The 49,071-nt window shown below is 60.3% G+C and carries 42 protein-coding genes and 1 pseudogene (1 of these 43 cut by a window edge); 27 read left to right on the plus strand and 16 right to left on the minus strand.

Annotation, left to right across the window (positions count from 1 at the left end):
- The 3 genes and pseudogenes from A6U86_RS18135 to A6U86_RS18150 all read left to right on the plus strand — a co-directional run.
- On the plus strand, nt 1-227 hold the 3' portion of the coding sequence (locus A6U86_RS18135; protein ID WP_068393835.1) for a GlxA family transcriptional regulator. It extends 724 nt beyond the left edge of the window; 227 of the gene's 951 nt are visible here — the last part of the coding sequence; its start codon lies beyond the left edge, outside the window; the stop codon is at nt 225-227.
- 142 nt (nt 228-369) lie between these two features.
- Nucleotides 370-1,380, plus strand: a pseudogene (locus A6U86_RS35880) (alginate lyase family protein).
- Between the two features lie 100 nt (nt 1,381-1,480).
- Entirely contained in the window at nt 1,481-2,392 is a 912-nt protein-coding gene (locus tag A6U86_RS18150) for an acetamidase/formamidase family protein (RefSeq protein ID WP_068393841.1), read from the plus strand.
- Between the two features lie 9 nt (nt 2,393-2,401).
- Here A6U86_RS18150 and A6U86_RS18155 read toward each other — a convergent pair whose 3' ends face one another.
- Both A6U86_RS18155 and A6U86_RS18160 read right to left on the minus strand, forming a co-directional pair.
- Nucleotides 2,402-4,144, minus strand: a complete 1,743-nt coding sequence (locus A6U86_RS18155) for a cation:proton antiporter (protein WP_068393844.1) — start codon at nt 4,142-4,144, stop codon at nt 2,402-2,404.
- 242 nt (nt 4,145-4,386) lie between these two features.
- Nucleotides 4,387-5,433: an NAD(P)-dependent alcohol dehydrogenase gene (locus tag A6U86_RS18160; protein ID WP_068393847.1), complete on the minus strand. Its 1,047-nt coding sequence runs from the start codon at nt 5,431-5,433 to the stop codon at nt 4,387-4,389.
- A 257-nt stretch (nt 5,434-5,690) separates the two neighbouring features.
- Between A6U86_RS18160 and A6U86_RS35460 the strand changes: the two genes are divergently transcribed.
- The gene (locus A6U86_RS35460; RefSeq protein WP_158008762.1) at nt 5,691-5,831 is read left to right on the plus strand and encodes a hypothetical protein; all 141 of its coding nucleotides are present in this window, start codon (nt 5,691-5,693) and stop codon (nt 5,829-5,831) included.
- A 21-nt stretch (nt 5,832-5,852) separates the two neighbouring features.
- Here A6U86_RS35460 and A6U86_RS18165 read toward each other — a convergent pair whose 3' ends face one another.
- A complete protein-coding gene (locus A6U86_RS18165) occupies nt 5,853-7,319 on the minus strand; it encodes a DHA2 family efflux MFS transporter permease subunit (RefSeq protein ID WP_198929066.1) in 1,467 nt (488 codons plus the stop codon).
- 416 nt (nt 7,320-7,735) lie between these two features.
- On the opposite strand from A6U86_RS18165, the gene A6U86_RS18175 reads away from it, so the two are divergent.
- Nucleotides 7,736-8,530, plus strand: coding sequence for a FadR/GntR family transcriptional regulator (locus A6U86_RS18175; RefSeq protein WP_068393849.1), 795 nt, complete (start codon nt 7,736-7,738; stop codon nt 8,528-8,530).
- Between the two features lie 60 nt (nt 8,531-8,590).
- Here A6U86_RS18175 and A6U86_RS18180 read toward each other — a convergent pair whose 3' ends face one another.
- Nucleotides 8,591-10,087 (minus strand): MDR family MFS transporter, encoded by a 1,497-nt coding sequence (locus tag A6U86_RS18180; protein ID WP_068393854.1) that lies wholly within the window; start codon nt 10,085-10,087, stop codon nt 8,591-8,593.
- Nucleotides 10,088-10,410: 323 nt separating this feature from the next.
- Here A6U86_RS18180 and A6U86_RS18185 point away from each other — a divergent pair, with 323 nt between their 5' ends.
- The 10 genes from A6U86_RS18185 to A6U86_RS18230 all read left to right on the plus strand — a co-directional run bounded on the left by A6U86_RS18185 (nt 10,411) and on the right by A6U86_RS18230 (nt 22,514).
- Complete coding sequence (locus A6U86_RS18185; RefSeq protein WP_068394108.1) at nt 10,411-11,544, plus strand: ROK family transcriptional regulator; 1,134 nt, start codon at nt 10,411-10,413, stop codon at nt 11,542-11,544.
- 7 nt (nt 11,545-11,551) lie between these two features.
- The gene (locus A6U86_RS18190; protein WP_068393856.1) at nt 11,552-12,994 is read left to right on the plus strand and encodes a M81 family metallopeptidase; all 1,443 of its coding nucleotides are present in this window, start codon (nt 11,552-11,554) and stop codon (nt 12,992-12,994) included.
- A 191-nt stretch (nt 12,995-13,185) separates the two neighbouring features.
- Nucleotides 13,186-13,923, plus strand: a complete 738-nt coding sequence (locus tag A6U86_RS18195) for a FadR/GntR family transcriptional regulator (protein WP_068393857.1) — start codon at nt 13,186-13,188, stop codon at nt 13,921-13,923.
- An 85-nt stretch (nt 13,924-14,008) separates the two neighbouring features.
- Nucleotides 14,009-15,517, plus strand: coding sequence for an ABC transporter substrate-binding protein (locus tag A6U86_RS18200; RefSeq protein ID WP_068393858.1), 1,509 nt, complete (start codon nt 14,009-14,011; stop codon nt 15,515-15,517).
- 69 nt (nt 15,518-15,586) lie between these two features.
- On the plus strand, nt 15,587-16,534 hold the full coding sequence (locus tag A6U86_RS18205; protein ID WP_068393859.1) for an ABC transporter permease: 948 nt from the start codon (nt 15,587-15,589) through the stop codon (nt 16,532-16,534).
- Nucleotides 16,531-17,409: an ABC transporter permease gene (locus A6U86_RS18210; RefSeq protein WP_068393861.1), complete on the plus strand. Its 879-nt coding sequence runs from the start codon at nt 16,531-16,533 to the stop codon at nt 17,407-17,409. Before A6U86_RS18205 ends, A6U86_RS18210 begins: the two co-directional genes overlap by 4 nt.
- A gap of 22 nt (nt 17,410-17,431) precedes the next feature.
- The gene (locus A6U86_RS18215; protein ID WP_068393863.1) at nt 17,432-19,219 is read left to right on the plus strand and encodes a gamma-glutamyltransferase family protein; all 1,788 of its coding nucleotides are present in this window, start codon (nt 17,432-17,434) and stop codon (nt 19,217-19,219) included.
- 5 nt (nt 19,220-19,224) lie between these two features.
- Nucleotides 19,225-19,983 (plus strand): DUF1028 domain-containing protein, encoded by a 759-nt coding sequence (locus A6U86_RS18220; protein WP_068393865.1) that lies wholly within the window; start codon nt 19,225-19,227, stop codon nt 19,981-19,983.
- A 52-nt stretch (nt 19,984-20,035) separates the two neighbouring features.
- Nucleotides 20,036-21,886 (plus strand): ABC transporter ATP-binding protein, encoded by a 1,851-nt coding sequence (locus A6U86_RS18225; protein WP_068393867.1) that lies wholly within the window; start codon nt 20,036-20,038, stop codon nt 21,884-21,886.
- Nucleotides 21,887-21,965: 79 nt separating this feature from the next.
- Nucleotides 21,966-22,514, plus strand: coding sequence for a glutathione peroxidase (locus A6U86_RS18230; protein WP_068394110.1), 549 nt, complete (start codon nt 21,966-21,968; stop codon nt 22,512-22,514).
- 51 nt (nt 22,515-22,565) lie between these two features.
- Here the strand turns inward: A6U86_RS18230 and A6U86_RS18235 are convergent, their stop codons facing one another.
- The 7 genes from A6U86_RS18235 to A6U86_RS18265 form a co-directional block, all read right to left on the minus strand.
- On the minus strand, nt 22,566-23,651 hold the full coding sequence (locus A6U86_RS18235; protein WP_068393868.1) for an ABC transporter ATP-binding protein: 1,086 nt from the start codon (nt 23,649-23,651) through the stop codon (nt 22,566-22,568).
- A gap of 3 nt (nt 23,652-23,654) precedes the next feature.
- The gene (locus A6U86_RS18240) at nt 23,655-24,563 is read right to left on the minus strand and encodes a carbohydrate ABC transporter permease (protein WP_068393869.1); all 909 of its coding nucleotides are present in this window, start codon (nt 24,561-24,563) and stop codon (nt 23,655-23,657) included.
- Nucleotides 24,563-25,501 (minus strand): carbohydrate ABC transporter permease, encoded by a 939-nt coding sequence (locus tag A6U86_RS18245; RefSeq protein WP_077467726.1) that lies wholly within the window; start codon nt 25,499-25,501, stop codon nt 24,563-24,565. Before A6U86_RS18245 ends, A6U86_RS18240 begins: the two co-directional genes overlap by 1 nt.
- Nucleotides 25,502-25,572: 71 nt before the next feature.
- Nucleotides 25,573-26,820 carry an ABC transporter substrate-binding protein gene (locus tag A6U86_RS18250; RefSeq protein WP_083196876.1) on the minus strand — a complete coding sequence of 416 codons (1,248 nt, stop codon included), beginning with the start codon at nt 26,818-26,820 and terminating at the stop codon, nt 25,573-25,575.
- Between the two features lie 209 nt (nt 26,821-27,029).
- Nucleotides 27,030-28,151 carry a Gfo/Idh/MocA family protein gene (locus A6U86_RS18255; RefSeq protein ID WP_068393872.1) on the minus strand — a complete coding sequence of 374 codons (1,122 nt, stop codon included), beginning with the start codon at nt 28,149-28,151 and terminating at the stop codon, nt 27,030-27,032.
- A gap of 11 nt (nt 28,152-28,162) precedes the next feature.
- Entirely contained in the window at nt 28,163-29,092 is a 930-nt protein-coding gene (locus A6U86_RS18260) for a sugar phosphate isomerase/epimerase (protein ID WP_158008763.1), read from the minus strand.
- Between the two features lie 235 nt (nt 29,093-29,327).
- Nucleotides 29,328-30,389: a LacI family transcriptional regulator gene (locus A6U86_RS18265; protein WP_244509985.1), complete on the minus strand. Its 1,062-nt coding sequence runs from the start codon at nt 30,387-30,389 to the stop codon at nt 29,328-29,330.
- Nucleotides 30,390-30,428: 39 nt separating this feature from the next.
- Between A6U86_RS18265 and A6U86_RS18270 the strand changes: the two genes are divergently transcribed.
- Nucleotides 30,429-30,761, plus strand: coding sequence for a hypothetical protein (locus tag A6U86_RS18270; protein WP_083196878.1), 333 nt, complete (start codon nt 30,429-30,431; stop codon nt 30,759-30,761).
- Nucleotides 30,762-30,820: 59 nt separating this feature from the next.
- Here the strand turns inward: A6U86_RS18270 and A6U86_RS18275 are convergent, their stop codons facing one another.
- Nucleotides 30,821-31,609, minus strand: a complete 789-nt coding sequence (locus A6U86_RS18275) for an HpcH/HpaI aldolase/citrate lyase family protein (protein WP_068393877.1) — start codon at nt 31,607-31,609, stop codon at nt 30,821-30,823.
- A 395-nt stretch (nt 31,610-32,004) separates the two neighbouring features.
- Between A6U86_RS18275 and ggt the strand changes: the two genes are divergently transcribed.
- The 3 genes from ggt (at nt 32,005) to A6U86_RS18290 (ending at nt 34,352) form a co-directional block, all read left to right on the plus strand.
- Complete coding sequence (gene ggt, locus A6U86_RS18280) at nt 32,005-33,594, plus strand: gamma-glutamyltransferase (protein WP_068394116.1); 1,590 nt, start codon at nt 32,005-32,007, stop codon at nt 33,592-33,594.
- A 66-nt stretch (nt 33,595-33,660) separates the two neighbouring features.
- Nucleotides 33,661-33,906: a type II toxin-antitoxin system Phd/YefM family antitoxin gene (locus A6U86_RS18285; protein ID WP_068393879.1), complete on the plus strand. Its 246-nt coding sequence runs from the start codon at nt 33,661-33,663 to the stop codon at nt 33,904-33,906.
- Nucleotides 33,906-34,352, plus strand: coding sequence for a type II toxin-antitoxin system VapC family toxin (locus tag A6U86_RS18290; RefSeq protein ID WP_068393880.1), 447 nt, complete (start codon nt 33,906-33,908; stop codon nt 34,350-34,352). The genes A6U86_RS18285 and A6U86_RS18290 overlap by 1 nt, the downstream gene beginning before the upstream one ends.
- Nucleotides 34,353-34,357: 5 nt before the next feature.
- On the opposite strand, the gene rhaI is transcribed toward A6U86_RS18290, so the two are convergent.
- Nucleotides 34,358-35,650, minus strand: coding sequence for an L-rhamnose catabolism isomerase (gene rhaI, locus A6U86_RS18295; RefSeq protein WP_068393881.1), 1,293 nt, complete (start codon nt 35,648-35,650; stop codon nt 34,358-34,360).
- Nucleotides 35,651-35,885: 235 nt separating this feature from the next.
- Nucleotides 35,886-37,982 (minus strand): bifunctional rhamnulose-1-phosphate aldolase/short-chain dehydrogenase, encoded by a 2,097-nt coding sequence (locus A6U86_RS18300; RefSeq protein ID WP_068393883.1) that lies wholly within the window; start codon nt 37,980-37,982, stop codon nt 35,886-35,888.
- Nucleotides 37,983-38,190: 208 nt separating this feature from the next.
- Between A6U86_RS18300 and A6U86_RS18305 the strand changes: the two genes are divergently transcribed.
- The 8 genes from A6U86_RS18305 (at nt 38,191) to A6U86_RS18340 (ending at nt 46,829) form a co-directional block, all read left to right on the plus strand.
- A complete protein-coding gene (locus tag A6U86_RS18305) occupies nt 38,191-39,003 on the plus strand; it encodes a DeoR/GlpR family DNA-binding transcription regulator (protein WP_068393884.1) in 813 nt (270 codons plus the stop codon).
- A 53-nt stretch (nt 39,004-39,056) separates the two neighbouring features.
- Nucleotides 39,057-40,052 (plus strand): rhamnose ABC transporter substrate-binding protein, encoded by a 996-nt coding sequence (gene rhaS, locus A6U86_RS18310; RefSeq protein ID WP_068393885.1) that lies wholly within the window; start codon nt 39,057-39,059, stop codon nt 40,050-40,052.
- Nucleotides 40,053-40,125: 73 nt separating this feature from the next.
- Complete coding sequence (locus tag A6U86_RS18315; RefSeq protein WP_068393887.1) at nt 40,126-41,661, plus strand: sugar ABC transporter ATP-binding protein; 1,536 nt, start codon at nt 40,126-40,128, stop codon at nt 41,659-41,661.
- Nucleotides 41,662-41,671: 10 nt separating this feature from the next.
- A complete protein-coding gene (locus A6U86_RS18320) occupies nt 41,672-42,676 on the plus strand; it encodes an ABC transporter permease (protein WP_068393888.1) in 1,005 nt (334 codons plus the stop codon).
- Entirely contained in the window at nt 42,673-43,686 is a 1,014-nt protein-coding gene (locus A6U86_RS18325; protein WP_068393889.1) for an ABC transporter permease, read from the plus strand. Before A6U86_RS18320 ends, A6U86_RS18325 begins: the two co-directional genes overlap by 4 nt.
- Nucleotides 43,683-44,009, plus strand: coding sequence for an L-rhamnose mutarotase (gene rhaM / locus A6U86_RS18330; protein WP_068393891.1), 327 nt, complete (start codon nt 43,683-43,685; stop codon nt 44,007-44,009). The genes A6U86_RS18325 and rhaM overlap by 4 nt, the downstream gene beginning before the upstream one ends.
- On the plus strand, nt 44,006-45,385 hold the full coding sequence (locus A6U86_RS18335; protein ID WP_068393892.1) for an FGGY-family carbohydrate kinase: 1,380 nt from the start codon (nt 44,006-44,008) through the stop codon (nt 45,383-45,385). Before rhaM ends, A6U86_RS18335 begins: the two co-directional genes overlap by 4 nt.
- Nucleotides 45,386-45,722: 337 nt before the next feature.
- Nucleotides 45,723-46,829 carry a branched-chain amino acid ABC transporter substrate-binding protein gene (locus tag A6U86_RS18340; protein ID WP_068393895.1) on the plus strand — a complete coding sequence of 369 codons (1,107 nt, stop codon included), beginning with the start codon at nt 45,723-45,725 and terminating at the stop codon, nt 46,827-46,829.
- An 85-nt stretch (nt 46,830-46,914) separates the two neighbouring features.
- On the opposite strand, the gene A6U86_RS18345 is transcribed toward A6U86_RS18340, so the two are convergent.
- Together A6U86_RS18345 and A6U86_RS18350 are read right to left on the minus strand one after the other, a co-directional pair.
- A complete protein-coding gene (locus A6U86_RS18345; RefSeq protein ID WP_068393897.1) occupies nt 46,915-47,739 on the minus strand; it encodes a sugar phosphate isomerase/epimerase in 825 nt (274 codons plus the stop codon).
- A gap of 29 nt (nt 47,740-47,768) precedes the next feature.
- Entirely contained in the window at nt 47,769-48,944 is a 1,176-nt protein-coding gene (locus A6U86_RS18350) for a dihydrodipicolinate synthase family protein (protein ID WP_068393898.1), read from the minus strand.
- Nucleotides 48,945-49,071 lie beyond the last annotated feature (127 nt).

Genomic DNA, 49,071 nt, shown 5'->3' on the forward strand with positions numbered 1-49,071 from the left:
TGAGTGCACGCAGTTTCTCCCGTCATTACGTGAAAGGCACGGGGCGCACACCGGCCAGAGCCGTGGAAGAGATTCGCATCGAAGCGGCGCGGCGCCTTCTCGAAGAAGGGTTAACAGTTCATCAAGCACGGACGCGCTGCGGTTTCGCATCGGAAGAGACCATGCGGCGCAACTTCATGCGGAAATTCGGTACGACCCCGCAGGCATTTCGCGATCATTTCGGCTAGGCAGCCGCCAGCCGATGATGAACGCAAAATCGCCATCAACCCGGCAATAGTCATCTGACGATCCCGCCGCAAACACCCATTACAGGTCAGGTGTCAAATGTCTCGCTTCGATGCCATCCTCCGAAAATCCGCTGTCGTGGCCATGTCTCTCCTGTTGGCTGATGTCGCCCAGGCGCAAACCGCCGACCTGCGAAGCCCATGGGACACGCCTGTCTCCGTGCAAAAGAACGAGCCATTCACGTGCCCCACGCCACCCAATCTGCCGACGTCTATCAAGGCGGCGGATTATTACAGCGACGCGGCGCATTCGATCGTCGATCCCGTGCGCAAGAAGGCCTATGACGAGGCGACCGGCAGCCTGCGTGCGGCAATGCGAACCGTCAATGCCATGGCCGACCGCTATCGAGCCGGAGACGGTGAAGCCAGCGCGACCTGCGCCGCACATTTCCTCGACAGCTTTGCCACCAGCGGCGCGCTGACCGGCGCCACGACGACGAACCAGGCAGTCTATGTGCAGGGTTGGGTGCTTGGCTCCTTCGCGGTCACCTGGCTCAAGATCCGCTCCGATACCAGCATCCCGTCAGATCAAGGCTCGCGGATAGCGGGATGGCTCGCCGACGTCGCATCGCATAACATCACCTACTACCAACAGCGAGACGATAAGAGCGATGGCCGCAACAATCATCGCTACTGGGCCGGGTTTGCCGCCATGGCTGCGGGCATTGCGGCAAACCGAAAGGATCTTTTCGATTAGGGCGTCGGCAGCTTCAAGATCGGCGCGAGCCAGATCCAGCCGAATGGAACCCTGCCACTGGAAATGGTGCGGCGATCCAGAGCGCTCCACTATCACATTTTCGCCGCCGCTCCTCTCGTGACAATAGCGGAATTGGCCTCCGCCAATGGTATCGATCTCTACGCGGCCGATGACAATGCCTTGCCTCGTCTCGTTCGGGCAGTCGTTGCCGGGATTGACGACCCCTCCTCCTTTGCGGCTGCAGCCGGTGCTCAACAAGTAAAAATGCACCTTCAGGCGGACGACATCGCCTGGGCAGTCCCCTTTGAGCGCCGCTTTCCAACCCCTGCGCTTGATGCGCTGCTGAAGAAGCTGCCATCACGCAGCATGCCTTATCTCGGCGGCCTGCCGCCGAACTAATGGCAATGATCGATCGGCACGATCGTGTTTGATCTTTTCCTCGTCATGCGAGCCGCTTAAGGTCAGGCAAATCAGGAATGCACAAGGGGCAGCAGACGCAATGACATCACATCGCTTCGTTCCAAACACCTACCACAACGTCATCGGCTCATTGCCTCCAGCCCTGCATATTGCCGATGGCGATACCGTCATTACCGAAACGCTCGATGCGGCCGGCTATGACAAGCACGATATCAACCGCATCTCGGGCCCCAATCCGATGAACGGCCCGATCTTCGTCGAAGGGGCGGAACCGGGCGATTCCCTCAAGGTCGAAATTCTGACCATGGTGCCGACACGCGATACGGGATTCACCCGCAGCGTCGTTGCCGGCAATGTCGTCGATCCGCGTGATGTACGAGCCCTGCCGGAGAGCAGGAAGGTGATCTGGCAAATCGATCGTCAGGCTCTGACGACCAGGCTTGCGGAACCGGTCGCCGGCCTTGAGGCATTCACCCTGCCGCTCTCGCCGATGATCGGCTGCTTTGGGGTGGCGCCTTCGCTCGGCCAGGCGATCTCGACCGCCACCAGCGGCGAGTTCGGCGGCAATATGGATTACCGGCTGCTCGGACCGGGCACGACCGTCTGGTTCCCGGTATCGGCGCCGGGCGCCCTTTTCTTCCTCGGCGATTGCCATGCGGTGCAGGGAGACGGCGAGATCGTCGGCACGGGGATCGAGACCACCTTCGAGGTGACGGTGCGGCTGAGCGTGGAGAAGAGGAAGACGATCATCTGGCCGCGCGGCGAAACGGCCGACGACATCTTCACCATCGGCAACGCTCGGCCACTCGACCAGGCACTACAGCATGCCACGAGCGAAATGCTGCGCTGGCTCGACTCTGATTATGGTCTCGACAAGACCGCTGCCAGCCACCTGCTCGGTCAGGTCGTTCGGTACGATGTCGGCAATGTCTTCGATCCGGCCTACACCATGGCGTGCCGGGTTTCGAAATCCTGGTTGAAGCGGCGCTAGAGCCCGGCGTCAGCCAGCATCCTGCGCCTCGTCGCGCCGTTGGCGCGACACGTTGCTTTCCTGCCGTTCCCGCGCCATGCGGCTGACGGCTGCGCGCAATTGCGGATGCCGTGACATGAACAGGTTAAAATCGCGGCGTTCCAGCACGAAGAGCTGACAGAAATCGACGGCAACGACGTCTGCGGTGCGGCGCGCGCCCGTCAATAGAGCCATTTCGCCGAAGAAGGCACCCGCGCCGAGCGGGATCTCGTCCTCCTCAAGCTGCACTTCCACGGCGCCGGAGGCGATGAAGAACATGCTGTCGCCACGGTCGCCGGTGCGGATGACGCGGTCGCCCGGAGAAGCCGATCTCGGCCGGAAAAGCAGCAGAAGCTCTTCATGCGCATTGTCATCCAGCTCGGCAAACATCGGAAAAGTTTCGATCAGCTGCTCGATCTCGAGATGATGCTGCTGATCCCTTTCCTCACGCTGCTTGCTGATAATGGTCAGCTCACGGCGCAGCCCATCCTGCTTTGCCATGCCATATTTGTTGGCCAGCGATGGCCACCGCGCGAACGTCCAATTCTCGATTTTCTCGACCGCGAAGAAGGCTAGCGGATTGAGCGTGATCGACAGAATCGCACCTGCGAGAATGAGATCCTGCCCCTCTCGCGATAACAGGCCGAGCGAAACACCAAGCCCGGCCAGAATGAAGGAAAATTCGCCGATCTGCGCCAGACCGGCCGCAACCGCAAATCCCATGCTGGCCGGATAACGCAGCAGCAACACCACACCGAAAGCGATCAACGACTTGCCGAGCATGATGAGCGCGAGCACACCCCCAACCATCAATGGTTCGCGCACCAGCACCGACGGATCGAACAGCATGCCGACGGAGACGAAAAACAGCACGGAAAAAGCGTTCTGCAACGGCAGGGAATCGGCCGCCGCCCTATGACTGAGATGCGATTCACTCATCACGAGCCCGGCAAAGAAAGCTCCTAGCGCGAAGGAAACGCCGAAGATCTCCGCCGCCCCGAAGGCGATGCCAAGCGCGATCGCCAAAACCGAAAGCGTGAAGAGCTCACGCGAGCCCGTTCGGGCAACGGATGTCAGCAGCCAGGGGACGATGCGCGGACCAATGAAGATCGCGACAAGAGCAAAGGCTGCCACCTTGACCAGTGTCATGCCGATCGTCAGCCAGATCGCACCGGATGCCGCATGCTCGCCGGCATCCGTGTGGCCGCCCATGACACCGGCAAAGGCCGGCAGCAGCACGAGCGCCAGCACCATGACCAGATCTTCGACGATGAGCCAGCCAACGGCGACGCGGCCATTCGTCGAACTCACCAGATTGCGCTCCTCCAGCGCTTTCAGCAGCACGACCGTACTGGCGACGGCAAGGCTCAATCCCAGCACCACGCCGGCACCGACGCCCCAGCCCCAGAGGGAGGCCAAGCCGATGCCCAACAGCGTGGCTATCAGGATCTGGCCGATGGCGCCGGGAATGGCGACACCGCGCACCGCGAGCAGATCGGCCGCCGAAAAATGCAAGCCGACCCCGAACATCAGCAGGATGACGCCGATCTCGGCCAATTGCGATGCGAGCGAAACATCGGCGACAAAGCCTGGCGTCGACGAGCCGATGATCACGCCTGCAACCAGATAGCCAACCAATGGCGGCAGGTGCAGCCTGTCGGCCAGATAGCCGAAAACAGCCGCGAATACGAAGCCAGCGGCAATCAATGCAATCAATGCAACGTCGTGCGGCACGGCAGTCCTTCCCGTTTCACGGCGTTAAGCCCGTTTCTCTTTGTTTCAGGCTACCTAAAGCATTTTCGCTCTGCTTCGAATAGCGAAAGTGCTCTGCCGCTTTGTTTTTACGCATTCCGGACGGAAACGGCTGCGCACTTTTCCTGGAAAGGCTTGCATCGCTTCTGCCGGGCCGTCTACGGGATCGTGCAAAATGGAAGAAAACGCCGCCTCGCGCCAGCAAGGCGACGTCGATAGATATCTTACTGATCGAGAACGATCTGCAGCTTTACATCCGTGGGCCGTGCTTCGACGGCGCGATCGAAGGCCTTGACGGACTCCTCGAACGCGAAGGTCTCCGAGATCAACGGCTTCAGATCGACGCGACCCGAGGCAATCAGCGCAATGGAGCGTTCATACTGGTGGGCATAGCGGAACACCGTCTCGATGCGGATTTCCTTGGTCGATGCCGTCGAAACATCGAAGCCGACCGGATTGACCGGCAGGCCGACGGCAACGACGGCGCCACCCGGGCGCGGCAGCGCCATGAGAGTTTCCCAGGCCTTGGGCGAGCCCGAGCATTCGAAGACGACATCCGCACCCCAGCCATCCGTCAGGCGATTGATCTCCTCGACCAGGTTCTTCTCGCGAATATTGACCGGAACGACGCCCTGATATTGGGCGGCGATATCGAGCTTCGGCTGAGCAAGGTCGGCAACGACCGCCCGCGCGCAACCACCGGCAAGCGCTGCGATCGCCACCATAATGCCGATCGGGCCGGCGCCGAGGACGACAGCCGTGTCGCCCGGGGTGATGCGCGCCTTGGTCGCCGCCTGCATGCCGACAGCAAAGGGCTCGATCATCGCTCCCTCGGCAAAGCTGACATTGTCAGGCAGCTTGAAGGTATAGTTGGCCGGATGAACCACGAAGGGCGTCAACACACCATGGATCGGCGGCGTGGCCCAGAAGGTGACGGCGGGATCGACATTGTACAGGCCGAGGCGGCTGGCCTTGGAATTCGCATCGGGAATGCCAGGCTCCATGCAGACACGATCGCCGACCTTCAGATGCGTGACACCCGCACCGAGTTCGACCACCGTACCCGCCGCTTCATGTCCGAGCACCATCGGCTCGTTGACGATGAAGGGGCCGATCTTGCCGTGCGTGTAATAATGCACGTCGGAGCCGCAGACACCGACCGTATGGATCTTGATCTTCACCTCGCCCGGCCCGACCTCCTGCGGCAGATCGATATCGCGGATCGCCAGCTCATGCTGACGCTCCAACACCAGGGCACGCACCTTGCTCATCTCGTTCTTCCTCTTTTCAAAGCAACCAGTAGTTCCGACACCGCGGAAACGAATGTTTCACCCGTTATATCGCCAGGGTGGGTATCGCAGAATAACCTTTGCACGGATGCAAGCTCAGTCACTCAACGGATGTAGCAAAACAATCCAACACCTGAGAGTATTAGAAAAATCTAATTATTTAACATCCTATTGCCAATATTGACTGGAGTTCCATTTCTTGCCTTTCTAATAATCGAGGAAAAAAGGGAGGGCTCATTATGGCAGTATACGATTGGAGCGGGCACCGCGTCCGCCGGATGAAAGTGCTGCGCACCGCAAGCTTTGCGATGCTCTTGATTATCCTGATGGCCATACCGGCAATATTGTTGCACTATAATCTCATCCAATATCCGCATTGAACGAACCTGCAATACAGACCGTCACGCCGCCTTCTTCACGCCAGCCTTCGGTTTGCGTGACACGTTATCGCCAGCCTTGCGATCGAGCGGCAGGCAATCGAGCACGGCGAGCAGCGCAATAATCCCGAGCAAGACGAAGGCGAGGCGAAACTCGATGGCGACGATGCCGCCGATGCCAAGCGGCGCGCTGACGGCCTGACCAATACGGATACCGATCGCGCCCACGGCAATGCCCATGCCCATCGTCAACTGGAAAACCGTGCTGAACAGCGTGTTGGCGCCCGTCATCTGCCGCGGCGGAATGTCGGCAAAAGCAATCGTGTTCAACGCCGTGAAATGCATGGAGCGGCACATGCCGCCGATGAACAGCACCGGCACGATGAACCAAAGTGGCTTATCGGGCGAAAACAAAGCGCAGGCGGCAATGAAGACGGCATTCAGGATGCCATTGACGATCAGCACCGGCTTGAAGCCGAAGCGGCGCAGGATCGGCGTCGTTGCCGGCTTCATGGCCAGATTGCCGGCAAAGACCGCCAGTGTCAGCATGCCGGCATGAAAGGCGCTGAGCCCGAAGCCGACCTGAAACATCAGCGGCAGCAGGAACGGCACCGCGCCGATGGCGGTACGAAACAGCGATCCGCCGGAGATGGTGACTGCGAAGGTCGGCAGCTTCAATCCGGAGAGATCGATGAGCGGATGCTCTGTCCTTCGGAAGTGAAAAACGGATAGGGTCAGAAGGACCAGCCCGACCGCTACATAGGCTCCGGCTTCCAGCCAGACAGGGTCGGGACGACCGATCAATTCCAGCCCATACATCAGGCTTGCCAACCCAACGCCGCTGACGATGAACCCGATCCAGTCGAAAGGCGGTCGCGCCGTGCTCTTGGTTTCGGGAATGAGCATGGGCGAAAAAACGAATGCCAAAATACCGAGCGGCAGGTTGAGGAAGAAAATCCAGCGCCAGCTCGCATGGTCGGTAATGAAGCCGCCGAGCGGCGGTCCCAGAACGGGCGCGACCAGCGCCGGCCAGGTGATCGTCGCAATTGCCGAAATCAACTTGTCCTTCGGTGTATTGTTCAAGACTACGAGCCGGCCCACCGGCACCATCATCGCCCCGCCAATGCCCTGCAGGATGCGCATCGCGACAAACGAGCCGATGCCGTTGGCAAAGCCGCACAGGACCGAGGCGAGCGTAAAGATGACGACAGCCGTGGTGAACACCAGCCGAGCGCCGAAACGATCGCTGATCCAGCCGCTGATCGGAATGAAGACCCCGAGCGTCAGAAGATAGGCGCTCATGCCGATATTGAGATCGACCGGACGGGCACCGAAGGATACCGCCATTTGCGGCAGCGCCGTCGCGATAACAGTGCCATCCAGATTTTCCATGAAAAAGGCACCGGCCACGAGCAAGGCGATCAACAGCGACCGCGAACCCGCTAATGTCTGCTTTTCCTCCCGCTGCCCGCGCGTGGACATCTCATTCATTCGTCAGTCACTCCGAATCCTCCCGGCATTTCATCGCATTTAAGCGCTTCGGCAACGTTTACGATAGATCGAAATCGTCCCATCAATCGCTCTTGCGATCACGTTTCGCCTATTGAAGTGGGCGCAATTTGATCGCCGTTCAGCTCAGTCTCACGGTGCAGGCAAGCGCGGAGCGTCGGGCGCTCAAGCATTACATCGGTAAACAGAGCGATCACAGCGGGCTAGTAGGCATTCGCGCACAAGACATGGTAGGGTTTTTCGTAGAAACATGCCGCATGAAGAACGACAGGATCGATATCGGAAACTATGGAACAGCCTCAAACAAGCCCAGACATCAGCATGAAGCCTACCAAGCAAGTATAGACTGATGATTATTCTCTCGATGGCGCAGCAATAGGAAATGAGAGCCCCGCATAATGAAACAAAGCCTTGACGCAATGCCCACTCCGGCCACCCCGGAGTCGAAACTGATCGTAACGCAATCACCATTCGATGCCTTTGTGCGAAAATACGGTACGATCCCTCGGCGTGGCGTCTTCGGCTATTTCGTCCACGAGCTTGGTCGCCGCATCGTTGGCGGGCACTATCCGGTCGGCACGACATTGCCGAACGAGCCAGACCTAGTCGAACAGTTCGGCATCAGCCGCACCGTCATCCGCGAGGCGATGAAATGCCTTGCCGGCAAGGGGCTGGTGGAAATCAAAACCCGCGTCGGCACACGCGTCAAGGAACGCTCCAACTGGCATCACCTCGATACCGATGTCATGGTCTGGTATTACGAGACCGGGCCTTCGGTGGAAATCATGCGCGCGATCAAGGATCTCCGGCTTGCACTGGAGCCGGAAGCAACGGCCCGCGCGGCTGCGCGCTGCACTGAGCAGGACATTGCCGCCATTCGCTCCGCTTACGAGGACATGGCTTCCAGCATCGGTGACATCAACACCAATGCCGATGCCGACCTGCGCTTTCATACGGCGATTTTCGCCGCCACCCACAACATGATCTATTCGCAGTTGATCGACCTGATCGCGGTCGGGATCTATGCCAATCGCACGCTTTCAGGTCTCGAGGATATCGCGGAGGGCCAGAAGCGCGCCCTGCCCTTTCACAAGGCCATTCTCGATGCGATCGCCGCGCGCGATTCCGAGGCCGCGCTTCATGCCTCCCGGCGCCTGCTCGAATCCTGGCTTATGACCTACGACGACACCTGATCCGCTTGCCCCGACGCAGAACAGATGCCGGCACCCAAAACCAGTGCCGGCATCGTTCCATCAATGCGTCATGGCATCCTGTGCATCCGTCTTGACTGCCGTCCGGCGACCGGCGTCGTGAGCCACCGGAATGAGCCAGATGGTTGCGAAGGTCGTGACGGCGACAACGACGACTGCCCAGAAGCTCCAATGCAGAGCGGCGTCAAAAACACCCCTGATGGCCGGATCGCCCCCGAGATCGGAAAGCCCGGTTGGTTGGTTCAGAAGGTCGTGTAGCCTGGTAGCCAGTTCACCGCTGCCGTAATGCGCGATGCCGACATTCATGATCGCACCCAGCGCCGTGGCGCCAAGCGTATTGCCGAGGCTGCGCGAGAAGATGATCGACGCGGTCGCGCTGCCGCGCATCGACCACTCGACGCTCTCCTGCACCAGCACGACACTGGTGAGGCTGATGAGGCCCATGCCGAAGCCCATCAGAAACGAGCCGACGCCGGCGATGATCGGGCTGCTCTCCGGGGTGAGGAAGAGGAGAAAGAGAGCGCCGAACGGAAACATGAAACTGCCGGCGCGCAATGTCCTGCGGATGCCGAACATGCGGAAGAACCGGCTGGCTAACATCACCGCCAGCGGCCAGCCGACGATCAGCATGGTCAGGGTGAAGCCGGCCTCAAGAGGCGACCGGCCGAGAACACCTTGAACATAAATCGGCAGAACCGTCGTCAGGCCGATCAAGGCCATGCCGGCAAGCAGGGTCGCGGCATTGCTGGTTGCGATCAATCGCTGGCTCCAGAGCGCGATCGAGATGATCGGTTCAGGCGCCCGCCTTTCCTGCCAGATGAACAGGATGCCGCTGAGAATAAAGACGATCGCTAGGGGACCAAGAACGGCAAAGCCGGAATCGGTTTCCGTCAGAATGACCAGCAGCGATACGACGGAGATCGAAAACAGGATCGTGCCGAGATAGTCGATCTTCGCTTCGCGCGGCGTGATGCGCTCATGCAGGAAGAATATGAAGCCGGCGATGGAAAGGACGCCAACCGGCAGGTTGATCCAGAAGATCCACGCCCAGGAGAGATTGTCGACGATGATGCCGCCGGCGAGCGGACCGATGACGGCCGACACCGCCCAGACGCTGGCAAGCGCGCCCTGCACTTTGGCGCGCTCTTCCAGCTTGTAGAGATCGCCGACCACCGTCATCGTCACCGGCTGGATGGCGCCGGCGCCCAGGCCCTGCAACAGCCTGAAAGCGATCAGCGACGCCATCGACCAGGCAAAGCCCGCAAGCGTCGAGCCGACGAGAAAGATCAGTATGCCGCCGATCAGCATGGGCTTGCGGCCGAAAATATCGGAAAGCTTGCCATAGATAACCGTCGTGGTGGACTGCGCCAGCAGAAAGGCCGAGAAGACCCAACTGTAATAGGTGAACCCGCCGAGCTGGCCGACGATGCGCGGCGTGGCGGTCGCGACAATCGTCGCTTCGACGGCAACCATGAAGGTCGCAAGCATGATCGAGACGATGACCAACGGGCGTCTCGAACGATCGACCGTGCTGGACATGGTATTCCTTTCTGACTGCTGCACCCGGCATCGAATACGCACAGGCCGTCGAGGCGGCATGGTTGAGCGTTTGATTTTTGGAATCGACGCCGGAAGACGAGGCGACTGAGGGGATTTTGCCTGAATTGTTATGATAAGCATTGCATACTGATATGGGGAGGTGTCAACTGTTTAAACGCAACTGCAGATCGCGTGGCTTGACTGAATCCATCTATTGCGATGTCCGCCAATAAGCCATTCTCTAAATTAATTTCCGTTGATTTGTTTATTTCCTGAACTTATTGTCGGAAAAAACAGACCAAGATCTGAGGCGGAACGTCGAATTGCTCACCTCTTCCCAGCAGCAGCTTCTGCGCGTGATCAGCCAATCAGGCCCGCTGAGCCGCACCGTTCTTGCAGCATCCATGGGTTTGAGCAAGGCAGCGATGAGCGGAATTGCCCGTGACCTGATCTCCCTTGGCGTCCTGCACGAGACAGAGACGATCTATGGCCAGGGCCGCCCGTCGATCCTGCTGGATCTGCACCCGGAGGGCGCCTTCTTCGTCGGTATTTCATTGCTTGAAGACCCTGCGCCGATGGTGCTCAGCGATTTCAACGGCAACATCGTCGCACGCCAGACCATGCCGCGATCCCGCGATCCGGAGATTATCGCCGAGTCGATAGCCGAGATGCTGCCGAGACTGCTGACGGAACGCGAGGATGCACTCCGCAAGCTTTACGGCATCGGCATTGCGCTCTCGGGCTTTGTCGACGAGAAACAGGCAAACTGCGTCCAATCGACATTGCTCGGCTGGAAGGACGCGCCGCTTGCGAGCATCGTCAGGCAGAAGACCGGCATCGACACCTTCATCGAGAACGACGCAAAGGCCGTCGCCGTCAGCGAGAAACTGTTCGGCAGCACGCGCGATGTGCAGAACTTCAGCGTGGTCTCCTTCGATGAAGGCATCGGCTGCGCGCATTTCATCGGCGGCAATCTCTATCGCGGCAATCACGGCGGTGCCGGCGAGATTGCCCATTGCACCATCGAACCCAATGGCTCGCCCTGCCGCTGCGGTAAGCGTGGCTGCCTCGACACGGTCGCCTCGATGAAGGCGATCAAGGAAATGGCGAAGGCTGAAGGTCTCGCCTGCAATTCTCTCGACGATCTGGAGGCCGAGGCTTCGCTCGGCAATGCGGCAGCCATCCGCATCCTGCATCGCGCCGGCAATGCGCTTGGCCTGGCAATTGCCCATCTGATCCAGTTCAACGATCCCGGCATGATCCTGATCACCCATGTCGAGGGCCGCTTCGACGGCCTCTTCGGCACCGTCATGCGCCAGGCAGCCGAGGCGAACGTATTGCCGCGCTATGCCGGCCAGACGCCGATCCGCACGCAGCGCGTCGATGGCGATGTCTGGGCACGCGGCGCCGCAAGCATTGCCGCCCATAATTTTCTGATTGGTCCCACCCCGAATTGAGGTTCCCATGCGCATCGCCGTCGGAGGCATTCACATCGAATGCAGCACCTATAATCCCGTCCTGAACGAGGAGAAGGATTTTCGCGTTCTTCGTGGCGAAGAGCTGATAGCCGCGCCCTACTTCGCCTTTCTTCGGGATTATGACGGCGAATTCCTGCCGACCATCCATGCCAGGGCCATCGCCGGCGGTCCGGTCGCCCGCCATACATATGAGGCCTTCAAGGCCGAGTTCCTGGAGCGCCTGAAGCCATTGCTGCCGCTCGACGGGCTCTACCTTGCCATGCACGGCGCCATGTATGTCGAAGGCATGGAAGATGCCGAGGGCGATTGGATCAGCGCCGCGCGCACCGTTGTCGGCGACGATTGCATGGTTTCGGCCAGCTACGATCTGCACGGCAACGTCACCCAGCGCATCATCGATGCGCTCGACATGTATTCCACCTATCGCACCGCCCCGCATATCGACGTCGAAGAGACCATGCGCCGCGCCGTGAAGATGCTGACGGAAAGCCTGAAGACCGGCGTCAAGCCGATCCTGCTCTGGGCACCGATCCCTGTGGTATTGCCGGGCGAGCGCACGAGCACTGTCGATGAACCGGCCAAGAGCCTTTATGACATGTTGCCAGAGATCGATGCCATCGACGGCGTCTGGGATGCCTCGCTGATGGTCGGTTATGTCTGGGCCGACGAGCCGCGTGCCACGGCCGCTGCCATCATGACCGGCACGGATCGTGCGGTTCTCGAACGGGAAGCGAAACGTCTCGCGCAGGCCTATTGGGATGTGCGCAAGGATTTCGTTTTCGGCTGCGAGACCGGCACCATCGAGGAGTGCGTTGCCAAGGCAATCGCCAGCCCGACCGCGCCTGTGGTTCTGGCCGAGTCCGGCGATAATCCCACAGGCGGCGGCGTCGGAGATCGCGCCGATGTGCTCGCTGAGCTTATCGCCAACAATGCGAAGGGCGTCATCTTCGCCGGTATCGCCGATAAGGCAGCCACGGAAGCCTGCTACGCGGCTGGCATTGGCGCCACCCTCGATCTCTCGGTTGGCGCATCGCTCGATACGAAGGGAAGCAAGCCCGTAAAAGGCAGCTTCACCGTCAAATTCCTGCTCGAAGCCGCAGACCCGATCGATGCGCAGGCGGTGGTCTCCATCGGCGGCATTGATCTGGTGTTGTCGGTAAAGCGCCGCCCCTATCACAATATCTCCGACTTCACGCGCCTTGGCCTCGATCCGCACAATGCAAAGATCATCGTCGTCAAGTCAGGCTATCTCTCGCCGGAACTGGCGCCGATCGCCAATCCGAACCTGATGGCGCTTTCGCCGGGGGTCGTCGACCAGTTCGTCGAACGCCTGCCACGATTGCGCAAGACAAAGCCGACCTATCCCTTCGACAAGGACTTCGAGTTCACCCCCGAGACGGCGATCTCGGCGCGGACCATCGGTCGCTGAACCCCAAGCCCGGCGCCAATACGCCGGGCAAAATCTATCCAGAATTGCACTCAGACGGCACTGTTTCAAAGGCCGTTTCGGTGCATTGCGCACAAACATTGTGCATTGCATAAATTGCACAAAAAAGAGCTTGACGGCAGGGTTGTGTTGAACTTTTATTGAACCAATTCGAAATTGGTTCACCCCTCGACATGGCAATCAGCAGCCTTCCGGAGAATTCGGTCTATGCCCTGGAAAAGCTCCGGGGCCTTTTGAATTCGGATGAATTGTCGGGAGACGGAAAACTTCCGACTGAGCGCGCCCTGTCGGAAACCTTCGGCATCAGCCGCCGCGCCATCCGGCGAGCGCTGGAGGTACTGGAGGCCGAGGGTCGCGTGTGGCGACGCCAGGGTTCTGGAACCTATGCCGGGCAGCGCCCGGACGGCTGGAGCGAGCATGTCAGTTCACTGGTCGCCGGCACCGATCTCATGGAAGTCATGGAGGTGCGCCTGCGCATCGAGCCGCAATTGGCCCAGCTAGCGGCCATGCGCGCCAAGCCCGATGACATCGACCGCATGTATGAATTGACGAAGAAAATCACCGCCAGCGACGATGCCGACAGCCGCGAGCTTTGGGATGGCGCGCTACATCGGCTGATCGCCGAAAGTGCCGGCAACCAGTTCTTTTTGACCATCTTCGACGTCATCAACCATGTTCGCCAGGACGAGGCATGGCAAACCATTCGCGAATTGGCCCGCAGCATCAACAAGACGCGCCCAGTCTCCTATGCGCAGCATATGGCGATCATCGACGCCATTGCAGCGCGCAACCCGATGCGTGCGGCCGAAGCCATGCGCGAGCATCTGCTGATGCTCCAGGAAAGCCTGATCCGTATCACCTCGCTCGATGCGCGACACCAGCAGGAACCGCTGACTGAAGAGGTGGGCTGACCAAAGGCCTGCCCGCACCAGACCACGGCCGGAGAGGAAACCGGCCGAGACTGCAAAAAACGAAAATCATAATCAGGAGAACAAGATGAAGATCGCCAAATTCCTGACATCGCTTGCCGCCGGTGCCTTGGTTGCATTGCCGGCTTTCGCTGTCGAACTCAAGATCGGCCTGCAGGATGATGCCGACGCGCTGGACCCGGCTCAATCGCGCACATTCGTCGGCCGCATCGTCTATACCGCCCTTTGCGACAAGCTTGTCGACGTCACCCCGGATCTGCAGTTCGTGCCGCAGCTCGCCACCTCGTGGAAATGGTCCGCTGATGGCAAGCAGCTGATCATGGAACTGCGCCAGGGCGTCAAGTTCCAGGACGAGACGCCGTTCAACGCACAGGCGGTGGTCGATAATATCCAGCGCTACCAGACCTTGCCGGAATCGCGCCGCAAAAGCGAGCTCTCCTCCGTCGCCAAAGTCGAGGCATCGGGCGAATACCAAGTCACCTTCACGTTGAAGGCGCCCGACGTCACGCTGCTCGCCCAGCTTTCCGACCGTTCCGGCATGATGATCTCGCCGACGGCGGCGAAAGCCACCGGAGCGAAGTTCGGCGATCATCCCGTCTGCTCCGGGCCGTTCAAGTTCGTCGAGCGCGTACAACAGGACCGCATCGTGCTTGAGAAGTTCCAGGATTACTGGAACAAGGACAATATCTTCATCGACAAGGTCACCTACCTGCCGATCCCCGACACGACGGTTCGCCTCGCAAACCTGCGCTCCGGCGATCTCGACATGATCGAGCGCGTGGCGGCATCCGATGTCGGCACGGTGAAGAGCGACCCCAATCTCGTTTATGCCGATGCGATCGGCACCGGCTGGCTCGGCGTCTATGCCAATGTCGGCAATGGTGCGCGCGCCGATAATCCGCTCGGCAAAGACAAGCGCCTGCGTCAGGCCTTCTCGCTGGCGATTGATCGCGAAGCCGCCATGCAGATCGTCTTTGACGGCACCGGTCTTGCCGGCAATCAGCCATTCGCACCCAACAGCCCGTGGTTCGACAAGGATGTGCCGGTTCCCGCCCGAGACGTCGACAAGGCCAAGGCCCTCATCAAGGAAGCCGGCTTCGACCGGATCCCCGTCGAGCTTGCGGTCGCCAACAATCCCGTCTCGATGCAGATGATGCAGATCATCCAGTCTATGGTCGCCGAAGCCGGTTTCGATGTGACGCTGAAAACTACCGAATTTGCGACGCTGCTGGACGCGCAGTCGAGCGGCAACTACCAGCTCAGCCGATCTGATTGGTCCGGCCGCTCCGATCCCGACGGCAATATCCAGCAATTCGTGACGACCGGCGCCGGCCTCAACGATTCCAAATACAGCAATCCCGAGGTCGACAAGCTGCTGCTTGAGGCACGCCAGTCCCAGGACAATGCCGTGCGCAAGCAGAAATACGATGCAGCCGAGGCCATCCTAGACAAGGACCTGCCGATCATCTTCCTCGGACATCAGGCCTGGATCTGGGCCTACAACAAGAAGGTGTCCGGCTTCGTTGCCTCGCCAGACGGAATGATCCGTCTTGCCGGTGTGAAGAAGAGCAACTGAGCCAGAACGCCATGCGGGCCTCCCCCGCATGGCTCTTCCGGCATTCGATAGCGCGGCGAGGATCTGCCCATGTATAGCTATATCGGAAAGAGGCTGCTCGTCGCGATACCGACGCTGCTGATCATTTCGATCTTCGTCTTCTCCCTGCAGAAGCTTCTGCCGGGCGACCCCGTGCTGGCCATGGCTGGCGAGGAGCGCGATCCGCAGGTTCTCGAGCTGCTGCGCGAGAAGTATCGCCTGAACGACCCCGTCATCTATCAATATGGTTACTGGCTGCAGGGTGTCGCCAAGGGTGATCTCGGCGTTTCGCTGCGCACCAACCAACCGGTGCTGACGCTGGTTGCCGAAAAGCTGCCGGTCACCATCCAGCTTGCCGTCATGTCGATGATCTTCGCCTTCGCCATCGGCATTCCAATGGGCATATTGGCGGCTGTGAAAAAGAACACATTCATCGATTTCCTGGCCAATATCGTTGCCCTCTGCGGCCTGTCTGTGCCAAATTTCTGGCTCGGCATCATGCTGATCCTGCTGGTTTCCGTGAAGCTTCACTGGCTGCCGGCTTCCGGATATCAGCCATTCTTCGAGGCCCCCTGGCGCTCGATCCAGACCATGCTGATGCCGGCCTTCGTGCTCGGCAATGCGCTCGCAGCCACGCTGATGCGCCACACTCGCTCTTCGATGCTCAGCGTGCTTAGCGCCGACTATATCCGTACGGCCCGCGCCAAGGGCCTGCCGGAGACGGCGGTGGTCCTGCAGCACAGCTTCCGCAATGCCGTCCTGCCCATTGTCACCGTCAGCGCCCTGCTCTTCGGCGAGCTTCTGGCCGGCGCTGTCCTGACCGAACAGATCTTCACCATCCCCGGCTTCGGCAAGCTGATCGTCGATGCCGTCTTCAACCGGGATTACGCAGTCGTCCAGGGCGTCGTGCTCTGCACGGCTATCGGCTTCATCGCGATGAACCTGATCGCCGACATTCTCTATGTCCTCCTCAATCCACGCATGAGGGCAGCCCTATGAGCACGATCGTACAGACGGCCGCAGCCGCGCCCTCAGCCAAGCGCGCTCCCAATCGGGCCTGGCGCAAGTTGAAGGCCAACAAGGGCGCGCTCGTCGGGCTTGGCATCATCCTTTTCTTTACCGTGCTCGCAGTGCTGGCACCGCTCCTACCCATCCCCGATCCTGTCGCCACCAGCTGGTCGGCGATCCGCAAGGCGCCGTCGGCAGCGCATTGGCTCGGCACCGACGATCTCGGCCGGGACATCCTCTCCCGCATGATCTGGGGAGCGCAGGCGTCCTTGATGGCCGGCATCTTCTCGGTCGCCATCGCCGTCGCCATCGGTGTGCCCTTCGGCCTGATATCCGGCTATTACGGCGGCTGGATCGATCAGATCATCTCTCGCATCACCGAAGCCTTCCTGGCGATGCCCTTCCTCATCACTGCCATTGCGCTTGCCGCCTTTCTCGGACCGAGCCTCACCAATGCGATGATCGCCATCGGCCTTTCGGCAACGCCGGTCTTCGTGCGGCTGACGCGCGGTCAGGTGCTGGCGGTGAAGACAGAAGAATATGTCGAAGGCGCCCGATCGATCGGATTGCGTCACTTCAGCATCATCACCCGCTATATCCTGCCGAACGTCTTTGCACCCATCCTGGTGCAGGCAACGCTCACCATCGCGACAGCCATCATCGCAGAGGCCAGCCTTTCCTTCCTTGGGCTCGGCCAGCAGCCGCCGGCTCCGAGCTGGGGCTCGATGCTCAATGTCGCCAAAAACTATCTCGAACAGGCGCCCTGGATGGCCATGTGGCCGGGTGCCGCCATCTTTCTCGTCGTGATCGGCTTCAATCTCCTCGGCGACGGCCTGCGCGATGCGCTCGACCCGCGCGAAGCATGAATAAACTGAAAAGGTGCCCCCAATGACCGCATTCACCACTCGCCCTGAAATTCTCGGAACCTTCGGCGTCGTCACGTCAACGCACTGGATCGCCTCCGCCGTCGGCATGAGCATTCTCGAAAAGGGCGGCAACGCCTTCGACGCCGCCGTCGCGACCGGCTTCGTGCTGCAGATCGTCGAGCCGCATCTCTGTGGGCCAGGCGGCGATATGCCGGCCATCCTCTATTCGAAGAAAAAGGACAAGGTCGAGGTCATCTGTGCCCAGGCGCCGGCGCCGGCTGGAGCGACGATCGAGCACTATACGAAGGAAGGGCTGAAGCTGATCCCCGGAGATGGCCTGCTCGCCACCGTCACTCCCGGTGCCTTCGACGGCTGGATGCTGATGCTGCGCGACTACGGCAGGCTCACCGTCCGCGACGTCCTTGAACCGGCCATCCATTATGCCGAGAACGGCCACCCCATCCTGCCGCGTGTTTCCGCCACCATCGCAGGTCTTGCCGATTTCTATCGCGGGGAGTGGCCGACCTCCTATGAGACCTGGCTCCCCGGAGGCTCCGCCCCGGAACCCTGGTCCAACTTCAAAAATCCGGTTCTTGCCGAAACCTGGAAGCGTGTCGTTGCGGAGGCCGAAAGCAAGAGCGACCGCGAAGAACAGATCGAGGCGGCCCGCGATGCCTTTTATCGCGGCTTTGTTGCGGAGGCGATCGACACCTATGTCAGCAAGGCCGAAGTGATGGATGCGAGCGGCCAGCGCCACAAGGGCGTGCTGACGGCCGACGATATGGCCAATTGGTCCGCCACGATCGAGGAACCGAAGACCTACGACTATCACGGCTGGACCGTCGCCAAGATCGGTCCGTGGGGCCAAGGACCGGTCTTCCTGCAGGCTCTGTCGCTGCTCAAGGGCTTCGACATTGGCGGTATGGATCCGGCAGGCACGGACTTCGTTCACACGGTCACGGAAGCGATGAAGCTCGCCTTTGCCGATCGAGAAGTCTATTACGGCGATCCGAATTTCACGACCGTACCGCTCGATACGCTGCTGTCGGATGCCTATGCCGATGAGCGCCGCAAGCTCATTTCCCCGGAGGCCTCACTTGCGTTGCGCCCAGGCAAGCTGCCGGGATTCGAGAGCCAGTACGATCTCACCATGAAGATGCTCGAAACTCCCGAAGCCAAGGGCGGCGCGGTCTATGAGCCCACCATGTCGCATCTCACCGAAAAGCGCGGCGACACCGTGCATATCGACGTGATCGACCGCGAGGGCAATATGGTCTCCGTCACTCCCTCCGGCGGCTGGCTGCAATCCTCACCGATCATTCCCGGCCTCGGCTTCTGCCTGAATTCGCGTGCGCAAATGTTCTGGCTGAAGCCGGGCCTGCCCTCCTCGCTTGCCCCGGGCAAACGCCCGCGTACGACGCTGACCCCGACGCTGGCGCTGCGCGAGGGCCGGCCGACACTCGCCTTCGGCACGCCCGGCGGTGATCAGCAGGAACAATGGCAGCTCTCCTTCTTCCTGCGCTATGTCCACCACGGACTGAACCTGCAGGAAGCGATCGACAAACCGCTGTTCCACAGCACCCATTTCCCGAGCTCCTTCTATCCGCGCACACGCGAGCCCGGCGGCCTGACGGCGGAGGCGAACTTCAACACCGAAGTGCTCGATGCCCTCCGCAGGAAAGGCCATCAGCTAACCGTTGCGCCGGAATGGACCGTGGGGCGGCTTACCGCAGCGCGGCGAGATAAAGATGGCCTCTTGCGCGCTGCAGCAACACCGCGTTTGATGCAAGCCTACGCCATTGGGAGATAGCGCCGATGACCTGGTCGATCGTTGCCCGTGAGCCGGAAACGGGCCATCTCGCCATTGCAGTCGCCACGCGCTTCTTTGCCGTCGGCAGCATCGTGCCGCATGTTCGCGGCGGCATCGGCGCTGTCGCGACACAGGCCTTTGCCAGCCCGCTTTACGGCATCGATGGACTAGCGATGCTGGCTGCAGGTCACGCGCCGAGCCAGATCATCGAAACGCTAAGTGCCCGTGACGAGGGGCGCGAGCAGCGGCAGTTTCACCTGATCGACAGCAAGGGCAACAACGCTGCCTTCACCGGTGCCAAGTGCGTCGATTGGGCAGGCCATCTGGTCGATGACAATGTCTCGGTTGCCGGCAATATGCTGGCGGGTCCGCAGGTGATTGCCGAGACGCTTGCGACCTTCAAGAAGACCGAAGGAAAGCCGCTCGCAGACCGGCTGCTCGAAGCCATGCGTGCCGGTGAGAATGTCGGCGGCGACAAGCGCGGCAAGCAATCGGCCGCACTCGTGATTTACCGCGATCAGGACTATGCCTGGCTGAACATCCGCGTCGATGACAGCGCCGATCCGCTCACCGAACTTGAGCGGCTCCATGCCGTCGCACAGGAACGCTATCTCCATGTCGGCGAAACCATGCCGACACGGCAGAACCCGAGCGGGATGACCGACCGCCGCGAGATCGATGAGAAGATTGCGGCTCTCGACGCTGCAAGGATTGCCGAGGGGCGTCCTTCGGCTTCCTTCGCCACCACACCGGTACCATCATGAACAGCGTCGATTGAAATCTGGCCAGCGCGTAAGATCATAAAAAGGGAACTCTATGCCGACAGTTACAACGCAACAGAACGATCCGAGTGTGCAGCCCGTTCTTGCCGTTTCCAATCTGACGACCTCGTTTCTGGTCGATGGCGAATGGCGTCAGGTGGTCAGGAATATCTCCTTTGACGTCATGCCGGGAGAAACGGTTGCCATCGTAGGCGAAAGCGGCTCCGGCAAGAGCGTCACTTCGCTCTCGATCATGCGGCTGCTCGCCAAGGGTAGTAGCCGTATCGAAGGTTCCGTCCGGCTCAATGGCCGCGACATCCTTTCTCTTCCGGAGGGCGAGATGCGCAAGGTCAGGGGCAAGGATATCGCCATGATCTTCCAGGAGCCGATGACTTCTCTCAATCCGATCTTCACCATCGGCCGGCAGATTTCCGAAGCGCTCACCTGCCATGGCGACATCTCCAAGGCTGAGGCCAGAGCGGAAACCATTCGCCTGCTCGAAAAAGTGCGTATCCCCAACGCATCCTCGCGCTTCGACGAATATCCGCATCAGTTTTCCGGCGGCATGCGCCAGCGCGTGATGATCGCCATGGCGCTTGCCTCACGCCCGAAACTCCTGATCGCCGACGAGCCAACGACGGCGCTCGACGTCACCATTCAGGGGCAGATCCTCGACCTCATCAAGGTGCTGCAGGAGGAGGAAGGCATGTCCGTTCTCTTCATCACCCACGACATGGGTGTCGTCGCCGAGATCTCCGACCGCACCATCGTCATGTATCGTGGCGAAGCGGTGGAAACAGGCAAAACCGATGACATCTTCCATCGCGGCCAGCATCCCTACACTCGTGCGCTGCTCTCGGCCGTACCGCGGCTCGGCTCGATGAAGGATCAGGCCCAGCCTTTACGTTTTCCCGTCGTGGACGCGCAGACTGGCGAGCGCAGCGAACCCAAGGCACTTGCCGACACGGTCGACCATGGCAAGACGCCGGTTCTCGAAGTCAAGAATCTCGTCACCCGCTTCGAACTTCGCGGCGGCCTGCTCGCCCGCCCCACGGGCGCCATTCATGCGGTCGAGAATGTCTCCTTCGATCTTGCCCAAGGAGAGACCTTATCGCTGGTGGGCGAATCCGGTTGCGGCAAGTCGACGACGGGACGCTCCATCATGCGCCTCATCAATCCCAAGTCCGGGGACGTCCGCCTCGACGGTTATGACGTGATGAAACTAAGTGCACCGGACCTGCGCCGCATGCGCCGCAGCATCCAGATGATCTTTCAGGACCCCTTCGCCAGCCTCAATCCGCGCATGACCATCGGAGCGGCTGTCGCCGAGCCCTTCATCGAGCATCGCCTCGGTTCGCGCGCCGAGGCTCGCGAGAAAGCCGCCGACCTTTTGGAGCGTGTCGGGCTGAGGGCCGATATGATGAGCCGCTACCCGCATGAATTCTCGGGCGGCCAGCGCCAACGCATCTGCATTGCCCGCGCGCTTGCCCTCGATCCAAAGGTGATCGTTGCCGACGAAAGTGTCTCGGCGCTCGATGTTTCGATCAAGGCGCAGGTCTGCAATCTGCTGATGGACCTGCAACAGAGCCTCAACCTCTCCTATCTCTTCATCTCGCATGACATGGCCGTGGTGGAGCGTGTCAGCCATCGCGTCGCGGTGATGTATCTCGGCGAGATCGTCGAAATCGGCCCCCGCGCTTCCGTGTTCGAAAACCCGCAGCATGCCTATACGAAGAAGCTCATGGCGGCGGTTCCCGTGCCGGATCCGTCGCGCCGCGGGATCAAGCGCAATCTGGCTGTCGATGAATTGAAGAGCCCGGTGCGGCCAGTGGGATATACGCCGCCGACGCGGCACTACCGGGAAGTCTCGACCGGCCATCTGGTCAGGATGGAAGAGGCCGCCTGAGACGGTTTCAGACCTTGACGTCCGTCAAATCCAGGCAAATATCAGCATCCTGTTTCCCGTCTCACTTGGAGTGAATGAAATGACCGACAGCGTGCTCGATATTCCGGTAAAGAGGATCGACGGCAGCGATACGACGCTTGCCGATTATCGCGGCAAGGTGATCATGGTCGTCAACGTCGCCTCCAAATGCGGGCTGACGGTGCAATACGAAGGGCTGGAAAAGCTTTACGAGGACAAGCGCGATGAAGGTCTCATCATCGCCGGCTTTCCCGCTAATGATTTCAAGGGCCAGGAACCCGGCACGAACGAGGATATCCTGAGCTTCTGCACGCTGACCTACGACGTGCAGTTCCCGATGTTTTCCAAGATTGCCGTCACGGGCGTAGAGCGGCATCCACTCTACAACGGCCTCATCGCCTCCGGCGTCGAAACGACGGGCGATGGGCCGATGCGCGAGCGCCTTGCAAAGCACGGCCTCGAGACCGGAGAGGATGGCGGCATCGTCTGGAATTTCGAGAAATTCCTGATCGGCCGCGACGGCAAGGTCGCCGCCCGTTTTGCGCCTGACGTGACAGCGGATGATCCGCGTCTTCTGTCTGCTCTCGACAAGGAACTGGCCCGCTCATAGAGCGATTGAACAATTCCAGCAAAACCGCTGCATAATTTTGCTGGAATTGCTTTAAAGCCGCTGCCCATCCTCGCCGAACAACGATGCGAGAGCCGGCTGGAAATAGACCGGCTGCTCGCTGTTCAGTGCGACCTCTTCATCGGCATCGATACGCACCGACACAGTTTCATTGCCAACCTGGCCCCAGATCAGATTGTCCGACCCCATCGGCTCGACGATCGTGAAGGTCGCCGGCAGGCTTGAGGCGCGATCGCTGGCCGCGTTGAACTGCATCTGCTCCGGCCGCACACCAAGCGTGGCCTTGCGGCCCTCGCCGGGTGTGCCGGAAAACTCATAGCCGTTGAGATCGATCGTCCGGCCATCTGCAAGCCGAAAGCCCGGCACGCCGTTACTGCTCGTGACTTGCCCCGACAAAAAGTTCATCGAGGGCGAGCCGACGAAGCCCGCAACGAAGCGATTGACCGGTCGGCGATAGATTTCCTTCGGCGAGGCAAACTGCTGGATGACTCCGCCGCTCATGACGGCGATGCGATCGGCCAGCGTCAGCGCCTCGATCTGGTCGTGCGTGACATAGATCATGGTCGAGCCGAGGCCACTGTGCAGTCGTTTCAGCTCGACGCGCAGTTCGGTTCGAAGCTTCGCATCGAGGTTGGAGAGCGGCTCGTCAAACAGGAAGACATCGACATCGCGCACCAGGGCCCGGCCGATTGCGACGCGCTGGCGTTGGCCGCCTGAGAGTTCGCCCGGCCGACGCTTGCGCAAGGGATCGATCTGCAGGATCTGCACGGCACGATCGACGCGCTGGGCAATCTCCTCCTTCGCCATACCGGCAATGCGCAGCCCGAAGGAGAGATTTCCTTCGACCGTCATCGTCGGATAGAGCGCATAGGATTGAAACACCATGCCGATGCCGCGATCCTTCGGCTCCTCCCAGGTGACGTTCTTGTCGCCGATCCAGATCTGGCCGTCACTGATATCGGTAAGGCCGGCAATGGCATTAAGCAGGGTCGACTTGCCGCAACCGGAGGGGCCGAGCAGGACGATGAATTCGCCCGAATTCACTTCGAGATTGAGCGATTTCAGCACATTGACAGCGCCGAAATTGATTGCAAGTTCGCGAATGGAAACATTGGCCATGAACTAACCCTTGACTGCGCCCGCGGTGATACCGCGCACGAACCAGCGACCCGAACCGAAATAGACGATCAACGGAATAAGGGCGGTCAGAATGGTTGCCGCCATGTTGACGTTGTAAAGCTTCTCGCCCTGGGTGGAGTTGACGATGTTGTTGAGCTGCACGGTCATGGGGAAGTTTTCCCGGCCGGCGAAGACGACGCCGAACAGGAAATCGTTCCAGATGCCGGTCACCTGCAGGATCCCCGCGACGACGAGGATGGGGATCGACATGGGGATCATCAGCCGGAAGAAGATCTGCCACAACCCTGCCCCGTCGATGCGGGCAGCCTTGAACAGTTCCATCGGCAGGCTGGAATAGTAGTTGCGAAACAGCAGCGTCAGCACGGGCAGGCCGAAGACCGTATGGGTGATGATGATGCAGGGCAGTGTCGAATAGATGCCGATGTCGCGATAGATCAGCACCAGCGGATAGATAAACACCTGATAGGGAATGAATGCTCCGAGCAGGAGGATGGCGAACAGCACGTTCGCGCCCCTCACCCGCCAGAAGGAGAGGGCATAGCCGGTCAGCGACGAAATGAAGATCGACAGGATCATGCTCGGGATCAGGATCTTTACCGAATTCCAGAAGCCGACGCTGATGCCGCCGCATTCAAGGCCGGTGCAGGCCGTGCTCCATGCCTGCACCCAGGCATCGGCAGACCACGCTTGCGGAAAGGCGAAGATATTGCCCTGCCGGATCTCCGGCATGGATTTGAACGAGGTGACGAGCATTACATAAAGCGGTAGCAGGAAGAACAGCGCCGCCATGACCAGAAAGGCATAGAGGCCGATGCGCCCGGGCGTCAGATGCTGCGGTTTGCGTCCGGTCGGACCCTGCATGGTGGCTTTGACGGAAGATGGTGTCGTCATCAGTTGCCCCTCGGTTTTTCACGGAAATATTCGTAGTAGAGCCACGGCGTCACCACGACGACCACGGTCGCGAACATGACGGTCGATGCCGCGGTCGCCAGCCCGATATTGCCGCGACCGAACAGGTAATCCATGATGAATTTCCCGGGCACTTCGGTCGAAATCCCAGGCCCGCCGCCGGTTGTCGCCAGCACCAGTTCGTAGACCCTGACAACGGCGATCGCCAGAAGCACGCTGGCGGTGATGATGGTCGGCCTCAGGATCGGGATGACGATGTGGAGATAGACGCGCCAGCTCGGAATGCCGTCGATGCGGGTCGCCTTCCATAGTTCGCGGTCGACGCCGCGCAATCCCGCCAGCATGATCGCCATCACCAGGCCCGTCGATTGCCATATGCCGGCCAGCACGATGACGTAGAGCGCCAGATCGCTCTGGACGATCCAGTCGAAGCGGAACCAGGTGAAGCCGATGCTGTCGGCAACCTTCTGTAGGCCAAGCGTCGGATTCATGATCCACTGCCAGACGAGGCCCGTGACGATGAAGGACATTGCGAAGGGATAGAGGAAGATCGTCCGGAACGTGTTTTCGAAGCGAACCTTCTGGTCGAGAGCAACCGCGAGAAGGAAGCCGAGAATCAGACAGCCGGCGATGAAGAGAATGCCGAAAACCACGACATTCTGCAGCGATATCTGCCAGCGCGCGGTGTCAAACAGCCGCTCGTACTGCTTGGTTCCTACGAAGATATTGACCGGCAGCACCTTGCTGTCCGTGAAAGATATCCAGATGTTCCAGACAACAGTCACGACATAAGCCAACAGCACGATGACGAAGGCCGGGAACAGGGCGATATAGGGCGAAAAACGCATTTTCCTGCGGGTTGCGCCCGGCTTTACGACGGTCGCACCGACAACGGCAGCGCTTGTTTCAGGTGTGCTCATGGCGCTCCTCCTCAGCATTCATGAAAACCGGCGGCAGGCGAACCTGCCACCGCATGGATGTCGATTGAAGCTTACTTCGCCTGGTCGATGACCTTGGCGAACTGATCGGCGAACTGATCTGCCGTCATGCTGGGGGTCGTCCAATATTGGGCGATCAAGTCGCCTTCCGTCTGGACGATGTCCTGCGGCGTCAGCACGTCAGAGGTCAGGATCTGACGGGTCGGATCCTTGAGGGCGTTCAGGCCCTTCTGCGCGCAGGCATCGAGCTTCGACGTATCAACATCGAGACGAACCGGCACGGAGCCCTTCTTGGAGTTGAAGGCCAGCTGACCTTCCTTGGACATGATGACCGTTGCCAGCAAGGTCTGGGCATCGACCGCCGTCTTGTCCTTCAGGACCGGGAAGACGAAGATATCGCCGCCCATCATGAAGTTGGATTCACCCGGTCCGAGGATGCAGCCGAAATCCTTGTCGGCAACGAGGCCGGCATGGATGAATTCGCCCTTGGCCCAGTCACCCATGAACTGGATGCCGGCCTTGCCGTCGATCAGCATGCCGGTCGCGACGTTCCAGTCACGGTTCGGGCTGCCCGCATCCTGGTAGTTGCGCAGCTTGGCGAAGACTTCGGCGACATGCTTGAACTTGTCGGACTTGACGGCATTGGTATCGAGGTCCTTCCAGACCTTGCCATAGAGGTCCTTGCCGCCTTCACCGAGAAGGATGGCGTTGAACATCAGCTGGAGCTGCCAGGGCTGGCCACCGACGGCGACCGGGATCAGGCCTGCAGCCTTGATCTTGTCGAGCGCGGCAAACATTTCATCCCAGGTCTTCGGCTCTTCGGTCACACCTGCCTTGGCGAAAACGGGCTTGGAGTAGAACAGCCAGTTCTGACCGTGGTCGTTGATCGGCGCGCCGTAGATATGGCCCTGAAACTGGATGGCCTGGTAGAAGGCTGGCGTCAGAACGGATTTCCAATCCTGTTCCTTGGCGAGATCGTCGAGCGGACGCAGCAGGCCCTGCTGGGCGAGGTCATTCATCTGGGTGCCGGTATTGAACTGCATCGCCGTCGGCGGGTTGCCGCCGATGATGCGGTTGATGCCGATCGGTCTAGCCGTCGAGCCGGAGCCGGCAATCGCGGTATCCACCCAATCGCCGCCGGCGGCGTTGAAGGCCTTGGCCAGCTCCTTCACGGCGGCGGCTTCGCCACCGGACGTCCACCAATGCAGGACCTCGGCTTTCTTGCCTTCGGCCAGAGCGCCGGTCACGCTTGCCGCGACCAACGCCGTGGCGCCGACCAATGCCATCATCAATTTACGCATATGTTCCTCCTCCTTTGAAAACGTTCTCCAAACGCTTGTGCTCAGCGACCGTAGTCCCCCCGGACATCGGCCGCCGAATTTTGTAGTCCTCCAAAGCTATGCCGCCGGGCCTCCGTTCCCTGCGGCAAGTGGGCAATGCTTCCTCAGGCATTGCCCCTCGTCAAGTCCACAGTCCAAAAGGACTGCATTTTCCTAAGCTATAGCGTAGCCTATGCGAAACGTCCCTCATTAATTGTACGTTGTATCGGGTCCGGACGGCCGCAGCTACTATGGATTGCAACGACGCTGCGTGATTGAGACGAGCGCTCGAATGCCGTCATGACTTCCAGGGCATGGAAGGCAAGTTCGGACGATACCCGATGCTGGCGCCCGGAGCGAAGGGAATCAACCATTTCCGCCGCGCCCAAACCGCGCAAGCCCAGATGGCCGGGCACGCCTTGGGTATAGGGATGGTCGATCGCGATCTCCTCCCAGGCATCGCCGCCATCGCGGAATATCTCGACCTTGCCGCTAAAGTTGTTCGGGTCCGGGGTCACCATGGTTCCCTCGGAACCATAAAGCTCGATCTGGTTGTGCTTGTGCTTGATGACATCGAAGCTGGTGGCGATGGTCACCGTGGCGCCACTGTGGAACTCCATCACGCCGGTCAGATGCGTCGGCACCAGCACCTTGATGGTTTCGCCGCGATGCGGATCGGTTTTCACCGTCCGCTCGATGCGGGTGATCTTTGCCGTTCCGAAGACTTCGCGCACCGGCCCGAGCAGGGCAATCAGGTTGGTGACATAATAGGGACCGACATCCAGCATCGGCCCGCCGCCGCGACCATAGAAGAAGGCGGGGTTGGGATGCCAATGCTCATGGCCGGGCAAAAGCAGCATGGCGGTAGCCGAGATCGTCTTGCCGATGCGGCCTTCGTCCAGAAGCCGCCGCGTCAGCTGATGGCCGCCGCCGAGGAAAGTATCGGGAGCGCAGCCGAGCCGCAGGTCGCCTGCCCGTGCGAGCGACATCAGCTCCTCCGCTTCGACCATTGAGACGCCGAGCGGCTTTTCCGAATAGACATGCTTGCCGGCAAGCAACGCCTTCTTGCTGATGGCATGATGCGACACCGGCGTCGTCAGATTGATGATCAGGCCGATTTCCGGATCAGCCAGCATCGTGTCGAGCGCCACGGCCTCGATACCGAACTGCGCGGCCAGCTTTTGCGCCGATGAACCGTAGAGATCGTAGACCGACTTCACGCGGATGAAATCGAACATGTGCAGGGTTGCGACATAGGTGGCGCTGATATTGCCGGCGCCGACAATGCCGACTTTCATGGGTTCGTTGCTCATTGGGACAGCCTCTAGGAAATGGTGATATCGAGTTCGGCGGCGGCGGCGCGCAGATAGCTCATGCCACGCCGCATTTCCTCATCGAATTCCGGTGTCGCCTCGCGGAAATGCGTCCAGTGCGACGCACCCGGCGCATCCTCCAGCTCCAACGTGATCGGGCCGGAATAGCCGATCGCCTGCAACGCCGCGAAAATGGCCTTCCAGTCGATCTTGCCGCGCCCCGGTCGCCAATGGGCGTTGGTATGGCCCTCATTGTCGGAAAAATGCGTGTTGTAGATGCGATCGCCGAGCGCCAGCACGACGTAATGCGGCATGTCGCCGGCGGGAAAGAGGTGGCTCGGATCGAAATTCAGACCGAGGTTGGGAGCGCCGGTACGTTCGATCAGGCGCAGCATGCCCTGGCCGGAACTGACCCAGCGATAGGGATGCGGCTCGATCGCAACCCGCAAATTGACCGCAGCGGCAATCTCGCAGGCCTTGGCAAAGCCGTCGACCACCAGATCATATTCACCCGTCCAGTCCCATTGCGGCTCGACGACTGCACCCCACTCCTGCGAAATCGGGCGCTGGAGGATCGGCTTGACGTCGGATTGAAAGGGATAGGGCGTCATGCTGGTAACGATAGGCGTGCCGATCTCGGCCGCCACATCCATTCCGCGCTTATAGCCCTCGAGATCGACTGTCGAAACCGGAGCATTCGCGGCGCGGCTGAAGGGCAGATTGAAGAAGAAGTTGGTGAGCACCAGCCCCTCGCCATCGGCGATGTGCTTCAACTCGCGAATGGTCTCCGGCGTATAATAGGCCAGCATGTCGACCGACCATGCCGTCAGCTCGAAGCCTTTACAGCCGGTGCGGGCCAGCCGCCGCAATGGTGCGGCGTAAGGCGGGTTCCAATTGAACGTCCAGATTGGTGATCCGAAAAAAAGCGAGCCCTGGCTCACGTCATCCTCCCTTGGAATATGATTGCCCGCCTGCGGCGAGGCTTTCATCTTCTTGCCGATCGGAGCCTCTATCCCCTCCAAACAGCAATTCGTAACGTTACGAATGATAGATAATAACGCAGCTGTCAAGCCGCCGCTTACGCCACAAAACAGTCAGCTTACCGATGAAATACGAAAATCGTAACGTTACGAACGGCTTGCCAGGATACATGATCCCCGCTCAGTGCCGCAAAGATCAGACTGATAACTTCTGGCTATTGTGATCGACGAATTCGGCCTGGACGATTTCACGCAATTCGCCGGGATCGTCACCGGCGATTGCCCGGCTTAGAAAGGCCGCCAGTCGCTCACCGATCGCGTGGTTGGAGTAATAAAAAGTGCTGAGCGGCGGATTGAAGAAATCAGGGAGTGCCGTGCCGCCGTAGGTGATCAAGGCGAAATTCTGTCCGGCTTGGCGCCCGATGTCGCGAAGACCGGCAAGGAAGCCAAGAGCAGCCTCTTCGCTCGCAACGAAAGCGGCCGTTGCATCCGGATTTCGCGCCGCCACGTGCCTCGCCATCTCGCGACCGCTATCGGGTGTTGCACCTGTGAAATGGATGAGATCATCTGCGACTTCGAGATGGCGTTCGGCAAAGGTTTTGCGCCAGCCCCGGACGAATTGCAGACCATAGGTGAACTGGTTGCTGGGCGCGATCAGCAGCGGCTTGCTATGGCCGGCATCGAGAAGCAGGCGCGCGGCTTGCGCCCCAATCACCTCGTGATCGAGATCGATGCTCGGATGCAAGCTCAACAGTTCGGTACGGCCGAAGGTGACAAAGGGCATGCCGACCTCAAGCAGATACTTCACCCGATCATCCTGCGGTGTCGTATGCGTGATGATGATGCCGTCGACGGACCCCTCCTCGACGATATCGCGCACAGTCGCCAGCGGATCATCGGCCTGCAATTGCGGCACGATGGTCGTGCGGTAACCCCTAGCCTTCATATAGCGCGATGCGCCCTCGATCAGCGAGGCGACGACAATGTTCATCTCGCCTTCGCGGCCAAAAGGCAGCACGATTCCAATCGCATGCGTCTTGCCGGTGCGAAGATTGATGCCGCCGAGGTTGGGGCGATAGCCGAGTTCGCCCGCAGCGCGCTTGACCAGCTCAATGGTTTCGCGATTGACCTCCGGTCCCTCCTTCAAGGCCCGGCTGACAGTTGTGACCGAGAGGCCGAGCGCCGTCGCAACGGTACGCAAGGTCACCCGCTGGCCCGCTTCGCGCCGCAAGCCACGTCCTACTGCCAATGCATGCACTTTCGCCAAATCGTTTCGCTCCGCCATGTCGACGCGAGAATGCCCGCAGCTGATTGGCGACGCAAGTGCGGTACGGCACTCCTTGACCAGGGAAAGGCGGGAATTCCTTGGCGGGCGCGCTCGCTAACAGAAAGCCGCCAGATGCAACTTTTTGTAATTGACTTTTATAAAAGCAATTTTAAAGTGCATAACATTGCAACACTACTTTTGAAAGAATGGCTCATGGACAGATATACCAAAACTGTTTTGACAATCATCGCCGTCGCACTCGCGGCAATCGCTATCCAAAACACAATTACACCGGCGCAAGCCGTCGGTGGCGGCTGCGGTACGGAGACCTACCGGCCCTGCTACGTAAAGCTGGTGAACTAGCGCAACCCATCGCTCGCTGCCCGTGGAATACCCCGGGCAGCTTTTATCCCAGCCGATTATCAATCAGCGCTTTTTCGCGCAGCCTGAATGGCCGCACGGGCACCCGCGCGCAGTTGCGCCGTATCCGTGCCGGCGATCACCAGATCGAGGCCGAGCTTCAGATATTGCCCGGCGCGCTCGCCATCACCAGCGAAGGCGCAGATGACCTTGCCGTGGGCGCGGCAGCGTGCGAGCGCGGTGGCGAGTGCCTGATCAATCGCAGCGCTATCGGGCGCAAGCCGCGCGCCGTTCGAAAGCGCGATGGAAAGATCGGACGGACCGACGAAGATGCCATCGATGCCGTCGACGGCAAGGATCTCGTCGATCGCATCCAGAGCCGTGCGGGTTTCGATCATGGCAATGGTAACCGTCAGGCTGTTGGCGCTTTGCAGATAATCTTCCGCCGGCAGGCCAAAATGATTGAGGGCGAGCGAAGGCCCCCAGCTGCGCTCGCCAAGCGGCGGATATTTCGTTGCCTTCACCAAAGCGCGGGCGTCGTCGGCAGAATTGATCATCGGCGCGATGATGCCCGAAGCGCCTGCGTCCAGGAGCCTCGACGCGGAGGCGAAATCGCCGACGGGGATGCGGGCAATGGCCGGCTTACCGGTCAATCTGACATAGGCAATGCCGTTTGCAGCCGATGTCATGTCCCACATGCCATGCTGCATATCCAGCACGACGCTATCGAAATCTTCCTGGGCAAGGTGATTGACGAACATCGGGTCGGGCGTGCCAACCCAGCCGGAGATCATGCCGCCATTTTCGCGGCGCTTCAGGCGCCCGGCAAAGCCGTTAATGTCAGTCGTCATATTGAATTTCCTCACCTGATCGAGCGCAAGCTCTGTCTTTCGCGATCGCCATCAACGTTCAAATCATGGCCACGATTGCCATCGACAATACTCAATTCCCAGAGTCGGGCCACCCTAAAGTGACCATTCGGAGCACAGGCGTCAAAAAAGCAGACGCTGCCGCGATTGTCGTGACGACGACGCCAGCTTCATCTCGAATTTGGCAGATGAACATGACAAATATCCCGACATCTTCGCTACTTAGCGAGCCGATCACACACTCGTCGCGTGAAAGGCGCCTGAAAATTGCAAGACCACAAAGCTCGGCACTTCCATGACGATGAAAAGACCTTAAAACACTATCGACGCCGCGCCCTGCGCGGATGGACGCAAGGCAGATAGAGGACGTCGACGACATGCAGCAGCGAGATTTTTTCAAGCCCGGCCGTTCGGTCGCCATTTCGGACAAGGGCATGGCCGCAACCTCGCACCCCCTGGCGACGCTCGCCGCCGTCGACATTCTCCGCGCCGGTGGCAATGCCGTTGATGCCGCCGTTGCCGCAGTCGCGCTGCAATCAGTCATCGACCCGCACATGACCGGCATTGGCGGCGACTGCTTTGCCCTTTACAGCGCTGGAGGCAGCATGCCTGTCGCGCTTAACGGCTCCGGCCGCGCTCCGCAAAAGGCCAAACTTGACTATTTCCTCGAACAGGGCTTCACAGCCATCCCCGACGATAGCGCGCATGCCGTCACCATTCCCGGCGCGATCGACGCCTGGTGCCGGCTGATCGGCTCCTACGGCCGGCTCGGCATGGACCGCGTCCTGGCTCCGGCCATCGCCGCCGCCGAGGAGGGCTATTGCATCACGCCGCGCGTCGAGCTCGACTGGCATCGCTATAGCGACCGCGTCGCCAAATATCCGGGGGCTGCCGCCTATTTCCTGCCCAATGGCCGCGCGCCCCGAACCGGCGAACGCATCACCAATCCCGCTCTTGCCGCGACGCTGAAAGCCATCGCCAGGCATGGTCGTGACGCCTTTTATCGCGGCCCGGTGGCCGAAGAGATCACGACGCTGCTCAAATCTCTGGGCGGTCTGCACGAGGAAAGCGACTTCGCCGACTTCAGGGCGTTCGAGACCAAGCCGATCTCGGGCAAATTTCGCGGCCATGATCTCGTGGAATGCCCGCCGAACGGCCAGGGCCTGGCGGCTCTGCTGATCACCCGCATCCTCGACGGCTTCGATCTTCGCGACCCCAAGCTTTCCGAAGCCGATCGCATCCACCTGCATGCCGAAGCGACCAAGGCCGGCTATGCCATGCGCGATCAGCTGATCTGCGATCCGGACCATGTCACCTTCGACATCGACACACTGCTGTCGGATCGCTCGATCGAAGCCATGCGGGCAAAGATCAGCCTCGAGCGCGCCGCTGACACCAAAATCTGGGATGGGCCGGAGCATCGCGACACGGTCTATGTCTCGGTCGTCGATCGCGACGGCAATGCCATTTCGCTGATCAACTCCGTCTTCATGGCTTTCGGCAGCGGCATTTACGCACCGCGCTCGGGCGTGCTCCTGCAGAACCGCGGCGCCGGCTTCGTTGTCAAGCAGGGTCATCCCAACGCCATCGGCCCCGGCAAGCTTCCCTTCCACACAATTATTCCCGCGATGCTGATGCAGAACGGCAAGGTGCGCATGAGCTTCGGCGTCATGGGCGGGCAATATCAGGCAGCCGGCCATGCCCATATGCTGACGCAAGTCCTCGACCGCGATCTCGATCCGCAACAGGCAAGCGACCAGCCACGCAGCTTCTCTTTCGGCGGCAAGCTGTCACTCGAGCCGACGATATCGGAAGAAACGAAGCGAAATCTCGAACGCCGCGGCCATATCGTCGAATGGGCGGACGAGCCGATCGGCGGGGCGCAGGCGATCATGATCGATCAGGAGCGCGGCATCCTGCTCGGAGGCTCCGACCACCGCAAGGATGGGATTGCGCTCGGTTATTGACAGCAGAGATTGACGGGATTTCACTAGGCGCTTATATTATGACCATACTAGTCATATAGGTGATCCGTGAGAGAAATTCAGCTGAAGGACGTGAAGGCAACACTTTCCGCCGTTGTCGATGACGCTCTCGATGGCAATGGCGCTGTCATCACCCGCCATGGACAACGCACCGCCGTCATCATTTCCTATGACGAGTATCAAAAACTGAAGCAGGTTCCGTCCTTTGGCTGGTTGCTCACCAACGCCCCATTGGAAGACGACGATCTGCCCGCACGCAAGCCGGGCCGATCGCTGCGCGACGCCGACATCTGATGTATCTCCTTGATACGAATATTATTTCGGCAACATCGCCGTTGCGGGCGCAAGATCTATTGTCACAGGCGGTTCGGGCTTGGATCGCGGCGCATGCCGATCAATTTTTTCTGTCCGCCGTCACCGTTGCTGAAATAGAAGCCGGCATCGCGAAGGCCCAACGCACAGGCGCCAGCAAGAAAGCCAGTCTGCTTGGTGAATGGCTCGAACTTACTCTTCATCTCTATGGTGAACGTATCCTAACGCTCGATACGGCGACCGCGCGCATTGCCGGCCGCCTGTTCGATCAAGCAGTCGGGCGCGGTGGAGACCCTGGGTTCGAAGATGCAGCCATTGCCGCAACGGCGCTGCGGCACGACTACACGGTTCTCACCCGGAACCTGAGGCACTTCCAGCTAATGGATGTCCGATCACTCGATCCGTTCGCCAATCCGCCGGAGCTATAAGGCTCTCAGATAATCCCGCCGCTGCCGCCAACCGAGGCCGGGCGTTCGCCGGCAACCTTCTGGCGATAGCCGCTGGCCCGATAAGTCGCGACCGGATCGATGGCGCCGCCGGCGCGGCGGCGGGCTTCGGCCAGGATCGGCTCGACATCGGCGCGATAGGCGCGCTTCAGCGTTTCCGACGCCATCAGCGCATCATTGGCGTCCTGATATTCGGCCAGCGCCTTGCGGTCGACAATGAGTGCCTGGGCATAGGCACGGCGGATCTCGTTGGCGCTGGAAATCAGGCTTTCGATCGGGTCGGTAACATTGTGCGACTGGTCGATCATATGCGCCGGATTGAAATCGTTGACGCCGCGCCGTTCGGCATCGACCAGCTCGTTGAAGACGAGAAACAGGCGGTAGGGCTCGATAGCGCCGGCATCGAGATCATCGTCGCCATATTTGGAATCGTTGAAGTGAAAGCCGCCGAGCTTGCCGAACTGGATGAGGCGGGCGACGATCATTTCGATATTGGTGTTCGGCGCGTGATGGCCGAGATCGACGAGGCAGTGAGCTTTCGGGCCCAGTGTCTGTGCGATCAGGTAATTGGTGCCCCAATCCTGCACGATCGTCGAATAGAAGGCCGGCTCATACATCTTGTGTTCGGAGAACAGCCGCCAATCGTCAGGCAGCGCCTTGTAGATATCGGCCATGGCGGCGAGATAGCGCTCGAACGCCTTGGTGAAATTGCTCTGGCCGGGGAAGTTGGAACCGTCGCCGATCCAGACCGTCAGCGCCTTGGAGCCGAGCGCCTTACCGATCTCTATGCACTCGATATTGTGCTCGACGGCCTGGGCACGGGTTGCCGCGTCGACATGGCTAAGTGAACCGAACTTATAGGAATGCGCCTGGCCGGGCGCGTCGGAGAAGGTGTTGGAATTCATAGCATCGAAGCCGAGGCCAAGCGCCTCCCCCTTGGCCTTCAGCTCCTTCACGTCTGCCTTGTCCCAAGGGATATGCAGCGAGACTTTCGGCGTCGCCCGCGTCAACTGCTGAATGACCGCGCAATCGTCGAGCTTGTCGAAAATGCCGCGCGGCTCACCGGTGCCGGGGAAGCGGGCAAAGCGCGTGCCACCGGTGCCGACACCCCAGGACGGGACGGCAACGAAAAATTCGGAGACCTTCTTCGTAACGGCCTCGATATCGACGCCACGGCGGGAAAGCGTGGCGCCAAGCGCCTCGTAATCAGATTTCAGCGCGGCGGCGCGCTTGTCGTTTTCGGCGGCGACCAGATCCGTCGCAATTCTAAACTCGGCCATTCTTTCCTCCCAGATACGTCATTCGAAATCTTATAGTACGATCACCTGCAAGCCATCACCCGCCCTCGCCCTTCGAGGGCCCTGCGGGCCACCTCAGGGTGAGGGCTGATCTTCCCGTCAGCCAGCGCAAATGCCGCTCCACCCTCATGGTGAGGTGCGCTGCCGCAAGAGCGAAGCGATGGCGGCAAAGCCTCGAACCACGAGGGTGGTCCCGAGGCCGCCGCTTCCCCTGTAACTACCGCGTAAAGCTCTGCGCGTTGCCGGCATCAACGTTGATGATATTGCCCGTCGACTTGGCGGAGAGGTCCGAAGCCAGGAAATAGATCGCTTCGGCAATGTCCTCGGGGAAGACATTGAGCTTCAGCATCGAGCGCTTGCGGTAATGCTCTTCGAGGTCGTCCACCTCGATCTTCGATGAGGCGGCCCGCTGTTCTCGCCATTCGCCGTTCCAGATCTTCGAGCCGCGCAAGACCGCATCCGGGTTGACCGTATTCACACGAATACCGGCGTCCGCGCCTTCCAATGCCAGGCAACGCGCCAGATGGATTTCGGCAGCCTTGGCCGTGCAATAGGCCGCTGCATTCGGCGAAGAAGCAAGGCCGTTCTTCGAGGCAACGAAGACGACGTTGCCGCCGAGGTTCTGACGACGGAACAGGCGGAAGGCTTCGCGCGAGACGAGGAAATAGCCGGTCGCGAGAATGTCGATATTGCGGTTCCACATCGAAAGTTCGGTGGTCTCGATCGGCGCCGACGATGCGATGCCGGCGTTGGACACCAGAATATCGATGCCGCCGAATTCGACACAGGCCTCGGCGAAGGTGGAAATGACGGCGTCTTCCTTGGTGACGTCAAGCTTGACGCTGCGCACCGCATCGGCACCGAATTTCTTGCTGAAATCCTCATGCGTGCCCTTGAGCGCCGCTTCGTCGATATCTGCCAGCACCACGCAGGCACCCTCGCCCACCAGGCGCGCCGCCGTAGCGCGACCGATACCGCCGGCACCGCCGGTGACGAAGGCGACCTTGCCTGCAAGGCTCTTCGGCTTCGGCATGCGCTGCAGCTTTGCCTCTTCCAGCAGCCAATATTCGATATCGAAGGCTTCCTGCTCCGGCAGGCCCTGATATTCGGACACCGTGGATGCGCCGCGCATGACATTGATGGCATTGACGTAGAATTCGCCAGCGATGCGGGCGGTCGCCTTGTCACGAGCAAAGGACAGCAGGCCGACGCCTGGCACCAGGAATATCACCGGGTTCGGATCGCGCATGGCAGGCGAATTGTCGTGCTTGCAATCATTGTAGTAGCGCGCGTAGTCGGCGCGGTAGTCCTCCAACGCCTTGTCGAGGCCGGCGATGACGGCATCGACGTCTGGCTTGGCCGGATCGAAATCGACGATCAGCGGGCGGATCTTGGTGCGCAGGAAATGATCCGGGCAACTCGTGCCGAGCGCGCCGAGCGGACGAAGATTGTTCGAATTGACGAACTCCAGAACTGCATCCTGATCGTCGAAATCGCCGAGCTTGCGCTCTGCCTTGCCGATGCGGCCGCGGATCTCGGGCATCAGCCGCGCTGCGATCGCACGGCGCTCCGCCTGTGACAGGCTCTGAACGGCGGCACCACCGAAGATGGTCTTGCCTTCGGTCTTGGCGGCAAACCATTCAATCGCCTTGTTGATGATGGCAAGCGTCAGCTCGTAGCAGGCCTTGGCATCATTGTCCCAGGTGAAGAGACCGTGGCTTTCAAGCACGACGCCCTTGGCATTCGGATGCGCCTTGACGAAGGCTTCGAGATCGAGGCCGAGCTGGAAGCCGGGGCGGCGCCAGGGCAGCCAGCCGATGTCGTCGCCGAAGATCTCCCGCGTCAGTTCGCGCGAGTTCTTCGAGGCGGCGATGGCGATGATGGCATCGGGGTGCATGTGGTCGACATGGGTGAATGGCACGAAACCATGCAGCGGCGTGTCGATGGAGGCGGCGCGGGCATTCAGATTGAAGGTGCAATGCGGCAGGAAGCCAACCATGCGGTCTTCGTCGGCAACGCCCTTGTAGATGCTCTTCAGGCTGTCGAGCTTATCCTGGTAGAGCGTCGCGAAGCCGTCGAGCTTGATGGTGCCGACATCGCCGCCAGAGCCCTTGACCCACAGGACCTTGACCTTCCCTCCGGTCAGAGGATCGGTTTCCATGACCTTGGCCGACGTATTGCCGCCGCCGTAGTTGGTGATACGCTTGTCGGCACCCAGCAGATTCGACCGGTAGAGCAGTTTGCCCGGCTCATCGAGGCCATCAGCATATGCATCATCCCAACGGTTCTTCAGAAGCTGAACGTCAGCCGCCATGTCATCCTCCCTTGAAAATCAAGTCTTGCGAGCGGACCGGAACATGATGGCACCACTCTTTGTGAGCAGGATATCGCTCACGTACAGTCACCTTGTCAATCGAAAACGATCATAATCAGCAATGCTGCGATGCAATATGAAAGTTTATGATCGTTTATGATTGACACCTTGTCATAATTGCGAAATAACCCCCAACAAGGAGGAGCCGATGCACGAACGTGAACGCCATCGCATTATTCTGAGCGCCGTACAGGAAAAGCCTGTGGTGACGATTCAGGATATTTCCGAGCTGACAGAGGCTTCGGAAGCGACGATACGCCGTGATATCGCCGCCCTGCATGTGCAGGGAAAGATCCGCCGCGTCCGTGGCGGCGCAGAATCAATCCATCCCGCGCAGCTCGGCAGCCTGGCCGGCCGACCCTTCCGCGTCTCGGAATCGGTCAATATCGATAAGAAACGCGCAATTGCGCGCAAAGCGGCTGAATTATGCAATCCGGGTGATGCCATCATCATCAATGGCGGCACGACCACCTTTCAGCTCGTGCATTACATCTCGGCCTTCCGGCTGCAGGTGATGACCAATTCCTTCGCCATCGCCGAACATCTGGTCAAGCATTCGAAAAATACGGTGACGGTGCCGGGCGGCGCGATCTATCGCGAGCAGAGCCTCATCCTGTCGCCCTTCGACAATGACACGACCCGCAATTTCTATGCGCGTCGCATGTTCCTCGGCGCCCAGGGTGTCGGCCCGCTTGGTATCATGGAAGCCGACGGGCTGCTGATCCAGAGCGAACAGAAGCTGATGCGCCAGGCCGATGAACTCATCGTCATGGTCGACTCCAGCAAGTTCCGTCAACGCTCGAGCCTGATCCTTTGCCCACTCGAACAGGTGACGACGATCATCACCGATGACGGCATTTCGGCAGACACGGTGCGGATGATCGAGGGAGCCGGCGTGTCACTGATTATCGCAAATGTTTCGGCTGAGGCCGAGGAGGAAGATTCCCCGTCGGTCGCATAAGGGATGCGGCTGTGATGGGGTGAGCATAGCCTATCAACTTGGGAGGAAGAGACATGAATATAGCAAAGAAACTGGCGATCGGCGTCGCGCTTGCCGCGACACTGATGGCCGGGACCGCCAGTGCCAAAGACATCAAGATCGGCCTCGTGGTGAAGTCGCTGGGTAACGGCTTCTTCGAAGCCGCCAACAAGGGCGCACAGGAAGCCGCCAAGGATCTCGGTGGCGTGCAGGTGATCTACACCGGCCCGACCTCGACCACGGCCGAAGGCCAGATCGAAGTGATCAACTCGCTGATCGCGCAGGGTGTCGACGCCATCGCCATTTCCGCCAACGATCCCGATGCAGTCGTCCCGGCACTCAAGAAGGCGACACAGCGCGGCATCAAGGTCATCTCCTGGGATTCCGGTGTCGCAAAGGCCGGCCGTATTCTGCAGCTGAACCCCTCCTCGAACGAGCTGATCGGCAAGATGTGCCTGACGCTCGCCAAGGATCATCTCGATGGCGGCAAGGGCGATTTCGCCATCCTGTCGGCCACGACCACCTCGACCAACCAGAACATCTGGATCGGCGAGATGAAGAAGCAGCTCAAGGACTTCCCCGGCCTCAATCTGGTCACGACAGTCTATGGTGACGACCTCTCGGACAAGAGCTATCGCGAGGCACAGGGCCTCCTGACCTCGCATCCGGAAGTCAAGGTCATCGTCGCTCCGACGACCGTCGGCGTGCTCGCCGCTTCGCAGGCCGTCAAGGATGCCGGCAAGATCGGCAAGGTCTACGTGACCGGTCTCGGTCTGCCGTCCGAAATGGCCGGCGCCATCAAGTCTGGCGCGACGAAGGAATTCGCGATCTGGAACCCGATCGACCTCGGTTATTCGGCAACGCAGATCGCCTATCGCCTCGTGAAGGGTGAGACCGACGGCAAGCCGGGCAGCGAGATCAATGCCGGCCGCATGGGCAAGATCAAGGTTGGCGAAAACGGCGAAGCCGCCATGGCCGATCCGTTCGTCTACAACGCCACGAATATCGATCAGTTCTCCAAGGTTTTCTGATCGAAAATCGTATCCACAGCTCTCCGGCGGCGTCAGCCGCCGGACCTGGTTTCATTGATCCGGTATATTGCTGATGACCACTGTCCTTCAACGACCCGTCACGAACGCAGCAGCCGCAAGTGACACGGCCATTCTGGAAATGCGCGGCATTTCGCAGATCTTTCCCGGCGTCAAGGCGCTGGATGGCGTCAGCATTTCTCTCTACCCCGGCAAGGTGACCGCTCTCATCGGTGAAAATGGCGCCGGCAAATCGACGCTGGTCAAGATTCTCACAGGCATCTACCGCCCGAACGAAGGCGAGATCCTGATTGACGGCAAGCCGACCACCTTTGCCAATGCACAGGCCGCCATCGATGCCGGCGTTACCGCCATTCATCAGGAGACCGTACTTTTCGACGAGTTGACGGTTGCCGAGAACATCTTCCTCGGGCATGCGCCGCGCACGTCATGGCGCACCATTGACTGGAAGACGATGAACAGCCGCTCGAGGGAGCTGCTGGAATCGCTGGAAAGCGCCATCGATCCCTCAACCCGGCTGAAAGATCTTTCCATCGCACAGCGCCACCTCGTCGCGATCGCCCGTGCGCTGTCGATCGATGCCCGCATCGTCATCATGGACGAGCCGACGGCCGCACTTTCGCGCAAGGAGATCGACGATCTCTTCCGCATCGTCGAAGGGTTGAAGGCCAAGGGCAAAGCCATCCTCTTCATAAGCCACAAGTTCGATGAACTCTACGAGATCGCCGACAATTTCGCCGTCTTCCGTGACGGTCGCGCCGTCGGCCAGGGTAAGCTCAAGGAAACGCCGCAGGACGAGATCGTCCGCATGATGGTCGGGCGCGATGTCGGAAACGCATTTCCCAAGGTCGCCGTAGCGCTCGGAGAAACTGTCCTCGAAGTCGATAGATACTGTCACCGCACGGAGTTCCGCGACATCTCCTTCAAGCTCAGGCGTGGCGAAATCCTCGGTGTCTACGGCCTGATCGGGGCTGGGCGTTCGGAGCTTTGCCAATCACTCTTCGGCATCACTAGTCCAATTTCCGGGCGCCTGACGCTTGATGGTCGTGAAATCCAGGTGCGCTCGCCGCAGGACGCCATTCGCGCCGGCATAGTCTACGTGCCGGAAGAGCGCGGCCGTCATGGCCTGGCGCTGCCGATGCCGATCTATCAGAACATGTCGCTGCCCTCGCTCGGCCGCACCTCGCGCAAGGGTTTCCTGAAGGCGGCCAACGAATTCGCACTGGCACGCAAATATGCCGAACGCCTCGATCTGCGCGCGGCCGCACTTTCCGTGCCGGTTGGCACGCTCTCGGGCGGCAACCAGCAGAAGGTGGTCATCGGCAAATGGCTGGCAACGCAGCCGAAGATCATCATCCTCGACGAGCCGACAAAGGGTATCGACATCGGCTCGAAAGCGGCCGTCCACGGCTTCATCAGCGAATTGGCGGCCGAAGGGCTCAGCATCATCATGATCTCCTCTGAGCTGCCGGAGATCATCGGCATGGCGGACCGCGTGCTTGTGATGAAGGAGGGGCTTTCGGCCGGTCTGTTCGATCGCGGAGAGCTGACACCGGAAACGCTGGTGCGTGCCGCCACGGGAAATGCATAGGGAGAGCCGGATGCCGCGCATCCTCAAAAGACGAGAAACGCTGCTCTTCGTCATCATCATCGTGATGATCGCGGGCTTCGCAACGCGCGCTGCCGGCTTTGCCGAGCCCGGCAATCTCGCCAATATCTTCAACGACACGTCGATCCTCATCATCCTCGCCTTGGCGCAGATGACCGTGATCCTGACGAAGTCGATCGATCTTTCCGTCGCCGCGAACCTCGCCTTCACCGGCATGGCCGTAGCGATGCTGAACGCTGCCTATCCCGATCTGCCGCTGATCGTTCTCGTCTTGACGGCGATCGCCATGGGTGCGGTCCTCGGCGCCATCAACGGCTATCTCGTCTGGGCGCTGGAAATCCCGCCGATCGTCGTCACTCTCGGCACGCTCACCATCTATCGCGGCATGGCTTTCGTGCTCTCCGGCGGCGCCTGGGTCAATGCGCATCAGTTCACCCCGAACTTCCTCAGCGTGCCGCGCACGCCGCTGCTTGGCCTGCCGGTGCTCGCCTGGATCGGCATCGCCATCGTACTGATCATGTATTTCGTGCTGCGCTACACGCGGTTCGGCCGCTCCACCTATGCCAGCGGCGGCAATCCGGTCGCAGCCGTCTATGCCGGCATCGACGTCGGCTGGACGCGATTCCTCGCCTTCGTCCTCTCGGGCGCGCTTGCCGGCCTCAGCGGCTATCTCTGGGTATCGCGATATGCCGTCGCCTATGTCGATATCGCCAACGGCTTCGAACTGGATAGTGTTGCGGCCTGCGTCATCGGCGGCATCTCGATTGCCGGCGGCGTCGGCTCAGTGGCGGGCGCCGTGCTCGGCGCACTCTTCCTCGGCGTTATCAAGAACGCCCTTCCGGTCATCGGCATCTCACCGTTCACGCAAATGGCGATCTCGGGCACCGTCATCATCCTTGCCGTCGTCTTCAATGCCCGGCGCGAGCGCAATCGCGGCCGCATCATTCTCAGGGATCAGGCGGCGAAGGACACCGCCAGCCATGGAGCAAGCGCATGAGCACCGTTTCGCAAGCACCGACGGAAAAGCGCGCCATTCCGGACCGTTTGGGAACACCGTTCAAGCGCATCCTCGCCAGCTGGGAGACGCTACTGCTTGGGGTCGCCGTCGCGATCTTCATCTTCAACTCGCTGGCCTCGCCCTATTTCCTCGATCCTTTCAATCTCTCCGATGCCACCTTCAACTTCACCGAAAAGGCGATGATCGCCTTTGCCATGGCACTCCTGGTCATCGCTGGTGAAATCGATCTTTCGGTCGCGGCTATCATCGCGCTTGCCTCGACGGCCATGGGCGCTGCGGCGCAGGTCGGCGTCGATACGGTGGGGCTTGTCGCCATAGGGCTTGGGGTCGGGCTGCTCTGCGGCCTGTTCAACGGCTTCCTCGTCTCCGGAATGAAGCTGCCGTCGATCGTCGTCACCATCGGCACGATGAGCCTCTTTCGCGGCATCTCTTACATCGTGCTCGGCGATCAGGCCTACGGCAATTATCCGGATAGTTTCGCCTATTTCGGCCAGGGCTATGTCTTCTGGGTCTTCTCCTTCGAATTCGTCTTGTTCATCGTGCTGGCGATCGTCTTCGCGATCCTGCTGCATGCGACGAACTTCGGCCGGCAGGTCTATACGATCGGCAATAATGACTTCGCCGCACGCTTCTCCGGCATTCCCGTCGAGCGGGTCAAGTTCATCCTGTTTCTGCTCACCGGCCTGATGAGCGGCATTGCCGCTGTCTGCCTGACCTCGCGGCTCGGCTCCACACGCCCGTCGATCGCACTCGGTTGGGAACTCGAAGTGGTGACCATGGTGGTGCTCGGCGGCGTCTCGATCCTCGGCGGCTCCGGCACGATCGGCGGCGTCGTCATCGCCGCCTTCGTCATGGGCCTCGTCACCTTCGGCCTCGGCCTGCTCAACGTTCCCGGCATCGTCATGTCGATCTTCATCGGCCTCCTCCTCATCATCACCATCGCCCTGCCGATCGTCGCAAGGCGCATCAGGACCATGAGTTCCAAATGACCGCAGCCCTCGAACGCCACGCCTTCAAGATGAAGCTCAATCCTGGCATGGAGGCGGAATACAGGAAACGCCATGACGAGATCTGGCCCGACCTAGTGGACCTGCTGCATGAGGCCGGCGCCAGCGACTATTCCATCCATCTCGACCGCGAGACGAACACTCTCTTCGGTGTTCTGACGCGCCCGAGGGATCATAGACTGGCGAGCCTGCCAGGCCATCCCGTCATGAAGAGATGGTGGGCGCACATGTCAGACATCATGGCCACCAATCCCGACAATTCGCCGGTCCAGAGCGATCTCGTCACGGTCTTCCATCTGCCATGAGTGCCGTATCAGCCTATCGCCGCATTGCCGTCATTGACATCGGCAAGACCAACGCCAAGGTCGTGGTACTCGATGCCGAAACCGGTGGCGAAATCGCCGTCGTCAAGACGAGCAATGGCGTGCTGAAGACCAGCCCCTATCCGCACTACGATGTCGACAGGCTTTGGGATTTCATCATCGGCGCGTTGAAGGGCTTTGCAACGGCGCCTGGCTTCGATGCCATATCGATCACCACGCATGGCGCCTCGGCGGTGCTGCTCGATGCAGACGGGCACCTTGCCCTGCCGGTGCTCGATTACGAGCATCTCTATCCGCAAGCCATACAGGATGCCTATAGGCAGTTGCGCCCGGCCTTTGCCGAAACCTTTTCACCACGGTTATCCGGCGGGTTGAATGTCGGCGCGCAGATTCACTATCAGAAGAGCACGTTTGCCGAGGAATTCGCCCGCGTCGCGGCGATCCTTACCTATCCGCAATATTGGGCCTTGCGCCTGACCGGTGTCGCCGCCAATGAGGTGACCTCGCTCGGCTGCCATACGGATCTCTGGAATCCGACCACGGGAACCTATTCCTCCCTCATGGACACGCTCGGCATTCGTACTCTGATGGCGCCGGTTCGCTCCGCCTTCGATGCGCTCGGGCCGGTGCTGCCGGCGCTTTCCGCAGATATCGGGCTTGCGGCGCCCGTCCCGGTCTATTGCGGCATCCATGACTCCAACGCCTCGCTACTGCCGCATCTGGTCGAGAATGAAGCGCCTTTCGCCGTTGTGTCGACGGGAACATGGGTGATCAACTTCGCGGTCGGCGGCGATCTCTTGCATCTAGATCCGCAACGCGATGCCCTTGCCAATGTCGATGCCTACGGCCGCGCCGTGCCCTCCTCCCGCTTCATGGGTGGCCGCGAATTCGAGATCCTGGCCGCGCAAATCGGCACCGCAACTCCGGAGGCAATCGAGGCCGCTCTTCAAGCCACGATCGAGAAGGGCATCATGCTGTTGCCCAACGTCGTCGAAGGCTCCGGACCCTTCCCGGGCAAAAAAATGCGCTGGATCGGCGATGCCTCGGCAACGGATGCCGAACGTCTCGCAGCCGTGAACCTCTATCTTGCCTTGATGACGGAAGCCTGCCTCGGCCTGATCGGCGCCAAGGGACCGATCTTCGTCGAAGGGCCCTTTGCGCTCAATCGCCCCTATCTCGTGGTATTGTCCGCACTGACGAATACCGACGTCATCGCTCTGGCGGGCTCGACGGGAACCAGCCAGGGCGCCGCGCTGCTGACCGGCATCCGCCCGCCGATTGCTGCAGGGAATAAGCCGGTCCGTTCCGAGCTGGCCGGACTGATTCGCTATCGGCAGGCATGGCGCGATGGAGTGTAGGGGTGAGCTTCTGCTACCGTTTCGAGATTTTGCGAGTAGCAACCTCGGTTCGCAACCACTGCCTGTAATATTATAGCAACCATCCCTCGACGAAAAATCGCGAAAAATCGTCAAAATTGTCTTCGCGACGGTTATTTTCTTGCGGAATCGTCGCAATATTCCTACAGAAAATACCCTTATGAACGCTTTCGAGGTCAAAAATGTCCGAAAGCGGGTCATCGGCTTCGATGTCAGTTCTGTCTTCTTTAGGAGAAGCGCCTTACGGCAGTTTGCGCGTCGAGACAGGCGATTGGGCGGGTTCAAAGGGCGCTGCCGCGCCCATCCAAGGAGAGATAATATGAGTCTGAAGACATTGACGGCCGCGACCTTCGTCGCTTCGCTGGCCTTTGCACCTCTCGCACATGCCGATATCACGATCGGCCTTATCGCACCGCTGACCGGTCCGGTCGCCGCCTATGGCGAGCAGGTCAAGAACGGCGCGCAGACCGCCATCGAGGAAATCAACAAGAGCGGCGGCGTTCTCGGCCAGAAGCTCGTTCTGAAGCTCGGCGATGACGCCGGCGATCCGAAGCAGGGCGTTTCGGTTGCCAACGGCTTCGTTGGCGACAGCATCCGCTACGTCGTCGGCCCGGTCACCTCGGGCGTTGCCATTCCGGTTTCCGATGCGCTTGCCGAAAACGGCATCCTGATGGTCACGCCGACAGCAACCGCTCCGGACCTGACCAATCGCGGCCTGACCAACGTCTTCCGCACCTGCGGTCGTGACGACCAGCAGGCTGTCGTTGCCGGCGAATACGTGGTGAAGAACTTCAAGGACAAGAAGATCGCCATCCTCAACGACAAGGGCGCCTACGGCAAGGGTCTGGCGGACGCCTTCAAGGCAGCCCTCAACAAGGGCGGCGTGACCGAGGTCCTCAACGACTCCCTGACCCCTGGCGAAAAGGACTACAGCTCGCTGACGGCAAAGCTGAAGCAGGCTGGTGCCGAAGTGATCTATTTCGGTGGCTACCACCCGGAAGCAGGCCTGCTGGCTCGCCAGCTGCATGACATCTCCGTCAAGGCTCAGATCATCGGCGGCGACGGCTTGTCCAACACCGAATACTGGGCAATCGCCAACGACGCCGCGGCCGGCACGATCTTTACCAACGCAGCCGACGCCCTGAAGAACCCGGCGTCGCAGAGCGCCGTTGCAGCCCTGAAGGCCCGCAACATTCCGGCAGAAGCCTTCACGCTCAACGCTTATGCCGCCGTTCAGGTCCTCAAGGCCGGCATCGAAAAGGCTGGCAAGGCGGATGACGCCGAAGCCGTCGGCGCTGCGCTGAAGAAGGGCGAGCCTGTCGATACCGCAATCGGCAAGGTCACCTACGGCGAAACCGGCGACCTCACCTCGCAGAGCTTCTCACTCTACAAGTGGGAAGGCGGCAAGATCGTTTCGGCTGAATAAGCCATCGAGTTTATGCTTTGAAAATATCGCCGGGCCAAATCATGGCCCGGCTTTTTTATGCTCGATTGCTGTCAGCTGCATTCGCCTAGCAAACGGTGCGGAAACGCTCGACGCAGGTAGACAAAACCTCCTCGCCGGGCTGCTTCCACCAATTATTCTGAGAGAAGATTTCCACTTCCTGCAGACCGAAAAAGCCTGCCTTCTCGATCTCGGCACGGATCGCTTTCAGGTCGATGACGCCATCGCCCATCATGCCGCGATCAAGCAGCAGATCGGTGGTCGGGACCAGCCAGTCGCAGATGTGATGCGCGAGAATTCGACCGCCGGCGCCGGCGCGCGCGATCTGCTCATAGAGCTTCGGGTCCCACCAGACATGGTAGACGTCGATGGCAACGCCGATGCCGTCACCAAGCAGGTCACAGATGTCGAGCGCCTGTTCCAGCGTGTTCACGCAGGCGCGGTCGGCGGCATACATCGGATGCAACGGCTCGATCGCCAGCGGAATGCCGGCGCTGCGGGCATGCGGCAATATCGCCGCGATGCCGTCCGCCACCATCTCGCGGGCATGCAGGATATCTCTCGATCCTTCAGGCAAACCGCCGACGACGAGCACGAGGCAATCGGCATTGAGCGCCGCCGCCTCATCGATCGCGCGCTTGTTGTCGTCGATCGCAGCCGTCCTGCCCTCGACGCTTGCGGCAGGGAACATGCCGCCACGGCAGAGGCCTGTGACCTTGAGCTTGTTGTCAGCGACGATTTTTGCGGCTTCCGAAAGCCCTATCTTGTGCACCTGATCGCGCCATGGCGCGATCGCGACGATATCCTGCTTCAGGGAGGCTTCCACCGCCTGGCGCATGTCGTATTGCTGGCGCACCGTCGCCAGATTGATGGATAGACCTTCTACGGCCATTGCTGCGATCCTCCCCGATCCCTCGTCCGTTAATCGATGCCGACCGTGGCAAGGATCGTCTTCATCCGCCGCACCGCTAGGTCCGGGTCACGCAGGACGCGGGCAGCATCCGAGAGCCGGAAGAGCTCCGAGAGATGCTGGATCGAACGCGTACTCTGCTGGCCGCCAAGCATCTGGAAGTGATCCTGAAAGCCGTTGAGATAGGCTAGAAAAACGACACCGGTCTTGTAGAAGCGCGTTGGCGCCTTGAAGATATGGCGTGACAGCGGAACGGTCGGCGCCAGGATCTGATGGAAGGCATCGAGATCGTTCTGGGCGAGCTTCGCCAGGGCGGCGCTTGCTGCCGGTGCGATGGCATCGAAGATGCCGAGCAGTGCGTGCGAATAGCCTTGCTCATCGCCGGCGATCAGTTCTGCATAGTTGAAGTCATCGCCCGTATACATCTTCACGGCCGGATCGAGCCGGCGGCGCATGATGATTTCCTTCTCGGCCGAGAGCAGCGAAATCTTCACGCCATCGACCTTGGCAGCGTTCTGGTTGATGATCGCGACGGCAGTGTCCATTGCCCGCAGATCGTCAGCCGATCCCCAATACCCCGCCAAAGCCGGATCGAACATCGAGCCGAGCCAGTGGATCATGACAGGCTCCTTCACCTGTCCGAGGATACGATCATAGACGCGGATATAATCGTCCGGGCTCTTGGCTGCAGCGGCAAGCGCACGGCTCGCCATCAGAATGATCCGACCGCCCTGCCCTTCCACATAAGCAATCTGCTCTTCATAGGCACGAATGACATCGTCGATCGTCACACCCGGCCCGGGCTGCAGATGGTCAGTGCCGGCGCCATAGGCAATCAGCGAATCCGACCTGTTGCGGGCTGCCGATTGTGCGTGGGCGATCAGTTCCTTCGCGCCGGCCCAGTCGAGGCCCATGCCGCGCTGCGCCGTGTCCATGGCCTCCGCCACGCCGAGGCCGAGATCCCAGAGATATTCGCGGAACGCGATCGTGCGCTCCCAGTCGATATTGCGATCGAGCCAGGGATCGTTATCTGCCAGTGGGTCGACGACAATATGAGCGGCGGCATAGGCAACACGATTGAACCTGTGGCCGCCGGCCGGCTTTTCCGGAGCGCTCAGAGGCGCATTGCTGATCGTGAAGTCGGCAAGCGTGCCACCGACGGTTGGCAGGCGAAGGCTTCTTGTCATGATCCTATCTCCCTATCACTGGCTCAGCTTCGGCACATCGACCCATCGACGTTCTTGCCAGCTCTGTTGGGCGAGTTCTGCAAGCTGCACGCCCTTGGCGCCCTCGCGCAGGCTGAACTTCCACGGC

It is taken from the genome of Rhizobium sp. AC27/96 (assembly GCF_001692325.1).
GTDB lineage: Bacteria > Pseudomonadota > Alphaproteobacteria > Rhizobiales > Rhizobiaceae > Rhizobium.

Coding starts and splice junctions, on each gene's coding strand:
- A6U86_RS18200 (WP_068393858.1), top strand. CDS start 14,009: ATGAAGATCGCCAAATTCCTGACATCGCTTGCCGCCGGTGCCTTGGTT.
- ggt (WP_068394116.1), top strand. CDS start 32,005: ATGCAGCAGCGAGATTTTTTCAAGCCCGGCCGTTCGGTCGCCATTTCG.
- A6U86_RS18240 (WP_068393869.1), bottom strand. CDS start 24,563: ATGACGACACCATCTTCCGTCAAAGCCACCATGCAGGGTCCGACCGGA.
- A6U86_RS18230 (WP_068394110.1), top strand. CDS start 21,966: ATGACCGACAGCGTGCTCGATATTCCGGTAAAGAGGATCGACGGCAGC.
- A6U86_RS18215 (WP_068393863.1), top strand. CDS start 17,432: ATGACCGCATTCACCACTCGCCCTGAAATTCTCGGAACCTTCGGCGTC.
- A6U86_RS18320 (WP_068393888.1), top strand. CDS start 41,672: ATGCCGCGCATCCTCAAAAGACGAGAAACGCTGCTCTTCGTCATCATC.
- rhaS (WP_068393885.1), top strand. CDS start 39,057: ATGAATATAGCAAAGAAACTGGCGATCGGCGTCGCGCTTGCCGCGACA.
- A6U86_RS18220 (WP_068393865.1), top strand. CDS start 19,225: ATGACCTGGTCGATCGTTGCCCGTGAGCCGGAAACGGGCCATCTCGCC.
- A6U86_RS18250 (WP_083196876.1), bottom strand. CDS start 26,820: ATGCGTAAATTGATGATGGCATTGGTCGGCGCCACGGCGTTGGTCGCG.
- A6U86_RS18175 (WP_068393849.1), top strand. CDS start 7,736: ATGAAACAAAGCCTTGACGCAATGCCCACTCCGGCCACCCCGGAGTCG.
- A6U86_RS18160 (WP_068393847.1), bottom strand. CDS start 5,433: ATGAGCAAGGTGCGTGCCCTGGTGTTGGAGCGTCAGCATGAGCTGGCG.
- A6U86_RS18255 (WP_068393872.1), bottom strand. CDS start 28,151: ATGAGCAACGAACCCATGAAAGTCGGCATTGTCGGCGCCGGCAATATC.
- A6U86_RS18325 (WP_068393889.1), top strand. CDS start 42,673: ATGAGCACCGTTTCGCAAGCACCGACGGAAAAGCGCGCCATTCCGGAC.
- A6U86_RS18235 (WP_068393868.1), bottom strand. CDS start 23,651: ATGGCCAATGTTTCCATTCGCGAACTTGCAATCAATTTCGGCGCTGTC.
- A6U86_RS18190 (WP_068393856.1), top strand. CDS start 11,552: ATGCGCATCGCCGTCGGAGGCATTCACATCGAATGCAGCACCTATAAT.
- A6U86_RS18340 (WP_068393895.1), top strand. CDS start 45,723: ATGAGTCTGAAGACATTGACGGCCGCGACCTTCGTCGCTTCGCTGGCC.
- rhaM (WP_068393891.1), top strand. CDS start 43,683: ATGACCGCAGCCCTCGAACGCCACGCCTTCAAGATGAAGCTCAATCCT.
- rhaI (WP_068393881.1), bottom strand. CDS start 35,650: ATGGCCGAGTTTAGAATTGCGACGGATCTGGTCGCCGCCGAAAACGAC.
- A6U86_RS35460 (WP_158008762.1), top strand. CDS start 5,691: ATGGCAGTATACGATTGGAGCGGGCACCGCGTCCGCCGGATGAAAGTG.
- A6U86_RS18290 (WP_068393880.1), top strand. CDS start 33,906: ATGTATCTCCTTGATACGAATATTATTTCGGCAACATCGCCGTTGCGG.
- A6U86_RS18335 (WP_068393892.1), top strand. CDS start 44,006: ATGAGTGCCGTATCAGCCTATCGCCGCATTGCCGTCATTGACATCGGC.
- A6U86_RS18350 (WP_068393898.1), bottom strand. CDS start 48,944: ATGACAAGAAGCCTTCGCCTGCCAACCGTCGGTGGCACGCTTGCCGAC.
- A6U86_RS18315 (WP_068393887.1), top strand. CDS start 40,126: ATGACCACTGTCCTTCAACGACCCGTCACGAACGCAGCAGCCGCAAGT.
- A6U86_RS18305 (WP_068393884.1), top strand. CDS start 38,191: ATGCACGAACGTGAACGCCATCGCATTATTCTGAGCGCCGTACAGGAA.
- A6U86_RS18225 (WP_068393867.1), top strand. CDS start 20,036: ATGCCGACAGTTACAACGCAACAGAACGATCCGAGTGTGCAGCCCGTT.
- A6U86_RS18150 (WP_068393841.1), top strand. CDS start 1,481: ATGACATCACATCGCTTCGTTCCAAACACCTACCACAACGTCATCGGC.
- A6U86_RS18270 (WP_083196878.1), top strand. CDS start 30,429: ATGCCCGCAGCTGATTGGCGACGCAAGTGCGGTACGGCACTCCTTGAC.
- A6U86_RS18165 (WP_198929066.1), bottom strand. CDS start 7,319: ATGAATGAGATGTCCACGCGCGGGCAGCGGGAGGAAAAGCAGACATTA.
- A6U86_RS18180 (WP_068393854.1), bottom strand. CDS start 10,087: ATGTCCAGCACGGTCGATCGTTCGAGACGCCCGTTGGTCATCGTCTCG.
- A6U86_RS18245 (WP_077467726.1), bottom strand. CDS start 25,501: ATGAGCACACCTGAAACAAGCGCTGCCGTTGTCGGTGCGACCGTCGTA.
- A6U86_RS18210 (WP_068393861.1), top strand. CDS start 16,531: ATGAGCACGATCGTACAGACGGCCGCAGCCGCGCCCTCAGCCAAGCGC.
- A6U86_RS18300 (WP_068393883.1), bottom strand. CDS start 37,982: ATGGCGGCTGACGTTCAGCTTCTGAAGAACCGTTGGGATGATGCATAT.
- A6U86_RS18195 (WP_068393857.1), top strand. CDS start 13,186: ATGGCAATCAGCAGCCTTCCGGAGAATTCGGTCTATGCCCTGGAAAAG.
- A6U86_RS18205 (WP_068393859.1), top strand. CDS start 15,587: ATGTATAGCTATATCGGAAAGAGGCTGCTCGTCGCGATACCGACGCTG.
- A6U86_RS18275 (WP_068393877.1), bottom strand. CDS start 31,609: ATGACGACTGACATTAACGGCTTTGCCGGGCGCCTGAAGCGCCGCGAA.
- A6U86_RS18345 (WP_068393897.1), bottom strand. CDS start 47,739: ATGGCCGTAGAAGGTCTATCCATCAATCTGGCGACGGTGCGCCAGCAA.